This window comes from Paracoccus broussonetiae (assembly GCF_031854425.1).
In the GTDB taxonomy this organism is placed as follows: domain Bacteria; phylum Pseudomonadota; class Alphaproteobacteria; order Rhodobacterales; family Rhodobacteraceae; genus Paracoccus; species Paracoccus broussonetiae.
The window spans coordinates 1-46,799 of sequence record NZ_JAVRQI010000025.1 but is presented as its reverse complement, the minus strand read 5'-3'; the positions used below and the strand labels follow the sequence as shown (position 1 = coordinate 46,799).

Sequence of the window (46,799 nt, the reverse complement as noted above, 5' to 3'; positions counted from 1 at the left end):
GGATCGGTGATGCGGCGGAGGTAGGTTGCGACAGCGGATCACGCACCCGCGCGCCGCGCCGCGCTCCGGCCCGCCCGGGGCAGAAACCTCAGCAAACGCAGGGCCAGAAGCACCAGAATCAAACCCAGCATCGTCAACGGCTTCGATTCCCACAGCTTCAGCGCCCAAAGCCAGTGCACCGAGACAAGAACCCCTACCCCTCGACTCGCATATCGCAGGCCACCGCTAAAGGCTCGACAGGCAAAGCAACGCGCCGCCCAAGCGTGAGTGGCGAAAAAGGAGATGAGATGAGGAAACTAAGGTGATCGCGGCATGCTCTCGGTGCATACACAGCCATTAATAGATCGCAGGACGCCGCGATGGTGATGTCCTCACGACGTCAACTCGCTGACCGCACACCACGCGGTACATTCTTGGCCCCGGCAAAACCGAAAATTGCCAATTGGCAATTCCCCTACTTCGCTACGATCTCGCTTCGAAGGAACTCGTCAAGCGCGATCCGCAGCGTGGCTTCGGAGATGTCGCTTTTGAACTCCAGCCGGATCTTGTCGCCGCGACGTTGCATCGTGACTTGCGCATCTTTGGCTTCACCAAACGTGCGCCGCTCGGGCGCTGGTTTCTCACCATTCGCGGCGACCTGAAGACGATGCAGCACCTTCGACACCGGGATAAGCGCCCCCTGCCCCGCTCGTCCTTCAATCTGCTGAGTGGCAATTGACCGGGCTTCAGCCAGCACCCTATCGCCTGCCTCTTGCAGAAGCGGGCGCAGACCCCTCGCGTGAAGTTCTTTCAGGTCGGTGATCTGCGGCCAGGCCTGAACCACTTCCTCTGGCAAGCGGGCCAGATACAGATAGCGCGACAACCACGCCTCCGAGACTTCCAACCGGGCCGCCATCGCCTTCTGCTTGCCGCCATAATAAAGCTCAAGCGCCTGAAGGTAATCCCGCGCCCGCTCATAATCAGACAGATCGGCCCGATCCCGGTTCTCGATGTCGGCGAGGCGGAATGCCTCTTCATCGCTGAGATCGCGAACCTCGATCAGATACCGAAATTGCGGATAATTGTTCGCGCGCAACCATGACACCGCGAAATGGCGCCGCGCTCCGCAGATGACCTCGTACTCCGCCTCCTGCCCCGCCGACAGCCTGCGCACGATCGCGGGAAATTCCTGTTGGCCCTGCGCGCGGATGCTGTCGATCAGGTCACGGCAGTTACCCTCGTTCAGCAAATCATAGGCACGGTTGTGCCGATGCCACATGGCGCACCGCTCGGGATCCACCCAGCGCAGCAGCTTCTCTTCACGTTCACCACTTTCGGCAAGCGCATTCGAACGCTTCAGAAAGCGGGTCCCGGCCTTCTCCGCCCCAGCCCCGTCAGAAATGTCTTTCAGGACGTCGTCAAAAATCGCATTGTGTCGCTTGCTCACAGCAGCCCCTCCTTACGCAGGTTTTGATGATGGCTGGGCCAGGTCTTTCTGGCCAGCAACTCGACCTCGCGCCCCACGGCATCAAGATAGGCCCGGCAGCGCTTATGCGTCTCGGTCCTGCTGGCGGGACCGGTCAGCTCATAAACGGTCATCAGATTTGCTGTTGCATTGTCGATCTCCGCCGAGTCCTTCAACACCGCGCTCAGCATATCCTGCGGGAACACCGCATCCATCATCCGCTTGATCGCCTGATGCGCCGATTTCTGATCGTTCATCTTGCTGGTCAGGATCCGGATGAAGCTGTATTCGCGCTGCCCGCCGTGGCGCGCGAGTTCAGCCAAAGTGGCCTCCATCATCTTCAGGAAGTGGGCAGTGGAGGCGAAATCGATGTTGTTCGGGGGCGCGGGGATTAGTAAAGCGTTGGCTGCGCGCAGCACCGACAGCGAAAGCATCCCCAAGGCAGGTGGTGGGTCCAGCAGAACGATATCGAACTGGTCGGCGATTGAAGCAACCCCTTCACGTAGGCGATCCAGGATGAATGCCGGATCACGGGCCATGCGGGCGGCAAACTCATACTCGGCATCATAAAGGCCAAGGTTGGCGGGGATCAGCGCGATTCCCGGCCAATAGGTCGCACGCAAGGCATAATGCAGGGTCTTCGGCCCCCCGTGCTGCAGAAAGGGATAGAGCGTGTCTTCTTCTTCGTCGATGTCGACATCGGGATTGAGCCCGAACACCGCCGTTGTCGAAGCCTGGGAATCGCAGTCGACGACGCAGACCCGGTAGCCCTTCAATGCGAAATACTGCGCCAGGTGGACGACAGCCGTTGATTTGCCGACGCCGCCCTTGAAGTTCTGAACCGCCAGGATCAGCGGGGGATCCTCGGCCGTGCGATGGGGCAAGGTTCCGAAAACCTCCCGCATCCGGTTGACCTCGGCCAGAGAGTAGCCGTTGCGGCGACCCGTTGCTTCGTCCTTTGCAGGCTCGGGCAAGCGACCGTCAGCTTCCGCGTCGCGGATTGCCTTCTCCGACCTCCCGACCATTTCGGCGGCTGTGCGAACATTGTAGATCAGGTCCAGACGTTTTTGTGTGCCGGGGGCAAAGACGCGTTCGCGCAATCTTTCGATTACCGTCGTTGCGCGGCGGCTGAGTACGCCAAGTTCATCCAACGTCACGGGGGGGAGGACTGGTGTCATGATGGCCTGACTTATGTGCAGTTTGCGAGAGTATGTCGCAACCGCAAGAACGGGTAAAGTTCGGATTTCGGACATGAATGGAGGAAAAGCCGATAGTTTCCGATTGGGCCTTTGCAGATGCGAGGTTCGCCACGATAAGCCATTAACACGGTAGGACGCGCGTTCCAGCGCCCAATTTGTAAGGTTTGGAGCGCAGCCCTAAGAAGGATCCTTCCTTTCTGTGGATAGTATGAACAACCATGTTTGTTCGGATTCATAAGATTCCAGATTCATCTAGATGAAACCATTGAATCTCATGCCAAAATTCTCCGTCCTCATACTTGTTGGGATGATTTGCCTTACTTCTTGGGCGAGATTCCTTACGAATCGGGCGAGATTGCCTTACCTTTCGGGGAGGTGCAAAACCTTACAGATCGGGTGCGTCGTAATCTGTGGTCGAATGCCTGATTTTTCTCTTTTAAAAGCAAGACACTGCGAATCACTTGCCTGCCATGCCCGCCGACTTGCCTTACATTCTGGGTGAGGTTGCCTGGCGAACTATCAACCTAGTTGAAATCTTACCTCATCAGCGATACAAACGTAAGGGTTGTGAGGTAACGGATATGGCTGAGGGCAAAATTCGCACGATTGAGGCAAGACCGAATGCCGAGAGCCTCATCAAGCCCGGAGAGCTGGTTGATCTGATTGAGGTCACTCCGCTTAGCCTCAACGACCGAAGGATCTACAACCAGCTTCTGGAGAATGCCTGGGATGCGATCGACAAACCGGTAACGCATCTGATTGCGAAATCGGTCCTGCGGGGCAGTCATAACTCGAATGACCGGGTGGGCGATAGCCTTGAACGTCTGATGTCAGCTATCGTCAAGGTCGCGGTGATCTGGGACGGGGAGCCCGCGGTCGAGCGAGTGCAACTGCTCGGCGGTAACCTGGAAAGTGGACGCGCTGACGGCCTGTTGGAATACGAGATTCCGGCGCGCTTGCGAAAAATCATTCGCAACAGTCAGGTCTTTGCGCGCCTGCAGCGTGAAGTGATGTTCGCATTGTCGTCGAAATACGCGCTGACGCTTTATGAGATGGTGCAAAAGCGCGGGAATCTTCGTTGGAAGGCGTCCGAGAAGTTCACCTTGGAAGCACTGCGTGGCATCATGGGGGTTCCCAAGGGCAAGCTGACCAGCTGGTCGAACCTCAAGTTGCGGGCCATCGATCCCGCGGTGGCCGAAGTGAACGCGCTTTCGGATTTCATGGTCGAGATCGTGGCGATCAAGACGGGCAGGGCGGTGACACATGTCGAACTTCGCTGGTGGCGAAAGGACGGCGATGCATCGGGCGCCGCTGATCGGGCGTTGCAATTCTCCAAGGTAGGCCGGCGGGTCCGGGTCGAGGGCAAGACCGAACATGTCTCGGTCGAACCTGCACCGGAAGTTCGGCCCCGTCCGGCCTGGCTGGATTCCCGCGGGGTCCCGCTTCATACTTCGACGTATGAGACGGCGCGTCTTCGCCACCCTGGCTATGACATCTACTTCGTAGAGGGTGAGTGGCGCGCCTGGGCCGCGGGGAGGGAGCCAGCAAGAGATCCCGATCGCGCTTTCCTTGCATTCTTTCGTAGCTATGCTGAGAAGAACCCGCTTTAGGAAAATTGCCAACTGGCAATTTTGAAGTCGCTTGTGCGCGAAGGCAGGAGTGGTTGCGACATTACGCCATCGATGGGGGCGAACCCAGCGCCTCCGCGCGGAAATTCACTGCTTTCGAACATACCCAGTCAGACGGGAGGATCCGCAGAGGAACGTGGAAGGCGCCGCCTTGGTGATCCGCATAAGTGAATAAAAATGCGGATACACTATGCAACGAGCCTTGCCTACTTTCCGCCTTGGAATTCCACACAAGGAGGACCGGTGCCCCTCATTCTGACGCACAGCCCCAATCAGATAGTTTCGAATATCTTCATAATTGATGATAATAATGAATTTGCCCAAATAATTCCGCGCTACTTACCCTTGAATTGACCGGAATGGCCAAGGGGATGGAGACGGTCGGGCGGACTTGCTCCGTTCGGCTGGGATGGGAACACGGCGCGGGCTTCGCCTTGCAGTGATCGGATCGCCTGGGAGGGTGCTGGGCATCCTTACAGGGTGAACGGGCAATGATCCTGAACGCCGCTACCCATCAGCCGCCTGCCCCGAAACAGGAAGAAATCCGGCGGGAGAACGATTTTAACGGGGAGTGGCAATATGAATCTGTTCGATTTTCGGCACACGGCTCTTGCGGGAGCTATCGGAGTGGCCGCGCTTAGCCTGGGTGCGAGCGCGTCCATGGCTGATGAGTTCAAGATGGGCCTGCTGGTCCCCGGTTCGGTGTCCGAGGAGGGGTGGAACCGCATCGGATACAACGCGCTGAAAGGCGTCGAAGAGCAACTCGGCGCGAAGGTCAGCTATGTCGAGCTGCAACAGAACCCGGCCTCATTCGAGAAAGCGTTCCGCGACTATGCAAGCCAAGGCTATCAGATCATCCTGGGCCACGGCTTCGAACTGCAGGATGCCGCGCTGGACGTGGCACCGGATTTTCCTGATACCATTTTCCTGATCTCGTCCAGTGACATTCACGAAGGCAATGTCATCGGCCTGAACACCGATACCAGCCAGCCCTTCTACCTGATGGGGGTCATTGCGGCGAAGATGGGCAAGAAAGCCGGACTGATCGGCGGCATGGAGATCCCGCCGATCCAGCAGGCCTTCGCGGGGTTCAAGGCAGGGGCGAAAAGCGTCAATCCGGAGTTCCAGGTCAGCGAAGCCTATATCGGCAACTTCACCGATACCGCAGCGACCAAGGAAGCCGCGCTCAGCATGATTGCCCAAGGGGCCGATTTTGTCGTCCCGAACGCCTCGGGCGCGACGGTCGGGGCCTATCAGGGCATTGCCGAGGCGGGAGATCAGGTCAAAAGCTTCAGCATCTATACCGATTTCACCGGGGTCGCGCCGAAGAACATCCTGGGGCTTTACGTCGCTGATTACGCGCAAGGTGTCGTCGAGGTGGTGCGCGCGATCCGCGAAGGCAATGCTCCGACCACCAATGTCGCCTTCGGTCTCAAGGATCCCAAGGTCATCAGCTTCCATTTCCGCGACGACAATCCCCAGGTGAGCGTGCCTGAGGATATTCGCAAGGATGTTGCCGCCGTCGTCGCCGATATCTCGGCGGGCAAGATCGACACGATGCCGCAATGACGTGAAGGCCGCGGCACCGACAGGTGTCGCGGCGTCATAACTTGCAGGGAGTTTCTTGCTCATGACGCAGATAGAACAATCGGGGCGGGGGCTCTCGGGGCCTGACCCGCTGCGCCGAACGGCACAGGCGTTGCGCGATGCGCTGCTCGCTGCGCTTTTTCCCATCGTTGCCGTCGCCATCGCGCTGGCATTTGGCGCCGTGCTGCTTTTCATCAGCGGCTTCAACGGCTGGGACGTGATCAACGTGATGCTGCTTGGGGTCTTCCAGGATCTCCGCTCGGTGTCCGAGGTGTTGTTGAAGGCCGTGCCGCTGATCCTGATCGGGGCCGGGCTATGTGTCGCGTTCCGTGCCAACATGTGGAACATCGGGGCCGAGGGGCAGTTCTATGCCGGGGCCGTCACGGCGACCTTGGTCGGCACCAGCTTTTCGGGCCTTGACGCCTGGATCTATGTTCCGCTGGTGATGCTGGCGGGCGCGTTGGGCGGATCTTTATGGGCCGGGATCGCCGGTTGGCTCAAGGTCCGCTTCGGCGCCAGCGAGATCGTGACCACGATCATGATGAACTATATCGCGCTGATCGGGACAAGCTGGCTGGTCACTGGCCCGATGAAGGACAGCAAGGCGGCCTATCCGCAGTCGCCGCGCCTTTTCCGTGAAGCCTATATCCCCGACCTGATCCCCGGCACCCGGTTGCATATCGGGCTGGCGGTGGCGCTGGTTCTGGCACTGGTGCTTTACATCTATCTTTATAAATCCAGCGCTGGCTATGCGACGCGTGTCGTCGGGATCAATCCGAACGTGGCGCGCTATGCGGGCATGAACGCGGGCCGCAAGATGCTGATCGCCATGTGCATCAGTGGCGCAATGGCAGGCCTTGCCGGCGCGTTCGAGGTCGCGGGCGTCACCCACCGCCTCTACCAGAACATCTCGCCCGGCTACGGGTTCGAGGGGATCGCGGTGGCGCTGCTCGCCGTCAACAACCCCTTGGGCGCGATTCTCTCGGGCACGCTTTTCGCCGTGCTGCGCTCGGGCTCGGAACTTATGCAGATCACCTCGCAGGTCCCGCAGGTGCTGGTCTCGGTCATTCAGGGCGTCGTCATCCTGTCGGTGGTTTCCTTCGCTGCGCTGAAGCTGCGGCGCAACCGGTAACAGAGGGTATAGGCAATGGATCAAGCGATTACGCTGGGGTTCTTCGCGACCCTGATCGGCGCAGCCTGGCGACTGGCGACGCCCCTGATCTTCGCCTCGATTGGCGAGGTCATATCGGAACGGGCAGGGGTCCTGAATATCGGGATCGAGGGCACGATGGCCACGGGGGCCTTCTGCGGCTTTGCGGCGGCCTTCGCCAGCGGGAACCTTGCCCTTGGACTGGCGGCAGGCATTCTGGCCGGAATGATTTTCGGGCTGATCTTCGGCTTTTTCACGATCACGGTGAAAGCCGACCAGATCGTTGTCGGCGCCGCGATCAACATGCTGGGGCTGGGCCTGACGGGGTTTCTGTTCCGGACCTATTACGTCTCGACCGGGATGGGGGTCGAAATCGCCAAGCCCGTGCATCTTCCCGTCCTGAGCAATCTGCCATTCCTTGGCGAGGCGCTGTTTCGCCAGAACCTCATCGTCTATGCGACCATACCCGTCGCGATCCTTGCGGCGATCCTGCTGTATCGCACCAGCTTTGGCCTGACGCTGCGCGCGGTGGGGGATCATCCCAAGGCCGTGGACGTGGCGGGTCGCAGTGTCGGGGCCTATCGCTACGGTGCTGTCGTGATCGGCAGCGCGCTGGCGGGCCTTGCCGGAGCCTTCCTGACGCTTGGCCACTCCAACCAGTTTGTCGAGGGCATGACCTCGGGTCGGGGGTTCATCGCGCTGGCCGTGGTGGTCTTTGCCCGCTGGTCGCCAATCGGGGCGTTCTTTGTCTCGCTGCTTTTCGGGGTCTTCTATGCGCTGCAACTGCAGCTTCAGGCCCAGCCGATGCTGAACATCCCGTATCAGGCGCTGCAGGTGTTGCCCTATGTCATGACCATCCTGGCGCTGGTGATCGTGCGCGGCAAGAATTTCGCCCCGCGCAAGCTGGGCGTGCCCTATGGCGAGAGGTAGGATGATGAATGCCCAACCCTTTCTGAAGATGGACGACATCCATAAGTCGTTCGGCAGCCTCATGGTCAGCAATGGCGTCACGCTGGAGGTCGAGCAGGGCGAGATCCACGCACTTCTGGGCGAGAATGGCGCCGGCAAAAGCGTGCTGATGAGCATCCTTTTCGGCATCCTGCGTCCGAATAGCGGCGAGATCACCTACAAGGGTCAACCGCTTCACCTGTCCTCGCCACGCGAGGCGCGCAGGCACCGCATCGGCATGGTGCATCAACACTTCATGCTGGTTCCAAACCTGACCGTCGCCGAGAACTATGTGCTGGGTCAGGGCAGCCCTCTGCGTCTGATCCGCGACATGGGTGCCGTGCATGCCCGCATCCGCGAACTCAGCGACCGCTATGGGCTGGACGTGCGTCCCGACGCTGTGATCGAGGATCTTTCGGTCGGCGAACAGCAGCGTGTCGAGATCCTGAAGGTCCTGTTTCACGGCGTGGACCTGTTGATCCTGGATGAGCCGACGGCGGTTCTGACGCCTCAGGAGACCGACCGGCTGCTGATTTTGATGCGCGAGCTGGTCCGCGACGGCAAGACGATCATCTTCATCTCGCACAAGCTGGACGAGGTGATGCGGGTGTCGGATCGGATCAGTGTCATGCGCGACTGTCGGGTGGTGCATACGACACGTGTCATGGACACCGATCCGCGCGAACTGGCGCGGCTGATGGTCGGGCGCGATGTCCTGATGGAACTGCCGCGCGGCCCATCCAAACCCGGTGAGATGGTGCTGTCGGTCAGCAACCTGAACGTCCAAAGCGAATTGGGTTTGCCAGCCCTGAAGAATGTCGACCTGACCGTCCGGAGGGGAGAGATCGTCGGCATTGCCGGCGTTTCAGGAAACGGCCAGACCGAGCTGGCACTTGCGCTGGCAGGGTTGCTGCCGGTGGAAAGCGGGCGGATTGAACTGGACGGGCAAGACATCACGGGCCTCAGTCCGGCCCAGATCAACGCCCGTTCGTTCGCCCATGTCCCCGAAGACCGGCACAAGATGGGCATCCTCTTGCCGCTGAACCTGGCAGAGAACGCGATCCTGCATTGCCATGATGCCGCGCCCTTTGCGCGGCGGGGCATGTTGCAGAGGCGGCAGATCACCGAACACACCCGTTCGTTGATCCGGCGCTTCCGTATCAAGACCCCGGACGAAACGGAAAGGATCGGGAACCTGTCCGGCGGCAACCAGCAAAAGCTGGTCGTGGCACGGGAATTGGCACGCGACCCGGATTTCATTCTTGTCAGCCAGCTGACGCGCGGCATCGACATCGGCGCGATCGAGTTCATCCTGCAAGAGATGTTGCGCCAGCGCGATGCCGGTCGCGCCATCCTGCTGATCTCGACCGAGCTGGAGGAGCTTTTCGCCGTCTGCGACCGTATCCTGGTCATGTGCCATGCCGAGATTCTGGGCGAAGTGCCACCGGATCGCAGCCGTCTTGAAGAGGTGGGCCTGATGATGGCGGGCAAGAAACCTGCGGTCGAATGCGCGCAGGAGGTTGCAACCTCCGTTCCCGCCAAGTCATCTTGCTGACCACAGGATAACGACCGGGCGGGCAGCATGAACATCACGCTTCGCCAGTTGCGCGCCTTTCTCGCAGTGGCAGAGCTTGGGCGTTTCAATCTGGCGGCCAATCATCTGGGGCTGACGCAATCGGCCGTCAGCATCCTGATCCGCGAACTTGAAAGCGAAATGGGGGTGCGGCTGTTCGACCGCCATACGCGCATGGTCAGCGTTTCGGTCATGGGGCAGGAATTTCTGCCCCAGGCCCGCAAGGTGCTGGAGGATCTGGACCAGGCCACCCGCAGCGTGCGCGACAGCGCCGCGCTGAAAAGTGGCCAGGTGACGATCGCTGCAGCGATCGTTCTGGCCGCGACTATCGTTCCCCCTCTTCTGGCCGAGTTCCTGCGCCTGCATCCCGGCGTCACCGTGCAATTGCGCGACATGCCCGAGGAACGGATCCGCCTGGCCTTGAAGCGGAATGAGGTCGATCTTGCCATTGGCACGCAGGTCGACGAAGACCCCGAACTGACCTCGACCCCCGTGACCCATGACCGCCTGATGCTGATCTGCCATGCTGATCATCCGCTCGCGCGGCAAAGAAAGGTCCGGTGGGCCGATCTGGAAGGCGAAAGGATGATCGTCCTGGCGCAGGAAAACCCCCTGCGCGAGATCGTCGTGCGCACGATGATTCAGGTCGTCCCCGATTTTCGCCCCAGCTACGAGGTGCGCTTTTCCTCGACCGCGATCAGCATGATCTCGGCCGGGATGGGGGTGTCGGTTCTGCCCGAAAACTCTCGGCTGCTGACTTCGGACGTGCGCGTGCGTTCGGTCGGTCTGGTCGAGCCGGATATCGGTCGCGAGGTCGGCCTGCTTCAGCACCGCTATCGTTCGCTTTCGCCCGCGGCCTCGCTTTTGCGCGAGATGATCCTGCAACGCTTTGCCGCTCAATAGGCCTTATCGCGGGGTTTCGCGCGGTGTGGAGCCCGGTGGCTGAGGTGCCATTCGTCGCAGGATGGTCAGGAAATTTCCCAGCGTGGGCGAAGGGGGCTCGTCGCGATAGATCGCGTAAAGCGGCACCTGAGGCGAATGCGGGACAATCTTCCGAAAGACGACATTCGGCTGCGCCAGACGCCGAATCGTTGCCGGCAAAAGCGCCACCCCCATATTCGCGCCGACAAGGCTCAGCAGCGATTGCACTTCGACCACCTGCTGGCGGATCTGTGGGGTGAAGCCGGCCTGCACGCAGCATTGATACAGGAACCCGGCAAAGCGTGACTGGTCCAGCCCGAACATGACGAAGGGCTGGTCGCGCAAATCCTCCAGCGCCAGGGCCGAGCGGTTCGCCAGCCGGTGCGAGCTGGGCAGAGCGACCATCAGGTCTTCGTGCATGATGATTTCGTTCTTGGCGCCGACGATATCCGGTGGCAGGCGGAACAGGCAGACATCCAATCGCTTGTCCAGCAAAGCCTCGGTCTGGCGCTGCGGGGTCGCCTCGTGGAGCTGCCATTCGACTTCGGGGTGACGGATACGGAACGCTTCCAGCGCAGCGGGAACCGTGCCAACCAGGGACGAACTTGTGACCCCGATGTCCAACCTGCCCAGCTGCCCGCGCGCGGTCAGTCGCGCGACATTGACGGCTTTTTCCAATTGCTCGAAGACCAGTGGCACCTGTGCGCGGAAGGCTTCCCCGGTCGGGGTCAGCACCGCCCCCTGATGGCTGCGGATGAACAATTCGGCGCCCAACTGCTCCTCCAGTTGACGGATCTGTTGGCTCAGCGGCGGTTGGGACATGTTCAGGCGCGCAGCCGCGCGGCCGAAATGCAGCTCTTCGGCCAGTACCATGAAATATCGCAGCACCCTCAGGTTGAACTGCCGAATGTCGATCTTCTCCATACCAAACTCTTTGAATTCGACGGCGATGCGGTCAACCCAGCGGGCCAAGATCCTCGGGGCGATCTACGTCCAAGGCTTGTGCGGCGGCAATGTGGATCAGCTGGTCATCGGGCAGATGGGTAATGAATGTGCGGGCGCCGAAATCGCCTTCGTGATCGGAGAGGGCGGTGGCGAATGCGGCCGCAGGAATGAAGGCGGGCGGAAGACGCGACCGCCCGTCGGTGCAGGCCCCGCCCGCGGGCATCCCCAACAGTCGCTCCAGAAGCGCGGCGTCGATATTCGGCATGTCGCCCAAGGCAAGCAGCAACCCGTCCGCACCCGTCCGCCGTGCATGATCCAGCGCCAGCCGAAATGAACGGGACATGGGCAGGCCGGGGGCGATTGTCAGGCGCGTGAAGCCATTGGGAAGAATGTCGGCGACCTGGGGCGAAGACACCACCGCGATCCGCTCGGCCACATCCGCTTCGGCCAAGGCCTCTGCCGCCCAGCTGACCAGTGGCCTGCCCCGCCAGGGGGCCAGCAGCTTGTCGCTGTCGCCGAAGCGGACCGACCGCCCCGCCGCCAGCAATGCCGCGACATATCTCATGTCACGCGCCGGGCGCTGATCGTGTCACCGGCTGCGGCCATGACCTCGGCCAGGACCGAAATCGCAAGCTGCCCCGGATCGCGGGCCGAGGGGATAAGCCCGATCGGACCGCGCACGCGGGTGCAGTCGGCGGCCGGAACGCCCAGTCCCGCCAGCTGGCTGAGGCGGTTCCTTTGCGTGGCCCGGCTGCCCTGCGCGCCGATATAGAAGGCGGGCCGGGCCAGAAGCTGGCGCAGGATCGCGGGTTCATGATCGTGATCGTGATAGAAAAGCACCGCCGCGCAGCGTTCGTCCGGCATCAACTCATCCATGTCGGGCAGGGGGCCAAGCCTGCGGACATTGCAGCCCATCCCTTCGGCCAGCGCCAGGCTTTGGTCTTCATGCGACAGCAGCATGTGATCATGATGCAGCGAATGCACCAGTTCGGCAAAGACCGCTGCCTCTGGTCCGGCACCGAAGATGACGAAGCGCAGTCCGGCCCGGAAGGACAGCGCCAGTCCCCGACCTTCGCCAAGGCAAAGCCGCCCGCTATCCGACAGCGTCAGCGCGACATGGCGTCGCGCGGCGCGCATCCGGGACAACTCGACCAGTGCCTCATGATCGCGCAGCAGGAACAGCATCACCTCGATGGCACCGCCGCAGGGCAGGCGCAGATCAAGGAAGGGAGAGCCTTCGCCATAACGCAGACGGATCGTCTGGCCATTGTCACGGACCCGCCGCGAATGGACGATCAGGTCAGCCTCGATGCAGCCCGAACTCAGCGCCCCCGCGATGCGACCGTCCGCGGCCAGGGCCATGGACGCGCCCCGGCGACGATAGGCCGGGCCCTGCGTTTCGGTCATCACCGCCATCACAGTGCCGGGACCGAACTCCAAAGCAGCTTCCCATGGATCAAGCAGGGCGGGGTGGCGGCTGCGGGCGGCCACGAAGGCGTGGGGGTTCTGTATCACGAAGCCTCCTGATCATGGTGTCCAGCTTCGCTCGTCTGCCTTGGCCATGATGAGCGGGTGTGACTGAATTGTTGACAATGTTTCCCACTCCACGCAAGCTATAAATTGTCGACAATCTGGTGATGGCATGGCTGAGACCTTTTTTCCTGGTGAAAACGACGACATGGCCCGCCGCACCAAAAGTGGCAGCGCCGCCGAGGCGCGGGTGGTCCGGTTGATCATGCAGGGCATTCAGCAGCATGTGACCCCGCCCGGACACCGGCTGGTCGAACGCGAGCTGACTGAAGCCGCGCGCGCCAACCGGCAGGCGGTGCGCAACGCGCTGCTGCGACTGTCGCAGGCGGGACTGGTCGAACTGACGCCGAATCGTGGTGCCACCGTCACCCAATGTTCGCCCAAGACCACGCGAGAGATCATGCAGGCCCGCATCATCAATGAGGGCGCGGCACTGCGGATGCTGGCGGACCGCCTGGACCAGCCGGGATCGGAACGCCTGATGGAGATCCTGCGGCAAGAGGCTGCGGCATATGACGAGGGAATGATTGCCGAGGCGCGGCATTTCTCGCGCGAGTTTCACATCGCCTTCACCGAGATGGCGGGCAATGCGACCATCGCGCGCTTCATGCGTGAATTGATCGATTGCCAGCCGCTGCTGGGGGCGCAGACCCCGAAGGGGCCGTCGCTGTTCTCCGGCGTCATTGCCCATACCAAGACGCTTGCCGCCCTTCAGCAGGGCGACGGCATTGCGGCCGAAGCGGCCAATACTGAGCTTTTGCGTCAGCTCGAGCGTGAATTCCTGCGCGAAATCGCTGGCGCTTAGGAAAGGACATCCCGGCGTAGCCCCGAACGGTAAGCGGCCAAACATCAGACCAATGAGCCGGAGGAGGGCGAATTGCGGAGATTTGAGTACCACGAGCCGATGACCCTGGAGGAGGCGTCAACGCTTTTGACGACACTGGGCGAGGGGGCTTTTTTTCTGGCCGGCGGCACCGACCTGTTCGTCGAGATCCGCGAACGTCTGCGCGAGGTCAGGCACCTGGTGAACATCAAGCGCGTGCCGGGGCTGGACCGGATCGATTATTGTGACACGGGCGGGTTGCGCTTTGGGGCGCTGGTGACCGCGGGCCAGCTTGAGGCATCCGAAGCGGTGATCGCGCATTATCCGAACCTGCGGGCCGCGCTGCGCCAGCTTGCCTCGATTCAGGTGCGCAACCGCGCGACGGTGATCGGAAACATCTGCCGCGCCTCGCCGTCGGCCGATACCATTCCGCCGCTGATCGCGGATGGCGCCAGCGTCGAGACCTATCGCATCGGCGGCGGACGCTCGATCCCGATGGCCGAGTTCTTCACCGGCCCCGGCCGCTCGGTGCTGGAAAAGGGCGAGATCGTGGTGGCGGTGACAGTTCCTGCGCCCATGCCGGGCAGCCTGCGCGCCTATATCAAGCATGGCCGCCGCAAGGCGATGGAGCTGGCAACTGTCGGCGTCGCAGTCAGCCTGGACACAGCGGGCGGCGTCTGCACCGGCGCGCGTATCGCCCTTGGCGCGGTCGGTCCGGTTGTGCTGCGGGCACCCTTGGCCGAAGCGCTTCTGGTCGGATCGAAACTGGACGCGGCGACGGTCGCCGCCGCCGCAGAGCAGGCGATGCAGGAATGCACGCCGATCAGCAATGTCCGCAGCTCGGCCGAGTATCGGCGCGAAATGGTCGGGGTTTTGACCCGGCGTGCGGTTTCGCAAGCCCAGGAGGTCGCGGCATGACGAAATTTCATCTGGAGTTCACCGTCAATGGCGAGGCGCGCAGCGCCAGCGTGGACGGCTATCGTTCGCTTCTGGACACGCTGCGCGAGGAAATGGGCCTTACGGGCACCAAGAAGGGCTGTGATGTCGGCGATTGCGGGGCCTGCACCGTCATGGTGAACGGCGAGCCGGTCAATGCCTGCCTGATGTTGGCGGCCGAGGCGCAGGGCGCCCGGATCGTCACCGTCGAAGGACTGCAATCCGGCCCCGACGACCTGCACCCCCTGCAGGAGGCGTTCATGGAGCACGGGGCCTCGCAATGCGGCTTCTGCACGCCGGGCATCCTGATGATGGCCAAGAACCTGCTGGACCAGAACCCGCTGCCCACGGATGAGGAAATCCGTTTCGGGTTGTCGGGCAACATCTGCCGCTGCACCGGTTACACGAAGATCTTCGAGGCGATCCGCACCGCCGGTCAGCGCATGGCGGCGGCCAGATCCGCGGATGCGGCAAGCTGTGGTTGTGGTTGCCGGACCGAAATCCGGGTCAAGCGTCGCGAACCCATCTCGGCGGAGGGTTGAGCCGATGACCAAGCAGGATTTCCGCATCGTCGGCAAAAGCGTCAAGCGCGCCGACGTGATCGAAAAGGTCACCGGCGAGGGCAAGTATACCGGCGACTACCACTGGCCGGGTCTTTTGCACGGCAAGATCAAGCGCTCCGAGATCGCCCACGCGCGCATCAAGCATATCGACGTGTCGAAGGCGCTGGCCTATCCCGGGGTCAAGGCGGTTCTGACCCACCATGACGTGCCAAAAGTGCTGCATTACGGATCGCCGCATCCGCGCTCGGCCTCGTGCACCAAGGACCAGTATATCCTCGAGGACAAGGTCCGCTTCTGGGGCGAAGGCGTCGCTGCCGTTGCTGCCATCAGCGAGGAGATCGCCGACGAGGCGCTGGACCTGATCGAGGTTGAATACGAGCCGCTGCCCGGTGTCTACGACGTGGACAGCGCCCAGCTGCCCGACGCGCCACAGATCCACGAGGTCGGCCCGGGCGGCAACCTGGTCATCCCACCTGTCCATGTCGAACGTGGCGATGTCGATGCCGGCTTTGCCAAGGCCGACCTGATCCTGGAAGGCGAGTTCGAGGGCGGCCGGCCGGTCCCGACCTATATGGAGCCGAATATCTGCGTCGCGGACTGGGCCGGGTCGAACAAGCTGACCTTCTGGACCTCGACCCAGACCTCTTTCATGGTGCGCGGTGCGCTGGCCGAGGTGCTGGGCCTGCCCCTGAACAAGGTCCGCGTTCTGGTTGACCATATGGGCGGGGGGTTCGGGGCCAAGCAGGACCTGTTCCAGCACGAATTCCTGTGCGCGCTGCTGGCCAAGAAATGCCGCCGCGCGGTCAAGATGGAATTTACCCGGCGCGAGACCTTCATCGCCGGCCGTTCGCGCCACCCCTTCAAGCTGAAGCTGAAACAGGGGTTCCGCAAGGACGGCACGTTGGTCGCCCGCGACATGCAGATCATCTATGAGTCCGGGGCCTATGGCTCGCACAGTCCCGGTGTCACCACAGTCGGCACCTTCTCGGCCACCTCGCTTTTCCGGGTCGAGAACGTGCGGGTGAACGGGCGCGCGGTCTATACCAACACGCCTATTGCAGGGGCATATCGCGGCTATGGCGTGGTCCAGACCTATTTCGCGCTGGATATCCAAATGGACGAGGCGGCCGAAAAGCTTGGCATCGATCCTGCCGAGATGCGCCTGCGGAACGCGGTGCGCGAAGGTGATATCGCGCCGTCGGGCCATCCGATCATTGGCCGCGGGCTGGAAGCCTGCATCAGCCACGGCATCAAGGCCTTCGACTGGGCGGCCACGCGCGACAATCCTGATCGCAGCGACCCGCTGAACCCCGCGATCCGCAAGGGTTGGGGGGTCGGCTGCGAAATGCACGGATCGTCAGCCTATCCCGGCATCAAGGAACAGGGCAATGCGACCGTCAAGATGAACGAGGATGGCAGCGTGACCCTGCTGACCGGCGCCGCCGGCCTTGGGACCGGGGCGCATACCGCGCTGGCGCAGATCGTGGCCGAGGAACTGGGCGTGACCTTTGAATCGGTCTCGGTCGTGCATGGGGACACCGATGTCGTACCCTGGGATATCGGTGCGTTCGCCAGTCATACAACCTATCTCGTCGGCTCGGCCGCGCGGATCGCGGCGGCCAAGGTGCGGGCGAGGGTTCTGGCCCGCGCTGCCGAGAAATTGCAGGAACAGGTCGAGCATCTTCGGATGGTCGACGGCATCATCACGGTCGACGGCAAGCCCGGTCAGTCGCTGACCGTGTTCGAGGCGATGGGCCCCTCTCGGGGGATTCCGGCAGAGCACCTGATTGACACCGGCAGCTACAATCCCACCAAGTCCTATTCCTTCGCCGCCCATTTCGTCGAGGTCGCGGTGGATACCGAAACCGGCATCATCGAATGCCGCAAGGTGATGCCCGTGCATGATGTGGGGCGCGTGATCCACCCCATTGCCGCGCAGGGTCAGATCGAAGGCGGCATCCAGCAGGGGATCGGCCATACCCTGACCGAGGATTACATCATCGATCGCTCCAACGGCAGGTCGTTGAATGCGGGGTTGGTGGATTACAAGATGCCGCTTTCCATGGACATGCCGGATATCCAGACCATCATCCTTGAGGCGGCGCCGGATCCGGGCGGTCCCTGGGGCGCCAAGGGGGTGGGCGAGGATCCGATCATCGCCATCGGTCCGGCCATTGCCAACGCGGTTTACGACGCGATCGGCGTGCGGTTCCACCACTATCCGATCACGCCCGAGGATGTCTTGAACGGCCTGCGCCGCAAGGCTGCCGAAGACAAGACCTGTTGACGCCAACGGGCCGACGGTGATGCCGTCGGCCCAATGTCCTTTCCCCTAGGCTGGTAAGCCGCGCGGTGAGGTCTGGATTGCGCGCTGCACGAATTCGCGAAACAGCCGGCAGGCGGGCGCGAGTGAATTGTCGCTGCGCTGGATCAACGAGATCTTGCGCGCGATCACCGGCTCGGACGGCATGATCGTCACCAGCCCGACGCTGTGGGCCAAAGGCTTGACGGTCGAGGTCATGACGGCCACGCCCAGTCCCGCCTCGACCATGCCGATGATCGTCAGGGGCAGCGCGACCTGAAGCGAGCGATGCAGCTTCAACTCCATTCCGATCCGCGCCATTTCGGCCTCGAGCCTTTCGCGGATCGGATTGCCGCGCTGGGGCCCGATCAGCGTTTCCTCGGCCAGGTCCTGCCAGCGCAGGGCGCTGCGCTGTGCCAGCGGATGTTCGGGGCGCATCACAACCAGAAATGCGTCGGTCAGCAGTTCGGTCCCCACAACCTCGCTGTCGCGCTCGGAAACCGTGCCCAGCCCCAGATCCGCGGCCCCGGACTTGACCATCTCGATGACCACCCGCTCGGGGACGTCATGCATGGAGACGTCGATATTGGGATAGCGCAGATGGAACCCCTTGATCAGACGCGGCAAGGTCAGCGCCGCCTGTAGCGTGCCCGACGCGATGGTCACGCGCCCGCGGCTGAAATCGTTCAGTTCGCGAGCGTTCTCGACCAGCCGGTCCAGATCTCCGACTGCCTGGCGGGCGACGGCCAGGGCCTCGGTCCCGGCCTGCGTCAACCGCAAAAGCCGGGTGTGGCGGTCAAACAGCCGCAATCCAAGATTGGTCTCAAGCTGGCCGATCAGCGTGCTGACGGCGGATTGCGACAGACCCAACCGTTCTGCCGCGCGGGTGAATTGTCCGGTTTCGGCCACCGCGACAAAGGCCCTGAACTGTTTGAGTGTCGGTTCCATACTTAACATTCATAAGGATACTAGATTAATAAAGTAAATTGTGCCGATTGATAAATGAATTTCCTTCCCGCCAGAATGATCCCTGCATGAGGAGGACATGCAGGATTTTCACGTTGTCGGGGAGGGGAAGAGACATGAGCGGGACCCTGGAAGCAAAGGCCGTGGTCTGGGAGGACGAAAGAAGAAAAGCAGGGGATGCAGGCAAGGTCTCGGCGGCCGCGGCGGTCCCCGATCCCATCGAGGAAATGATGCCGGTTCCCAAGCTGTTCGCGCTGGGTCTGCAGCATGTGATGGTGATGTATGCCGGTGCGGTCGCGGTGCCGCTGCTGATCGGCCATTCGCTGAACCTGACCAAGGACCAGGTCGCGCTTCTGGTCAGTGCGGACCTGTTCTGCTGCGGTATCGTGACCCTGATCCAGTGCCTTGGGATATGGAAATTCGGGGCGCGCCTGCCGGTCATGATGGGCATCAGCTTCACCGCCGTGCCGATCATCATAGGGATCGGCAGCAATCCCGATCTGGGGATGCCCGGCGTCTTTGGTGCCGCGATCGGTTCGGGTGTCTTCACCGTCATCGCAGCCTGGTTCTTTGGCAAATGGGCGCGGTTCTTCCCTTCGGTCGTCACGGGCACGGTGATGCTGGTGATCGGCGTGTCGCTGATGCGGGTGGGGATCAACTGGGCGGCCGGGGGCAACCCCACGATCCGCACGGCCGAGGGCGTGGTCCCGAACCCGGCCTATGGCGATCCCTTTGCGCTGTCGGTCGCCGCGCTGGTGCTGCTGACGATCCTGCTGGTGACGCGCTTCTGCCGGGGATTCTATGCCAACCTCGCCGTGCTGTTCGGCATCACGCTGGGCTTCATTGTCGCCATCGCGGCGGGGCGGGTCGATTTTCAGGGCGTCGGGGATGCGCATTGGGTCAGCATCGTGACACCCTTCGCCTTCGGTGCCCCGGTGTTCAACCTGTCGGGCACCATCGCGCTGAGCCTGGTGATGATCGTGATGATGATCGAGGCGACGGGGCAGTTCCTGGCAATCGGTGACATGGCCGGACAGAAGATCTCGGAAGAGCGCCTGGCCCGCGGCCTGCGGACGGATGGGATCGGCAATATCATCGGCGGCATCTTCAACACCTTCACCTATACCACCTATGCCCAGAACGTCGGGCTGCTTCAGATCACCGGGGTTCTCAGCCGCTTCGTCGTGGCGGCCGGCGCGGTGATCCTGATCCTGCTGGGCTGCCTGCCCAAGGTTGCCTTCATCTCGGCCTCGATCCCCAGCTATGTCATCGGTGGGGCGGCGCTGGTGATGTTCGGGATGGTTTCGGCAACCGGGGTCAAGATTCTGGCGCGGGTCGATTTCGTGCAGAACCGGCGAAACATCTATATCGTCGCGGTCAGCCTGGCGCTGTCCATGATTCCCCTGATCGCGCCGACCATGTTCGACCGGACTCCGAAATTCATCCAGGAAATCTTCCATAGCGGTATCCTGGTCGGCACGTTCTCGGCCCTGCTGCTGAACCTTCTCTTCAACGGCATCCCCCAGCGGGAAACCGAGATCGCCGACCGCGTTCACTGAGTTATTGGAAATGCTGCAAATGGCCGGGCATTGCTCCGGCCGTTTGTCATTGCCCGCTCATGTCAATACGCAGGCGCTTCGCCCCATCAGTTAATCGATTGACAGGTCCACCATGCCAAGTTAATCGATAAACGAAATCGCTGGTGCTTTGGGAGGAGCCTCGCCGATATCGCAGGGAAACGACAACCCGGTCAGTTGTTTGACCGGCGTCTTTCCGGCCGCGATGACGGTTGGCGCCACTCGGGAGGGAGTGGATGGCGTCTGGTCGTAAGAAGAACTCTGTGGCCCTGGTCGATGTCGCGCGCGAAGCGGGCGTGTCGACTGCCACGGTCAGTCTTGCCCTGCAGGAAGGCAGCCGGATTTCGGCGGAAACCAGAGAACGCGTCCGCAAGGCGGTCGAGAAGACGGGCTATCGCTATAACCGCTTCGCGGCCAAGCTGCGCACCGGGCAGTCGCGTACCATCGGCCTGCTGATCACCGACATCTCAAACCCCTATTTTGCAGCTCTGGCCTCGGGGGTGGAAACCGTTCTGGACGCGCATGGCTACATGACGTTCCTGGTCAACTCCGGGGACCAAAGCGCGCGTCAGTCCCGGCAGCTGAGCACCCTGATGGAGCACGGGGTGGATGGACTTCTTCTCAGCCCGGCCGAGGGCACGGATGTCCACAGCGTCTCCGAGCTGATCCAGAGCGGGCGGCCCGTCGTCCAGGTTTCGCGCTGGGTTGCGAACCTGCCCTGCGACATCGTTGCGCCCGACAACACCGCCATGGCCAAGGAACTGACCCGCCATCTGCTGATGCTGGGCCATCGCCGGATCGGATTCCTGGGCGGGACCGAGGGCAGGTCGGCCCGGATCGAGCGACTGGCAGGCTATAGTCAGGCGCTGGCCGCGGCGGGTATTCCACTTGATCCGGCGCTTACCCCGACAGGGGCTCCGACCAGGGACAATGGCGCCCTGCTGCTGCGCGAGGTCATGGCGATCGACAACCCGCCGACCGCGGTGATCTGCTATCACGACCTGATGGCGCTGGGTGCGCTTCGCGCGGCGCGGGATCTGGGTCTGAAGGTCGGATCCGACTTCGCCATCGTCGGCTTCGACGACATAACCGAGGCCGCGCTGTCCATTCCATCTCTGACGACCGTCCACATCGACGCGGAAAGCATCGGGAGGGCTGCGGCGACGCAGTTGCTTGCCCGTCTGGACGGCGACGAAGCAGAGCCGCGCCACCTGACGATCCCCGCGCATCTGGTGGTGCGGGAATCCTGCGGAGGGGCGCGGCGCCAATAACGGAACCGGCAACGAAACGGGATCCGTCCAACAGGGACCTTTGAGGGAGGAACCAAATGCCTGAACTGAGACACTTGAAGGGTGCGGCCCTGGCAGGGGCGGCCTTGCTGATGGGGATGTCGTCGATCGCTTCTGCCGGCAACGACACCTCGGGCAAGAAGATCGCCTTCTCCAACTCCTTCGCCGGAAACTCCTTCCGGCAGGTGATGGTGAAAAGCTGGGAATCGGGCACCGAGGCCGCGAAAGCTGCCGGGGTGATCGGCGATGCGGCCGTGATCAGCGCCAACAACAACGCGACCGAACAGGCCGCGCAGATGCAGAACCTGATCCTTGAAGGCTATGACGCGATCGTCATCAATGCGGCCTCGCCCACGGCGCTGAACGGTGTCGTCAAGCAGGCCTGCGACGCGGGTATCGTGGTCGTCGCCTTCGACGGTGTCGTGACCGAGCCTTGTGCCTATGTCGTCAACTATGACTGGAAGCGGGTCGGCAGCTCTCAGGTCGACTATCTCTCGAAGCGCCTTGGCGGCAAGGGCACGCTTCTGGAGGTCCGGGGCATCGCCGGAAACTCGGTCGACGACGACATCAGCAACGGCGTCCACGAAGCGCTGACCGCATTCCCCGACACGAAGATCGCGGGCAGCGTGCATGGCGACTTCACCCAGACCGTGGCACAGCGCGAAGTTGCCGGCATCCTGCCAAGCCTGCCCAAGATCGACGCGGTCGTCACCCAGGGCGGCGACGGATACGGCACCGCCCAGGCTTTTGCCGCCGCGAACCGCGATGAGCCGATCATCATCATGGGCAACCGCGAGGATGAGCTGAGCTGGTGGAAGGAACAGCACGACAAGAACGGCTACGAGACGATGTCGATCTCGGCAACGCCGGGCGTGTCCATGGTTGCGTTCTGGGTCGCCCAGCAGATCCTGGCGGGCAAGGAAGTGCCGAAATTCGTCGGCGTGCCCTTCCTGCGCATCGATCAACCTGACCTGGATGCCTGGCTTTCCGTCACGGAAAAGGGCGGCGTCACCAATCCGACTTATACGCAGGAATGGGTATCCCAGCTGATCGAGGCGAACGCCAAGCACGCGGACCTGCCGGCGATCCCGGCCCCGACGAAGTAAGCTCAGGTGACTGCAAAGGCAAAAGACATGGTCGCGGCGCAGGCCGCGACCCGTGACGCCGCGGTGATCGTCTCTGGGGTGTCACGGTCGTTCGGTTCGGTCCGCGCACTTTCCGACGCCACACTGACGGTCGGAAAGGGCGAGAAACTTGGCCTCGTCGGCCATAACGGCGCGGGCAAGTCGACCCTGATGAATGTCCTGTCCGGCGTGCTCCGGCCGGATGCCGGCACCATCAGGGTCGGAACCGAAGTCTATTCTCAGGTGACGCCGGCGCAGCTGCATCGGCTGGGCATTCGCTGCGTCTTTCAGGAACTGTCGCTATGCCCGAACCTGACCGCGGTCGAGAACACGCTGGTCCGGCAGGGGAAGCTGGGGCGCTGGGGCTGGCGCAAGCGGGCACGCGGTCTGATCGCGGCCTCGCTGAACCGGATATTCCCGAGCCACGGCATCGATATCGGCCGTCCCGTGGGAGAGCTGGACATCGCCCAGCGGCAGATGGTCGAAATCGCCGAGGCCTTCGCCGGGCGACCCTCGGATATCCGGCTGGTCATCCTGGACGAGCCGACAAGTTCGCTGGATGCAAGGGTCGCGGACCAGTTGATGGCCTTTCTGGACATCGCGTCCAAGGACGGGATCGCCACCATCCTGATCAGCCACCGCCTGAACGAAATCCTGTTCTTTACCGAAAGGGTGGTGGTCATGGTCGATGGCCGGATCGTCGGGGATGTCGCCACGGCCGACCTGACGCGACCGGCCCTTGTCGGGATGATGGGCCATCTGGAGGCCGCAGGTCCGGAAAGCACCGTCGCTGCCCGGGCCGAAACCTCGGCCGAAATCGTCCTTCGCGTCGAGGGGGGCGAGGACTCTTTGAGACTGGTGCTGAGAAAGGGCGAGGTTGTCGGGCTTGCCGGGCTGGACGGGCACGGACAGCGCCACACGCTGCAACAGATCTTCGACGCGGCGGCGCGCGGGCAGGCGGGTCTTGCGAAAGGTTCGGCGGCCTATGTCGCCGGCGACCGCCAGACCGAGGGCGTGTTCCCCGTCTGGTCGGTCAGCGAGAATGCGACGGTGCGCGCGCTTCGCGACGTGTCCAGATATGGTGTCATCGATCTTGCGCGCGAACGCGAGATCGCCGCCCGATGGTTCCGGCGCATCGGCGTGCGCACGGCGGGACCGGATGCAAGGATCGGAACGCTGTCGGGCGGAAACCAGCAGAAGATCCTGTTCGCACGGGCATTGGCCAGCAGCGCCCCGCTGATCCTGCTGGACGATCCCATGCGCGGCGTCGATGTCGGCACCAAGTCCGAGGTCTATGCCCTGATCCGGGCCGAGGCGCAGGTGGGCCGGTCCTTTGTCTGGTATTCCACCGAAACCGAAGAGCTGGGCAATTGCGACCGGGTCTATGTCTTCCGCGAGGGCCGGATCGTCGCCGTCCTCGAGGCGGATGAGGTGAACGAGGAAAGCATCCTGCGCGCCTCGTTCGCAGACCGGTCGGAACCCCGGACCGCATTGGAGGCCGCCTATGTTTGAGGCGCTTGGGCAACGCCCCGCTGATCTGCTGCGTTCGCTGCTGCCGGTCATCGGGCTGGTCGCGGTAATGTTGGGGATCTACAGCTATCGCCCGAACGCGGCCAGCTATATCGGCTTCAACCTGCTGCTGACCTATGCGATCCCGGTCGCGCTGGCGGCATTCGCGCAGATGTTCATCATCGCGGCAGGGGATATCGACCTGTCGATCGGCAACTTCGTCAGCCTGGTCACCTGCATCGTCGCGGTTGTTCTGCCCGCGTCCCCGGTGCTGGGCGGCGCGATCCTGCTACTGCTGGTCCTGGCGTATGCCGCAATGGGGATGCTGATCCATGCCCGGCGGCTGCCCTCGATCGTGGTCACGCTTGGGTTCTCTTTCATCTGGCTAGGCATCGCGGTCCTGATCCTGCCGCGTCCGGGTGGGCTCGCCCCCGATTGGCTGGCTGCGCTGGTCCGCATCCGCACCCCGCTGGCTCCGCTGCCGGTCTGGGCGCTGTTCGTGCTTAGCCTGCTGGGGCATCTCCTGCTGCAACGCTGGTCCTTTGGCATCGTACTGCGCGGAGTCGGCGGAAACCCCAAGGCGGTGGCGCGAGCGGGCTGGTCCGTGCTGCGGGCCAAGGCCGTGCTTTACGGGCTGGCGGGGTTCTTCGGCGTGCTTTCGGGCCTGGTGCTGACCGGGATCGCGACCTCGGGCGATGCCAACCTGGCCCCCAACTATACGCTGCTCAGCGTCGCGGCGGTCATCCTGGGCGGCGGCGAATTTGTCGGCGGCAAGGTCTCGCCCGTCGGGACGGTGCTGGGGGCGATGACTCTTGTACTGATGAACTCGCTGCTGACCTTCATGAACGTCAACTCCGACTGGCAACTTGCGGCGCAAGGCCTGATCCTGATCGCCGTGCTGGCGGCCCGGACCGCAATCTCGAAACTCGAAACCCGGAGTGCACATGCCCATGTCAAGCTCAGCATTGGGCGATAGCCTGAGACGCAGGCCCTGGGCCTGGTCCTTCATCGGTGCGGCCGTGGTCTGGCTGCTGACGCTTGGACTTTCGAACGGGGCCGGGGCGGTGCAGTCACTGCAGACGGCACTGTTCTTCGCGATGTTCTATGCCATCGTGGGCCTTGGCCAGATGTTCGTGATCACCTCGGGGCCGGGCAATATCGACCTTTCGGTGCCAAGCGTCATGACGCTGGCCGGGCTGGTTGGCATGGCGGTCATGGCCCAGAACAATGCCGCGATCCTGCCCGGCCTTGGCGGAGCCCTCGCCATCGGGCTTGTCATCGGCGCCGTCAATTTCGGCCTGATCGCGCTGCTTCGCATCCCGCCGATCGTGGCCACCCTGGCGATGAGCTTTATCGTCCAGTCCGTCGCCATTGCCGCGGGCGGCGCGGCGACGTTGAAACCGCCGGCACTGCTGAACCAGATCGCCGTCGCGCGCTTTCTGGGGGTGCCGGTGCTGCCCTTCCTGATGATCGCGGTTGCGGGGCTGATGGTGCTGGTCCTGCGTCGCACTCTGTTCGGACGAGCCGTTCTGGCGGTCGGACAAAGCGAGCGCGCGGCGTGGCTTGCCGGTTTGAACGCGGGGCGCACGCGCTTTTACGTCTATGTCCTGTCGGGCGGATTGGCGGCGCTTGCAGGCGTCCTGCTGGCTGCCTTCTCAGGCGGGGCGTCGCTGGATATCGGCAGCCAGTATCAATTGGCCTCGATTGCGGTCGTGGTCGTGGGCGGCACCAGCGTGCTTGGCGGGCGTGCCTATCCGCAGGGCGTCTGGGGCGCGTCGCTTTTCCTTTATGCATTGGTGAACCTGCTGAACCTGGCGGTCGTGAAGTTCGGGCTTGGTTCGGCCGGACCCGGAATCCGCCTTATCCTGACCGGAGTCATGATCGTCGCCATCGTGGCGATTGCCCGTGACGCTGACTGATACATCGGAGCCTGAATTGAAACCTGAAGTCGTTCTGGTCGGCCCGCTCATGGAGAGCGTCATGGCCGAACTTGACAGATCATACCTTGCGCGCCGTCTGTATGGCGCCGAAGCCGACGGTACCTTTGACCGGGCCCGCATCCGCGCGGTCGTGACCGATGGCGCGCTTGGTGCCGGGCGGACCCTGCTTGAGCGATATCCGAATGTCGAGATGGTCGGCGTCTTCGGCGTCGGCACGGATGCGATCGATCTTGGCTATGCGCGCGAGCGCGGCATTGCCGTCTCGAACACGCCCGATGTCCTGACCGATGATGTCGCCGATCTTGCGCTGCTTCTGATGATGTCGGTAGCGCGTCGCCAGATTACCGCGGACCGCTTTGTGCGGGACGGCAACTGGGGCAGAGCGGGGCTACCGCTTGCCAGCCGCTTCAGCGGCAAGAAGGTCGGGATTCTGGGCCTTGGCCGCGTGGGCCGGGCGGTTGCAGAGCGCTGCGAGGCGTTCGGTTGCCGGATCGGCCATGTCACGCCCTCGGCCCGCGACGGGTCCTATCTGCGCTATCCAAGCCTGATCGAGATGGCGCGTGACGTCGACTTCCTTGTCGTCACCGCCGCGGGCGGGGCCGGGACGGGCGGGATGGTCGATGCCGGCGTGCTTGAGGCCCTGGGACCGGAGGGGGCGCTGATCAACGTCTCGCGTGGCAGCATCGTGGAGGAATCCGCGCTGGTCTCGGCGCTCGACTCGGGGCGGCTGGGGGCGGCGGGGCTGGATGTCTTCGCCGACGAGCCGACCGTCCCGGCAGAGTTGCTGGGCATGGAAAACGTGGTGCTGAGCCCGCATCGGGCAAGCGCCACGGTCGAGACGCGGCAGGCGATGGGGCGGCTGCTTCTGGACAACCTCGCCGCCCATTTCTCGGGCCGGGCGTTGCTGACCCCGGTGGCCTGAGGGTGGCGGGGCGCCCCTCGAAGAAATCGGCCGCATCCAATGGGTGTAGCCACGCCAGGAACTTTCGCGACGGACAGGAATATGAGCGACTTTCAGATCATCGACCAGCGCTTCGGCAAATACGTGATGGGCAATGCCCCGGTCGAACGCCTCGCCACCGGATTTCGCTGGGTCGAGGGGCCGGTCTGGTTCGGAGACGCCGGGCATCTGCTGTTCAGCGACATCCCGAATGACCGCATCATGCGCTGGTCCGACAGCAGCGGGCTCAGCGTGTATCGCCAGCCCGCCGGGTTCACCAACGGCCACACGCGCGACCGCGAAGGGCGTCTTGTCAGTTGCGAGCACGGCAACCGGCGGATCAGCCGCACCGAGCTGGATGGTCGCGTCGTGACGCTGGTCGACCGCTTCCAAGGCAACCGTCTCAATTCGCCCAACGACGTGGTTGTCAGGTCCGACGGTACGATCTGGTTCACCGATCCGCCCTATGGGATCATGACCGATTACGAAGGGGACAAGGCCGATAGCGAGACCGGGCAGGATGTCGTCTACAGGTTCGATCCGCGGGATGGCTCGATCGAGGTGATTTGCGATGCGGCGGTCAAGCCAAACGGGCTGGCCTTTTCCCCCGATGAGCGGACCTTCTATCTGGCCGATACCGGTGGCACGCACCAGCCGGGCCTGCCGGGGCGCATCTGGGCCTTCGACGTCGCAGCGGATGGCCGCGGTCTGTCGCATCCGCGCATCTTCGCCACCATTGCACAGGGTTTCGCGGACGGATTCCGCTGCGATGTCGAGGGCAATGTCTGGACCAGTGCCGGCACGGGCGTGGAGTGCTACCTGCCGGACGGGACGCTGATCGGGCGCATCGAGATCGGCGAGACCGTGGCCAACATGACCTTTGGCGGGCCAAAGAAGAACCGGCTGTTCATCTGCGCCTCGACGTCGCTTTACGCGATCTATCTGAACGCCCGCGGCGCGCAGCATCCTTGAACCGGCGCGGACAGGGCGATTGCCCGATCCGGCAATCGCCCTGTGCCTTGCCCGGATTAGGCGCGGGTTTCGTCCAGCGTGGCGATGTCCTCGGGCGTCAGCTGCAGCGCAGCTGCCCGTGCGAAATTCGCCACCTGGTCGGGGTTGGTCGCGCTTGCGATGGGGGCGGTCACGCCGGGCGCGGCCATCAGCCACGCCAATGCGACCTCGGCGCAGGTTGCCCCGTGGCGATCCGCGACGCGGTCCAGCGCGGCCAGCACCTTTTCGCCGCGCGGCGTCATGTACTTCTGGACCGCGCCGCCGCGCTTCGATTTGCCCAGATCCTCGGTGCCGCGATACTTGCCCGACAGGAAGCCCGAGGCGAGGCTGAAATAGGTCACGACGCCCAGCCCTTCGGCACGGCACAGGTCCTGCAACGGCCCCTCGAACCGCGCGCGGTCATACAGGTTATATTCCGGTTGCAGCACCTGATAGGCGGGCAGGTTCCCGGTCCGCGCCACCTCCAGCGATTGCGAAAGCTGGTCGGCATCGACGTTCGACACGCCGATCGCCTTGACCTTTCCCGCCTGCGTCAGCTTCTGGAACGCGCCCAAAGTCTCGGCATAGGGGGTGCCCAAAGGATCGGGCCAATGGGCGAAATACAGGTCGATGGACTCGACCCCCAGCCGTGACAGCGACTTCTCGACCGCGTTCAGGATATAAGCTTCGGTCAGCCCGCCTTCATGCGGACCGCCGGTGACGGAACCCACCTTGGTAAAGATCTTGACCCGGTCGCGCATTCCGGGCCGCGCCTTCAGCCAATTGCCGATGACCGTTTCGGATTCACCGCCCATGTTGCCGGGCGCCCATGCGGAATAGCAGTCGGCCGTGTCGATCGTGTCGAAGCCATGATCGACAAAGGTGTCCAGCACCTTGAAGCTGGTCTGTTCATCGATGGTCCAACCGAAGACGTTGCCGCCAAAGACCAGCGGGGCCACCTGAAGGCCGGTCTTCCCGAGGGGGCGTTTCTGCATGATGTGCTCCTGCTTTTGGATCGGGCCAGCGCCGCGCGGGCGGGCACCGTGCCGCATGGGATGCCAGTTTCGGGTTGCGGGCAAGGGGGGATGACAGGGGGCGCCGAGAACGCGCGTGATCACCGTTTGTGTGCCATTGCTCTAATTTAGTGAGACAAAAAGTATCAAAAAACATTTTGACTCGTGAAGTCCGGGTGGGGCAGCATCCCCGAAGCCGGTGCGAAGGGAAGAGGCCGCCGGCTTCCATCGTTACGGGCGCGCGCAGTCCGCGCCCGCTTGCCAGGTGCAGCCCGAAATCCAGGGGAGGAGAAGCCATGCCTGATCAATCCGCAAACGGCGAGTTGCCGCAGAAGGATCCGAGCGTCGACGCATCGCGCCGAGGCCTGCTGAAAGCCGCCGGGGCGACCGCGCTGGGAACCGTTCTTGGGATGGTTGTCCCGTTCGGGCGCAATCCCGGTGCGGGTCTTGTTCCCGCCGCGCTGGCGCAGGATACCGGTCTTGACCTGATGGCCGGAAAGCAGGGGCTGGTGGTGCTGGGCGACCGTCCGCTTAATGCGGAAACCCCGGCGCATCTGCTGGACGACGACGTCACCCCCTATGAACGCCTGTTCATCCGCATGAACGGCCTCGTTCCCCAGACTGCGCTGGATCAGAATGCCGAGGGGTGGACCTTGACCATCGATGGCGAGGTCGAGACTCCGCTGGAGTTGACCATCGACGAGCTGAAATCCAGTTTCGAGAATGTCACGCGGCGGCTTGTGATCGAATGCGGTGGCAATGGGCGCGCATTCTTCCAACCCGGAACATCGGGCAACCAATGGACCGTCGGTGCGGTCGGTTGCCCCGAATGGACCGGTGTGCGGCTGGCCGACGTGTTGAAGAAAGCGGGAGTCAAGGAAAGCGCGGTCTATACCGGGCATTACGGCAATGACGTGCATCTGAGCGGTGATGAGGAAAAGGTCGTCATCTCGCGCGGAGTGCCAATCGCGAAGGCGCTGGAAGAGGATGCGATCATTGCCTGGGCGATGAACGGGCAGCCGCTGTCGGCGCTGCATGGATTTCCCTTGCGGTTGATCGTGCCCGGCTATCCGGCCTCGGCCTCCCAGAAGTACCTCAACCGCATCTGGATCCGCGACAAGGAACATGATGGCGCGAAAATGACCGGGGATTCCTATCGCATTCCGGCATATCCCGTCGCACCCGGTACCGAGGTGCCCGAAAAGGACATGGTGATCCTGACCGACATGCCGGTGAAATCCATCGTCACCTTCCCCGAGACCGGGGCCGAGGTGAAGGCGGGCGCGCCGACCGAGGTCCGGGGTCATGCATGGTGCGGCAAGGGCGACGTGGCAGCGGTGCAGATCTCGTTGGATTTGGGCCAGACCTGGCAAGAGGCGCAACTGGAACCCGCGCCGAACCGCTTCTCCTGGCAACGGTGGCGGGCCAGTGTGACATTGCCCCAAAGTGGATATCACGAGGTCTGGGCGCGGGCGATCGACCAGGACGGCATCGGCCAGCCGCCTTTGGCGCCTGTCTGGAATCCGCGCGGATATGCCAACAACATCCAGCACCGCATCGCGCTGGTCGCGGTGGGCTAGGCAGATGGTTCACGCGATGTCCAATATCTTGACGAAAGCCGCCCTGCCGCTGGCGGCACTGGTGCTGGGTGCCGGATTGGCGGCGGCCGGAACGCAGCTTGACCCGATGGGCGCTCTGGCCGGGCGGCCCGCCGGGTCCGACCCGCTTGATCCGATGACGGCGATGCGTGCCAAGGCAGAGGCGTCGGATGCCAGCGCCGGAAATGACGAATTTGGCGGTCTGCCCGATGGGGCGGGGGCCGAGGAAACCTATTACCAATGCGTCGCCTGCCACTCGACCGAGATCATCAAGCAGCAGCGCGTCAGCGATCATCGCTGGGACGAATTGTGGACATGGATGGTCGAGGCGCAGGGCATGGCAGAGCCTGATGCCGGGACGAAGCAGACGATCCTGACCTATCTCAAGCAGAACTTCTCATCGCAACGATAGGGTGCGATCCGGTCCCGGATCGGGGCCGGATGCATCCCCGCTATGACATGGCCGATTTCACGGAAACGTGTCTTCATCCTTGCGGTTTGGCGATTTAGATGCTTTTCCATCTATTTTAAGCCAATCATTCCGTATGTCATCGAATCCATCCTTGTCGTCGCAGGATCCTGCCGCGCGGCTTGCGCAAAAGCTGATCGCCATGGCCCAGATCTGGCGGCGCGAGATTGCGCGTGCGCTGACGGAACTGGGGATGTCGGATGCCGTTGCGCTGCCGCTGATCCACCTGCGGCGGGACGGTGACGGCGTGACCCAGCGCTGCCTGGCCGCGCGAGTGGGTGTCGACAACAGCTCGCTTGTCAGGGTGCTGGACGCGCTGGAGCAATCCGGCGACATCCAGCGCGTTGCCGATCCGACCGACCGTCGCGCAAACCTGATCGATCTGACCGAACAGGGGCACCGCACCGCTGACAGGATCGAGGATATCCTGTCCCGGATCCGGCAGCATTACCTTGACGGTGTCGATCCGCTGGACCTTGCGGCAATGGATCGCGCGCTCAGCACGATGTTGGCCAATCACGACAGCCAGCAGCCTTCGACTGCCGCGCCGCCCCCTCAAGACTGAACGGAAGATGACCAAAACTGCCCCTGCTGCGCCCGGACCTTCGGGACCGCCGGTCGAGAACGTGATCTTCTCGATCAAGATGTTCTGCGCGGCGATGATCGCTTATTGGATCGCGCTGCGCTTTAACCTTGACCGGCCCTATTGGGCGGTGGGCACGGTGTTCCTGGTCTCTCATCCGCTATCGGGGGCAAGCACCTCGAAGGGAGTCTACCGCGTCATCGGGACGGTGGTCGGCGGGCTTGTCAGCCTGGCGGCCGTGCCGATGATGATCCAGTCGCCCGAGATGCTGACCATCTTCGTGGCGCTGTGGTGCGGCTTTTGCCTGTTCATCAGCCTGTTGGACCGCACGCCGCGCAGCTATGCGTTCATGCTGTCGGGATATACTGTCGCGCTGACCGGATTTTCGGTCGTGCATGACCCGATGCAGTCCTTCGGCTATGTCGTGTCCCGGGTCGAGGAAATCTGCATCGGTGTCATCTGCGCGGCGATCATCAACCGCGTGCTGTTTCCGCGACATGTCGGGCCGATCCTGGAAAGCAGGGTGAACGGCTGGTTGGACAACACGGCGCAGCTTATCGCCAACAGCCTTGAAGGAAAGGCCGACCCCGAGCTTCTGGCAAGCGAACGGCGGCGTCTGGCTGCGGACGCCGTCGACATGCGCCAGTTCACCACGCATATCGCCTATGACACGTCGCATCACCGTGACCTGATCCGATCATCGCGCGCGCTGCAGCAGCACATGGTCCTGCTTTTGCCGATGCTCTCGGCGCTTGAGGCGCAGCGTGCCGCACTGGTCGCAGCGGGTGGAGAAACACCGCGGCTTGACGCTTTGTTGGCTGATCTGACCCGCTGGGTGCGCCAGCCCGACAAGCCTGCGGACGCAGAAACCGCGCGCTTGCGGCAGGAGGCCGCAGATATCGAAAGCAGCCATGCCGACGCGGTCGGCTGGACTGATCTGATGACGCTGAACCTTGCGCGCCGCCTGGGCGAGCTGATCTCGCTTTGGGAAAACTGCTGGGTTCTGCGCAATGTCATTGCTGCGCGCCCGGAACCCGAAAGCAAGGTCGCCGCGGCGATCGCACGCGCTGGCCGTCCTCGTATCCTGCGCGATTATGGCATGGCGTTTCAGGCTGGACTTTGCACCACGCTGACCGTGCTGGTCGCTAACACGATCTGGATCGCCTCGGGCTGGGAAAACGCGGTCTATGGCGCGCAACTGGCCGGGGTGATGACCTCGATCCTGGCCTTCATGGACGATCCGGTCCCGGCGCTGCGGCAGATGGCCCAATGGATCGTGGTGGCAATGGCCGCGGCCTTTGCCTTCGATTATCTGATCCTGCCCTTTGTCGACAGCTTCTGGGGCGTGATGGCAGCACTCGGCCTGTATTTCATCCCCTTCGGCGTGTTGATGGCCAATCCCAAGACCTTCGTGATCGGGCTGACGATGTGCGTGAACATGCCCTTCATGGCCGCGCTGCAATCGACGTTGAATCCGCATCTGGTCACGACACTGGACAGCAATATCGCGACCATCCTGGCGATTCTTCTGGCCATCGTGATGACCGCGCTGATCCGCTCGATCGGGGCCGAGGCCAGCGCGCGCCGCCTGCTGCACATGGCGTGGCAACGGATCGCAAGGCATGCTTCTGGACAGACCAACGCCCTGCCAGAGCATCTGGCGCTGCAATTGGTCGACATCCTTGGATTGCTGGCGCCGCGCATGGCCATGGCGATGGGGGCCGCGGATATCGCGTCGGCCGACCTCGTCCGGGACATGCGGGTGGTGATGAATGTCGCGCGCCTGAAGGAAGCCCGCCACGCGCTTTCGGCCGATCAGTCCCGCCTTGTCGCGGATGTGCTTGAGGCGACGGCGCAATTCTATCGGCGCAGGCGCTGGGGGGCGATGCCCGAGCAGGTGATCCGCGCGGTCGACCGTGGCCTTGCCGAACCGGTCGGCTCCTATCCCGAAGCGGTCGCGCGTGATGTCCGCAGCGCCCTTGCAGGTATCCGCCTGGGTCTTGCCCCGCGCGACATGCCTTTGCCCGAAACCGTGCCGCTGCACCTTTCCCCACCCCTGACGGCGAAACTGGCATGATCCACGTCATCGATTTCAGCGGAGTCTATCTCCCCACGCTTCTGATCCTGGCCGTCCTGTCGGTCGTCCTGCTGCGTCTGGTCAGCCGGGGGCTGGTCACGCTTGGCTTCTATCGGCTGGTCTGGCATCGGCCGCTTTTCGACCTGGCCCTGTATATTTCACTGCTCGCGCTTTCCGACCTTGCACTCAGATGGGTGACCCAATGACCGCCGTGACTCGCAACTTTGGCAAACTGCTGCTGACCCTCGCCATGGTGGTCTGCGCCGCTGTTCTGGGCTGGAACCTGTGGAGCTATTACATGCTGGCACCCTGGACGCGCGACGGGCATGTGCGGGCCGATATCGTGGGCGTCGCCCCCGACGTCTCGGGTCTTGTGACCGAGGTGCTGGTCAAGGACAACGAGGTCGTGACCAAGGGCCAACCCCTGTTCCGCGTCGATCCCGCCCGCTATGGCATCGCCGTGGAAACGGCCGAGGCAGGGCTGGCAGCCAGCCAGGCCGCGATGGATTTCGCCAAGGCCAATGCCGACCGGCGCGAACATCTGGCCAAAAGCAGCGTGGCCAGCGTCGAAACCCTGCAACAGGCCCGCGCGACCTATCTTGAGGCCGAGGCGGCTTTCCAGCAGGCCAAGGCGACCCTTGATCTTGCAAAGCTCAATCTCGATCGCTCGACCGTGACGGCATCGGTTTCGGGCAAGCTGACAAACTTCACCCTGCAACCGGGGGCATATGCTTCGGCGGGTGCGCGCGTGGCTTCGCTGATCGCTGCGGGCACGATCCGCGTCTCGGGCTATTTCGAAGAGACGAAGCTGACCCGCATCCACGTCGGCGACCACGCACGGGTCACGCTGATGAAGGGGGGCGAGGTTCTGACCGGGACCGTGCTGAACATCGCCGGTGGCATCGCCGACCAGCAGCGGTCAGAGGCGGCCGGGCAATTGCCCAATGTCGCGCCCACCTTTACCTGGGTGCGACTGGCGCAGCGTGTGCCGGTCGATATCGAGCTGGACGGCGACAAGGCCGATCACCTGATCGTCGGCAGTTCTGCCACGGTCGAGATCCTACCCGTCAAGTGATGCAGGGCGGGCGTTGCCTGCCCTTGCCCTATCTGACGCGGATGGCGAAAGCCTTGCGGACGGTCTCCTCGGTTTTCCAGATTCCGTCGAAACCGGCCTCGATGAAAAAAACGTCGCCCGCGACGAAGGTGCGCGGTTCCTGGTCGCGATCGGTCAGGGTGGCCTTGCCCTCGAACAGCTGGATGAATTCGTCGACGTCGTATTTGACGCGATAGCTGCCGGGGGTGGCCTCCCAATAGCCGGTCAGGAACTTACCGTCCTCGGTCTGGTGTTCAATCCAGGTCTTCATGGTCGGCGCGCCCTCGACCGGATGCCACCAATCCAGATCTTCTGTGATCGGCTGGACCGATGGGGCGGTATAGGGGCCGAATTTCCGGATTGCCATGCGCGTCTCCTGTTGCTGGGGCTTAGTCCATGTTGCGGGCGGTCTCGGCAGCCCTTGCGAAATATCCCATGACCAGGGTGGCCAGGTCGGGCGCGATCGCGCGGCGGGCAATCGCGGCCTCCATGCATTTCAGCCAAAGATCCCGCATCTCGGGTCCGATGGGGACATGGGCATGTATCTCTTTCAGGCGCGAATGCCGATGCTTCATGACATAATGCTGCGGCCCGCCAAAAAAGCCGCAAAGATAGTTGAACTGCTCATCCCTGGAATGCGCGACGCCAGCGCCGCGAAGGTGCAGCAAATGCAGCGGTCTGGCGTCTTCGTCCTGTTCGACGATGTCGTAGAATTCCCTGACCAGAGCACGCACGCCATCCTCGCCCCCAAGTCGGGCAAAGATCGTGTTCTCGCGCTGTGCGGCAAGATACATCGCCGTTCCTTTCGCAGGTCATGAGGAAGGTAGCACGGGCAGATATATTCCCCAAAGGCAATTTGAATTCGTGATGGGAATAATCGGCATGGTCCGTAATCCAAGTCATCGCGGCCATAGCGGCCGATAACCTGCTGACTTGCTTGCACCGTCATGAAATATGGCTGCGAAAAGGATCGCGCGGCCTGCGATTCCCCCATGATGACAAGGATCCCAGCGATGATCGGAACCTCGGACGCCACGACCCAGCTTGCCGCGATCACTGCGCGGTCCCGGCAGGCCCTTCCGATTGGCCGGGCTGAGCGTCTGGATCGGATCGAACGGGCGCGACAGCTGATGGCCGGGCAGGGTGCGGATGCGCTGATCGTCGGTGCAGGGGCAAGCCTTGCCTATTTCACCGGGATACGCTGGTCGATGATCGAACGGATCGTGGCGATGGTGCTGATTAGGGATCGTCCACCTGTCATCATATGCCCCGCTTTCGAGGAAGGCTCGCTATCCGCCGAGATTGCCGTCCCGGCCGAGGCGCGCTTCTGGCAGGAAGAGGACAGCCCCTATGCGCTTATTGCGGGCTTGCTTGCGGAAGCCGGGGTAAGGACGGTGGCGGTGGATCCCGCACTGCCCTTTGGCATGGCCGATGCCATCCAGCAGGCGGCGCCGGGCGTCAGGATCTCGTCTGCCGCGACGGTCATCGACGGTTGCCGGATGCTGAAATCTCCTGCCGAGCTGGCCATCATCCGAGAGGCGATGTCCATGACGCTGGAGGTGCAGGAGCGCGCCTCGCGCATCTTGCGGCCCGGAATTCGTGCCAGCGAAGTGCGGCGTTTTGTCGAGTCCGCGCATCGCGCCATCGGGAGTGACGGGACCACCTTCTGCATCGTGCAGTTTGGTGCCTCGACCGCCTTTCCGCATGGGTTGCCGCAGGACGATGTCCTGGCCGAAGGCGATGTCGTCCTGGTCGATACGGGCTGCCTTCTGGAAGGTTATAACTCTGACCTGACGCGCAGCTATGTCTTCGGCGCGCCTGATCCGCTGCAGCGCCAGGTCTGGGATATCGAGCGCGAGGCACAGCTGGCCGTCTTTCAGGCCGCACGTCCCGGCGCGCCTTGCAGTGCCCTTGACGATGCTGCGCGGGCCGTGCTGCAGGCCCATGGAATGGGACCCGATTATCGACTGCCCGGCCTGCCCCATCGGACCGGGCATGGCGTCGGCATGACCATCCACGAAGCTCCCTATCTTGTGCGCGGAAACGCGATGCCGCTGGCGCCGGGCATGTGCATGTCGAACGAGCCGATGATCGTCGTCCCCGGCCGCTTCGGCATCCGGCTGGAGGACCACTTCCACATTACCGAAACCGGCGCCGCCTGGTTCACCGAACCCTCTCCAAGCCTTGATCGTCCCTTTGCCTGAAAAGCGCCTGGGGCGCGGATCGTGGGTCCGGGCTGATCAGTGGTTGAGGCTGCGTGCCAGGATCGCGCGCACCGCCGGCTCGTCCATTGGTTCGCCCAGAAAGGCGTGAAGCGCGCGGACATGGCCGATGTCCGAAACCAGCCCTTCGTAATCGATGATATGGCAGCTGTCCGGATGATCATTGGCATAGGCCTCGAACATCCGGTTGGCCAAGCCCAGGGTTGACAGGACGTGTTCGCGCGGATGGTCCCGCCACCAGCCCGACCGCGCCACGTCTTCCAGGTTCCGGCGCTGGAACAGGATGCGCGCCTTGGGGAAAAGTGTCCGCAGGATGTCCATATGGGTCGAAAAGAAATCCGGATCTTCGTGAAAGCGGATTTCTTTGAAGCCCGCGACCCGGCAGTGCTTGGGCGGGCGCAGCACCTGTTTCACGAAAAGATCCATGAGACCAAGGGCAAAGGCGTCCGGGTCGACGCGTTCTGCCCCGGCCCACGGATCGAACGGCTTGCCAAGGATCGGGCGCAGGTATGGCCGCCGTTCCTCTCGTGGCTTCGCCAGATCCTCGCGCCGCCAGCGATACATGTCGTCATTCGCAACGATGTCGATCGCGCGCCCGAGAAATTGGGTCAGGTTGCCGTTCTCGCCCCGAATGACAAAGCCCGGGATCGCATTCAGCAGGTTTTGCGTCAGCGTCGATCCCGACCGGCCATAGGTGACGACGAAGACATAGCCGTCGACAGGGGCGTGAAGGTGGCGAAAGTTATTCATCCGGTTCCGACAATGGCGCAGGACCCAGGTGGACGGACCACCTGGGCCATTCGGTTCAGGCGGCCGCCTGGTCAGCGGCCGATTTCGCCTGCGCGGCGATATCCAGCAGGTAGGATGCAGGCTTGAGACCCGCCGATTGCAGGAAGTCGACATAGCGCGCGCATTTCATCGAGCGGTGCTTGTCATAGGCGACCCCATCGAACGAGATAAGCTGCTTCAGGCGCTGACGGGTCAGCGGTTGGGTCAGTTCCTCTGCGCGCAGGAAGGGCACGCCCGTTTCGCGGCACATCTCTTCGGTACGGGTGTCGATGGTGACGGTGCAGGCCATCCGCTCGGCCTGGATCGCCAGTTGCGCACCGTGGAAGCGCGGTCCGATCAGCAGGTCGTGGCGGCGCAGTTCGTCCATCCACGTCGCGACATCGTAATAGGAGCGGGCATAATTCAGCGCCCAGGCCTTGAACTGTTCGCGGCTGTAATGGGGCACGGTGTGACGGTGGATGCGATCCAGCACTTCCGGTTCGATCTCGTCGAAAAGCCCGCGCGAGATCTTGATCATGTTGCCCATGGACTGGACGATGTAGACGCCCGGAAATTGCGGGTCCATCATCAGCGAAATCAGCTGCTGTTCGATCTCGCGGGTATTGCGCCAGCTTTCATGACCACCAGCGACGGCAATGCGCTGGGGCAACTCGCTGGAGTTCCAGTTCTTCTCGATCCGCTGGCCCAGATCGGGGCGCGGGTTGATGAAATGCGACGGGCAGCCATTGGCCAAGGTTTCGGCACCGGTCAGCTTCTTAATCTGTTCGGACGTGTAGGGGCCACGGGTATAGATGTTCTGAATGCCATGCCGGCGCCCATTCTCGATCAGTGCGTCAAGCCAGGCGCGGGTGCCGTCGGTCAGTTCGACGTCAGCGCCGAACTCTTTGGCCTGCGCACCCAAACCGATGGCGACGATCGGCTTTTCGACTTGTGCAAGGTTTGCGGCCAGTCCCCCCAGATCGGTATGCTTGCCAAGCTGGTTGGCGCAAGGGATCACAACGAAGTCTGCCTGATTGAAGACCTCGGGGCGCGTGTGCCAGGGATGAAAAGAAATCTCGCCTTCAATCTGAGTCTTTACGGCATGCACGAATGCAAGGTTGCCATTGTTGTGGCCGATCTTGCGATAGAGCGTATTGAAATCCGAGTTCGAATAGAGTCCGCAATCCTTGCTTTCCCAGAGAAGAGCAATTTTCATGATTTTCCTTTAGGTTTCAGTAATCTTTAAGCTTCAAGTGCTGGCGGGCCGTCTTCTTGTCAGGGCTCAAGCGTTCATGCGTTTTCCGATATTCGGGATCTCCTGCATCTGGTCGAAGGCAATGTCGCAGGCCTCTCCCCATTCGGCCGCAAATCCCGCCAGGTCCAGCGGTGCGGTGATGCGGGATCTGTAATCGGTCAGCATATCGACATCACCGTGGACCGACAGAATGGCGCTGGCCAGCGCGGCCGGGTCGGCGGTGCGGAATTGCAGGCCCCAGCCTTGGGTCTTTTCCGCCATGCCGCCGATATCGGATGCGATCATGGGTGTGCCTGCGGCGCGGGCCTCCTGGATGACGACGGGCGAGTTCTCCCACCAGATCGACGGGATGATGATCCAGCCATATCCGCGCATGATGTCGATGCAGTCCTGCGGACGATAGCGTCCGCGGAAATGGACCGAGGCCGGGATCTCAAGATCCGGCCACATGCGCGAGAAGCTGTCCCGGTCGACACCGTGGATCTCGATGCTGAGGGGAACCGTGAAGGTCTCGTCGCGTGCCTCGATCAGGGCCGCGGCCCGGACCAGAACGTCAAGACCCTTGGTCGGAGTTGCCTGCCCGAAAAAGGCGAAGCGTCCCGACTTGACCTGCATCTCGGCCGCGGTTTCTGATGGGATTTCGGCCAGGTGGTCGAGGCCATTCTCGATTACCGAGATGCGGCCGGGGGTGACGCCCCAATCCTCGAAGCGCTGGCGCAGGAATTCGCTGGGCGACAAAAGATGGTCGAACTGCTCCAGCATCTCCTGCATCCGGGCCTTGCGCAGCACGAAATCGATCGGGGGGCGGGCGATGCAGGAGGCGCAGGACACCTCGCTGGAAGCGTGGCACAGCTCGCCCGAGCGCTTCACCATCTGGCCGTGATTGGCGCAGATCGCGGTCATTTCGTGGAGGGTGCAGATGAATTTGGCGTCAGGCAACGCGGCGCGCAGCCGGCGGATGGTGCCCGCGCCGATGTTCCAGAAATGGTGGAAGTGATAGACATCGCCGTGAAGCGCCAGCAGGAACTCGAAGATCCAGTCCTCGTCCCGGATATCGGCGTGCTCCATGGTAAAGCCATCCATGCCGCGTCCGCGCAGGCAGAAGTCGCGGGGGCCGAAGCTGATGACCTGCTGGCTGGGTCCGAAGAAGCGGTCGCTGTCTTCGGGGCCGATGGTCGAGCCGACGAAATGCACGTCCTGGCCCAGCGACAACAGGTGCTGGAACTGGCGATAGGCAGCGACTTCGCCGCCGCCATAGCGCAGGTTGGGATGAGAATGAGAGACGATGACGGTGCGGCTCATGCGGCGGCCTCCGGAATCAGGCGGCGGCTTTCGGCATCATAGGCATGCCAATCGCGGCCATCGGCAAAGCTTTGGCAATGTGGACCGGCCTTGCCCTCGAAATAGCGACAGGCGTCGACGCGGCGCAGGGTCGCGCCGTTGCGCGCGACCAGTTGCTCGACCAGCAGACGAACGCGCGCCTCGAACGTCAGGAAGCATTGCGGGGTCTGCGCCAGCATCAGGAAGAAGGCCGGGCCCTCCATCGACAGTGCGAAGGGAAGCAGGTCGCGCGCAAAGCGGTCGGCCTGCGCCGGGGGCGCGTCCATCACCGTGCCGATGGGATCAAGCAGCAGGACAACCGGTCCTGCGGGCTGCGGCGCGAACAGCTGGGCTGCGGGGAACTGGAACAGCGCGGCGCTGCGGGCAAAGACCACGCGCGCGGGCATTGCTCCCGGCAGGCCCAGGGTCAGTGCGGCCGCGTCGAGCACAATATCCCTCGCAGTCTCGCGCGCTGCGCCCTCGATCCCGTTCTGCATCGCGGGGCTAATGCGCTGGCGCAGCAGGTGCAGGCGCAACTTGCCCGGCACATGCGGCCCGATGCGGCGCAGGACGTCGCGCAGGTCGTGGTCGGGCAAATCGTGGTCCAGCACCAGCAGTGTCTCATCGCCCATCGATACAATGGCCTGATCCCCGACATGTGGCGTGGGATCGGGCAGGGCGACGGGCAGCATCGCGCGACGCAGGTTGCTGCGGGCTTCCATGTCGTCGATGCCCAGGGACATCGTCGTGACTTGCTGGGCCAGGTCCGCCGCCTCGGCCGGCTCGACATCCACGATGACGCCGGGCAGGAAATGCTCGCCCGGAACCATCAGCAGCAGGCGGACCGGACCGGAAGGCGGGTGCGGGAAACGCCAGCCGCCGCCATATCCGTCGCGCCCCGTGAAGCGATAGCGCGAGGCATAGCCCGCAAGGTCGGGTCGCGCCATTGCCCCCGGCATCAGATCGACGGGGACCACCATCTCGTTCTCGACGGCCAGCGCACAAAGCCGGTCGGGCGAGGCCCCGGCGGGCATGAACCAGCCAATGACCGCGCCTTGTCCGGAAGCGGTGCCACGGCAACTGTCGACGGCAAGGACGTGGTTCTCGCTCTCTCTCGCTACCGAGGACGATGAACGCAGGCGGGTGGCGATCTCGCGTCCGACCTGTGGGTCATCGATGCGAAGATGCCGGCCCGCGATGACGCGCAGAAGGGCGAAAAAGACCTCGTCCACGCCGATCTCGACCAGCCGCCGCGCGTCTTCGCCAAGACGCTGGCCGTGGATCTCGGAAAAACCCTGCTGGTCGGCAAGGTGGATCGTGCAGCGGTCGGCGGCGAAGCCTCCGGGCAGCGCGGAAAGATCGAAAAGCGCGATGACGCCCATCGGTTCGGCACTGCGCAGGTCGCGGCGGACATGGCGCGTGACCAGCACGGGACGCAGCACCTCGTCATCGACATGCAGGCGCAGGTCCGGGCCGGGGCTGGTGGTCCAGCCCGTGACGGCAATGGTCTGCGCCCCGTCCATGAAACAGAAGTCGAGGTTCATCATCATGCGACGCGATCCTTCGTATGCAGGAGGGTCTTCGGTGCTGCGCGCATCTTCCGGCTCAGGTCAGCGTGATGGCGAGGCGGTCGAAGATCATGCGCGAGGCCGGCTGGCGCAGGTGCACGATCACGCGACGGTCGACTGCGTATTCCGAGGCTTCCGGCATTTTCAGGTTGCAGACGGTGATGCTGTCCATGGTCAATTGGCATTCGCGATGGCCCGCATCCTTGACCGAGCCATCGTCCAGGATCTCGCGCACGAAGATGTCGACCACGACCGGCTGATCACAGCTGACCTGCATTTCCAGATAGACCCGCTCGGCCGGGACATTGCTGGGCAGAGTGCCTTCCAGCGTCATCCATTCGGCTCCGCTGGTGCGCAACTCGATCCCGGCATTGTCCCCGGTCGTCAGCACCTCGGCGCGGGCATTGGTCGGCAGGCAGGCGCCAAAGGACGCGGTGACGTTATTGTAGCCGCCTGCCAGACCCAGCCGCGGGCGACCCGTCAACCCGGCGCGGGCTTCGTTCACCAAATCCAGGCGGGTGGCCTGAAGCGCTTCTAGAATATCGGCAGCAGCGCGGAAGTTGCGCATGGCGGCGTCAAAGATGGTCGTCATAGAATGCTCCTGTACATATCAAATTCCTCAGTGCCGGTGGCGTCGGCGGCCGGGCCGACCTCGGTGCGGTTCAGCCAGACCAGCAGCGGCGCGATGGCCAGCGACCAGTCCCGCGCCATGCGGTCGGCATCGCCCGAGATCCGCGCGAGCAGCGGTCGGTCGGCATCAAGCCGCAGGATCTGCTGCGTGAAAGATTCCTCGCAGTCGTCCTCGGGCAGGATGAAACCGGTAATGCCGTGCTGGATCGCTTCATCCATCGCACCGACATCGGTCGCGATGACCACGACGCCGCAGCGCTGTGCCTCAAGAATGGACAGGGGCAGACCCTCGTAATGCGAGGGCAGGACCATGATATCCGTGTCCAGCAGCAGCCTTGTCAGGGCTTCGGCGCCGCGCACCGGTCCCAGCATCCGGGTGCCGCGCGGGAACGAGAAGTCTGCCCCGCCCTCGTCCACGACCGAGCCGCCCGCGATGGTCAGGCGGATGTCGGGCACCCTCAGCGCAAGGGAGTGGAAGATCGTCGACAGGCGGTGAACGCCCTTCTGCGGGTCAAGACGCCCCATGAACAGGACGCGCAGGGGCTTGTCGGCGGACCGCTCCCCGCGCCGCTCGATCTGGTCGCGCGCGCCATGCGGCAGGGGATAGCCGGGCGCGTTGACCACGGACATCAGCTTTTCGCGCGGGATGCCGTGGCTGTGCATCCAGCGGCGCAACGCATCCGAGCAGGTCAGGATCAGGTCATAGGCATATTCATAGGCCAGCGCCAATTTCGGAGGGCCGTAGCTTCGACCGTAATGGCTGCGTTCCAACAGATGTTCATGGTCGATCATGGTGACGCCGCGGCGGCGCAGCAGGTCCGCGACCTTGTGCAGCGCGCCGGAATGGGCGTTGATGACCACGTCCATGCCGGAAAGCAGCCCGATCAGATCGGCCTTTTCCTCGGCATTGCCCCAGCTCGGCTCGGCTGTTCCCAGAAACTCGGTTCCGGTCCAGTCGATGGCGCTGGGGTCGGGCATCCAGCTGACCGTCGCAAAGGCCTGAAGCGCCCATCCATCCGGATGGATCGGACGGTCGCTGACCACGAAAAGATGGCAGCGACAGCCGTTTTTCTGAAGCTCGCGCGCCATCGAGGCCACGACCTTCTCGACCCCACCAAAATCGAAGATCGGCAGCACGAAACCGATATCGCGCTGCCCCGGCTGCTTCAGCATCGGAAAGACGACGCCGCCTGCTGTCATGCGGCGGGGGATCAGGGGCGCGGTGGCGCGATCGACGGCGCCTCCCTGTTCACGCCATTCCCAGCGCTGGCCAAGTGCCGCGCGGAAGCGGCTGCGGCTAAGCCGCAACAGAAGCAGCCGCAGCAGTTCGGGGGCGCTGGCGGTCTTGGGTTCAAGGGGCGTCATCCCCTCCAGCGCGAAGCCCCAGCTTTTGACCTGAAACTCCGAGGGTGCCTGATCGATGCGACGCAGCATCTGATCGCCCGTGCCGGTCATCAGGTCACGAAGCGCCTGCAGATCGATCACAACGCCATCCGCCATCCGGTCGGTGTTGCCAAGGTCGTTCTGGACGTGATGCCCGCTTTCGGAGGCATCCAGGTGGAACAGGTCGAACTGCGGCCTGCTGCCAGCGCGCGACCAGCGGCGTTCGGCATTCCACAGGAAGCTGTGCAGCATCCGTTTCTCGGCCAGCCGCGCCCAGACCCCGTCACGCAGCAAGACCAGATAGGCCGAAGCATGGTTCGCGAAGGGCTCGGCGAAATGCGCCATGATCTGGCGCTCAAGCTCATCCAGAGAGATGTCGCGGCGCTGGCCGGGGTCGGTCAGAAGGCGCGTCACGCCTGCCTGCCCCTCAATCACCGCAAAGCGGGGAAAGCGAGCTGCCTCAAGCGCCAGCAGCTTCGGCGTGTTGAACAGCCATGCGTGCTTGGTTTCCAGGTGCCTGCGCAACTCGCTGTCGGCGTCATGCGAGTTGCTCAGCATGCTGACCGGGCGTTTGCGATAAAGCAGCAGAGGTCGGGCCGCCGAATGACCGCGGAACCCGGCCTGCGCGGCGGAAAGCCAGAAATCCCAATCCTCATATCCGCGTCTCATGCCTTCGTCGAAGCGGATGCCGGCGTCCAGAACGCGGCGGCGGATCAGGCTGCCAGCCTCGCACAGGTTGATCTGGGCGTGAAACAGCAGGTCATAATCGCGATCGGTGACATAGTGGCCATTCTGGCCGAAAAAGTCGAAATCGGGATAGAACCAGTCGGCCTTCGGGCGGGACTCCAGCAGCGATTGCATCGCCGCTCCCGCACCGCGGACCAGCATGTTGTCGGCGTCCAGCAGGAACACGGCGTCAAGCTGAGGATCGGCCTTGAGGGCCGCGGCAATGCCACGATTGCGCGCCGCGCTGAGACCGGCATTCGTGCAGTTCAACACGCGCATTTTCGCGCCCAGCAAAGCCTGCCAGGCGGCCAGACTGTCCATCGTCTCGGCATATTCACAGCCGTCGTTCACCACGATCAGGCGCTGGACGGTACCGGCTTCGATCTCGCGCTGGACCGAGGCGATGGCGTCGTCGATCAGGACCGGATGTCCCTTGACGGGGACAATGACGGTGACCCCATGAAGAGGCTTGCACGGCGACGGCTGGTTCGCCGGGACCGAGATCGGGGTAAAGGCAGGTTTGCGACGGCTCATCCCCGCTCCTCTTCCTCGGAGGCCCCGCGCGACACGCGAAAGCCCCGGAACAGGCCCCAACTCAGGTCATTGGGCACGTCCGCTGCCAGCGATACCGCCAGCAGCAGATCGGCGCGTCCCGTGATCGGCTCCACCGGAATGCAATGGGCCTGCGCCCAACCCTGTGCCGGCAGGCCGGAAACCCAGGGCCCCAGGCGGCGCTGCCAATAGCCGTCTTCATCCACCGCGCCATGCGGCGCGACACCGATGGCGAAATTCAGGCTGGGCGCGCGGGCATGGCCTACGGTGACAAGGGCAGAAACATGGGACAGCCCGGCAAGGTCGATGTCGCGCAGGATCGCGCAAACCGGGCCCTTGCGCGACGGATGGACCAGAATCGCGTTCTCGTTTTCCCAATGGGCGGTCGAGACATGGTCCGCTGCCTGCAGGGGGCGCGCAAAGATTTCGGGCGCGGGCAGGCTTGAGGCAGGCACGAATTTGGATTCCGCGATGCTGACCGCCTGGCTGCCCGAGATCTTCGGGCTGCAACTGGGCAGACGCACCGCGCCCAGCGACTGCCACGCGCGCAGGGCCAGCGCCTCGTCAGCCAATGGGCCACCGGCCCCGGTGGCACGGAAGTCCGGGTCCGGTACGGGCTGGCTCAACCCCAAGGTCAGGCTGCTGTCGTCGGTCATCTCTATGTGCAGCTTGCAGTTGCGCCCAACGCCCTCGACTGGTTCCGGCAGGGTGAACCGCAACCAGCCGGTTTCCAGTCCCATGTCCGGTTGCGCGGCCTGCATTGGATAGATGGCCCCCGAGGCATCCTCGAGCATGACCGAAAAAGCGTCGATCATCGGCATCACGACGCCCGGAAACCACAGATCGACGGCGGTCAGGCCAACTGCGTTGACCGGCAGGAATTGCGACAGGGATTGTCCCGCGCTCAGGTGCAGCATCTGTCCGGTCGGTTGCCAGGACAGGGCATTGACCAGCTGCGGATTGCCCAGGGTGTAAAGCAGCGTTTCGATTTCCCGCAGCCGCGCCGTGGTGCCCATGCTTTCCGTGCGCAACCGGGCTGCGGCCAGACGCGCCTCTCCGATTTCCCGGCGGGCAGAGTTCAATTCTCCCAGCAAAAGGCTGATGACGGATTCCGAGAACGTCCGAGGTTCCCCGGGGTCCAGTTCAAAGACGGCGACTTTCGAAAACGGCCCATCCGATAACGCGGCCTTCAGCGCCTTTTTCTGGCCGGCAAGAGAAACCGCCCCCAGAACGTCGCCCTCGATCAGCTGGTCGGCCGGAAAACGGCGTTCAGTCTGGTCCAGAACTTCTATCTCTACACTTTCGGGCAGAAGGCGACGTGCAATATCCTGCACGCGCGCATCGACGATGAGCGTGGTCATCAGCTTCTCTGTCTAATGGGGAACGTCGGGGGCGCGGCTTGCGGGAACTGGCCACGACCGCAGCTATATTCTCGGGGATCTACCCAATCTTAATGGATTATTGGATCTTCTCCGAAGAAATGGCGCGGCCTGAATGAATCAGGCGTCTCGTTGAAACTGGATGTATGCGGGCGGATTCATTCAGCGGCCTTCCGCATGGACATGATGTCTGCGAGATAGTCGCTGAATTCGTCTTTCAGCTCGTCCCTGGCCAGTCCGAATGCGACGGTGGCCTGCAGGAAGCCCGCTTTCGAGCCG

General features: G+C 63.1%; 41 protein-coding genes and 1 pseudogene. 25 read left to right on the top strand and 17 right to left on the bottom strand.

Annotation, left to right across the window (positions count from 1 at the left end; genetic code table 11):
- Nucleotides 1–454: 454 nt before the first annotated feature.
- A complete protein-coding gene (locus RM190_RS22100; protein WP_311761649.1) occupies nucleotides 455–1,426 on the bottom strand; it encodes a ParB/RepB/Spo0J family partition protein in 972 nt (323 codons plus the stop codon).
- Nucleotides 1,423–2,601, bottom strand: coding sequence for an AAA family ATPase (locus RM190_RS22095; RefSeq protein WP_311761648.1), 1,179 nt, complete (start codon nucleotides 2,599–2,601; stop codon nucleotides 1,423–1,425). Before RM190_RS22095 ends, RM190_RS22100 begins: the two co-directional genes overlap by 4 nt.
- A 512-nt stretch (nucleotides 2,602–3,113) precedes the next feature.
- On the opposite strand from RM190_RS22095, the gene RM190_RS22090 reads away from it, so the two are divergent.
- The 6 genes from RM190_RS22090 (at nucleotide 3,114) to RM190_RS22065 (ending at nucleotide 10,432) form a co-directional block, all read left to right on the top strand.
- The gene (locus tag RM190_RS22090) at nucleotides 3,114–4,253 is read left to right on the top strand and encodes a replication initiation protein (protein WP_311761647.1); all 1,140 of its coding nucleotides are present in this window, start codon (nucleotides 3,114–3,116) and stop codon (nucleotides 4,251–4,253) included.
- A gap of 645 nt (nucleotides 4,254–4,898) precedes the next feature.
- On the top strand, nucleotides 4,899–5,840 hold the full coding sequence (locus tag RM190_RS22085) for a BMP family protein (RefSeq protein ID WP_311761646.1): 942 nt from the start codon (nucleotides 4,899–4,901) through the stop codon (nucleotides 5,838–5,840).
- A gap of 61 nt (nucleotides 5,841–5,901) precedes the next feature.
- A complete protein-coding gene (locus RM190_RS22080; RefSeq protein ID WP_311761645.1) occupies nucleotides 5,902–6,990 on the top strand; it encodes an ABC transporter permease in 1,089 nt (362 codons plus the stop codon).
- A gap of 15 nt (nucleotides 6,991–7,005) precedes the next feature.
- Nucleotides 7,006–7,938, top strand: coding sequence for an ABC transporter permease (locus RM190_RS22075; RefSeq protein ID WP_311761644.1), 933 nt, complete (start codon nucleotides 7,006–7,008; stop codon nucleotides 7,936–7,938).
- 28 nt (nucleotides 7,939–7,966) lie between these two features.
- On the top strand, nucleotides 7,967–9,511 hold the full coding sequence (locus RM190_RS22070; protein WP_311761643.1) for an ABC transporter ATP-binding protein: 1,545 nt from the start codon (nucleotides 7,967–7,969) through the stop codon (nucleotides 9,509–9,511).
- Nucleotides 9,512–9,538: 27 nt separating this feature from the next.
- Entirely contained in the window at nucleotides 9,539–10,432 is an 894-nt protein-coding gene (locus tag RM190_RS22065) for a LysR family transcriptional regulator (RefSeq protein ID WP_311761642.1), read from the top strand.
- A gap of 3 nt (nucleotides 10,433–10,435) precedes the next feature.
- Here RM190_RS22065 and RM190_RS22060 read toward each other — a convergent pair whose 3' ends face one another.
- From RM190_RS22060 to RM190_RS22050, 3 genes are read right to left on the bottom strand one after another with little or no spacing between them, the layout of a single operon-like run.
- A complete protein-coding gene (locus RM190_RS22060; RefSeq protein ID WP_311761641.1) occupies nucleotides 10,436–11,374 on the bottom strand; it encodes a LysR substrate-binding domain-containing protein in 939 nt (312 codons plus the stop codon).
- 31 nt (nucleotides 11,375–11,405) lie between these two features.
- Nucleotides 11,406–11,960 carry a nucleotidyltransferase family protein gene (locus tag RM190_RS22055; protein WP_311761640.1) on the bottom strand — a complete coding sequence of 185 codons (555 nt, stop codon included), beginning with the start codon at nucleotides 11,958–11,960 and terminating at the stop codon, nucleotides 11,406–11,408.
- A complete protein-coding gene (locus tag RM190_RS22050; protein WP_311761639.1) occupies nucleotides 11,957–12,910 on the bottom strand; it encodes an XdhC family protein in 954 nt (317 codons plus the stop codon). Before RM190_RS22050 ends, RM190_RS22055 begins: the two co-directional genes overlap by 4 nt.
- A gap of 127 nt (nucleotides 12,911–13,037) precedes the next feature.
- Between RM190_RS22050 and RM190_RS22045 the strand changes: the two genes are divergently transcribed.
- The 4 genes from RM190_RS22045 to RM190_RS22030 all read left to right on the top strand — a co-directional run bounded on the left by RM190_RS22045 (nucleotide 13,038) and on the right by RM190_RS22030 (nucleotide 17,534).
- Nucleotides 13,038–13,730, top strand: coding sequence for a GntR family transcriptional regulator (locus tag RM190_RS22045; protein WP_311761638.1), 693 nt, complete (start codon nucleotides 13,038–13,040; stop codon nucleotides 13,728–13,730).
- A gap of 72 nt (nucleotides 13,731–13,802) precedes the next feature.
- The gene (locus tag RM190_RS22040) at nucleotides 13,803–14,666 is read left to right on the top strand and encodes an FAD binding domain-containing protein (protein ID WP_311761637.1); all 864 of its coding nucleotides are present in this window, start codon (nucleotides 13,803–13,805) and stop codon (nucleotides 14,664–14,666) included.
- Nucleotides 14,663–15,226: a (2Fe-2S)-binding protein gene (locus RM190_RS22035; protein WP_311761636.1), complete on the top strand. Its 564-nt coding sequence runs from the start codon at nucleotides 14,663–14,665 to the stop codon at nucleotides 15,224–15,226. Before RM190_RS22040 ends, RM190_RS22035 begins: the two co-directional genes overlap by 4 nt.
- A 4-nt stretch (nucleotides 15,227–15,230) precedes the next feature.
- Nucleotides 15,231–17,534 carry a xanthine dehydrogenase family protein molybdopterin-binding subunit gene (locus RM190_RS22030; RefSeq protein WP_311761635.1) on the top strand — a complete coding sequence of 768 codons (2,304 nt, stop codon included), beginning with the start codon at nucleotides 15,231–15,233 and terminating at the stop codon, nucleotides 17,532–17,534.
- 45 nt (nucleotides 17,535–17,579) lie between these two features.
- On the opposite strand, the gene RM190_RS22025 is transcribed toward RM190_RS22030, so the two are convergent.
- Nucleotides 17,580–18,497 (bottom strand): LysR family transcriptional regulator, encoded by a 918-nt coding sequence (locus RM190_RS22025; RefSeq protein ID WP_311761634.1) that lies wholly within the window; start codon nucleotides 18,495–18,497, stop codon nucleotides 17,580–17,582.
- A 134-nt stretch (nucleotides 18,498–18,631) separates the two neighbouring features.
- On the opposite strand from RM190_RS22025, the gene RM190_RS22020 reads away from it, so the two are divergent.
- The 8 genes from RM190_RS22020 to RM190_RS21985 all read left to right on the top strand — a co-directional run bounded on the left by RM190_RS22020 (nucleotide 18,632) and on the right by RM190_RS21985 (nucleotide 27,866).
- On the top strand, nucleotides 18,632–20,074 hold the full coding sequence (locus RM190_RS22020; RefSeq protein WP_311761633.1) for a nucleobase:cation symporter-2 family protein: 1,443 nt from the start codon (nucleotides 18,632–18,634) through the stop codon (nucleotides 20,072–20,074).
- Between the two features lie 254 nt (nucleotides 20,075–20,328).
- Nucleotides 20,329–21,363: a LacI family DNA-binding transcriptional regulator gene (locus tag RM190_RS22015; RefSeq protein WP_311761632.1), complete on the top strand. Its 1,035-nt coding sequence runs from the start codon at nucleotides 20,329–20,331 to the stop codon at nucleotides 21,361–21,363.
- Between the two features lie 56 nt (nucleotides 21,364–21,419).
- The gene (locus tag RM190_RS22010) at nucleotides 21,420–22,487 is read left to right on the top strand and encodes an ABC transporter substrate-binding protein (protein WP_311761631.1); all 1,068 of its coding nucleotides are present in this window, start codon (nucleotides 21,420–21,422) and stop codon (nucleotides 22,485–22,487) included.
- A 6-nt stretch (nucleotides 22,488–22,493) separates the two neighbouring features.
- On the top strand, nucleotides 22,494–24,017 hold the full coding sequence (locus RM190_RS22005) for a sugar ABC transporter ATP-binding protein (RefSeq protein ID WP_311761630.1): 1,524 nt from the start codon (nucleotides 22,494–22,496) through the stop codon (nucleotides 24,015–24,017).
- The gene (locus RM190_RS22000) at nucleotides 24,010–24,990 is read left to right on the top strand and encodes an ABC transporter permease (RefSeq protein WP_311761629.1); all 981 of its coding nucleotides are present in this window, start codon (nucleotides 24,010–24,012) and stop codon (nucleotides 24,988–24,990) included. Before RM190_RS22005 ends, RM190_RS22000 begins: the two co-directional genes overlap by 8 nt.
- A complete protein-coding gene (locus RM190_RS21995) occupies nucleotides 24,965–25,933 on the top strand; it encodes an ABC transporter permease (protein WP_311761628.1) in 969 nt (322 codons plus the stop codon). Before RM190_RS22000 ends, RM190_RS21995 begins: the two co-directional genes overlap by 26 nt.
- Before the next feature lie 61 nt (nucleotides 25,934–25,994).
- Complete coding sequence (locus tag RM190_RS21990; protein WP_311761627.1) at nucleotides 25,995–26,876, top strand: 2-hydroxyacid dehydrogenase; 882 nt, start codon at nucleotides 25,995–25,997, stop codon at nucleotides 26,874–26,876.
- Between the two features lie 81 nt (nucleotides 26,877–26,957).
- Nucleotides 26,958–27,866, top strand: coding sequence for an SMP-30/gluconolactonase/LRE family protein (locus RM190_RS21985; protein WP_311761626.1), 909 nt, complete (start codon nucleotides 26,958–26,960; stop codon nucleotides 27,864–27,866).
- 56 nt (nucleotides 27,867–27,922) lie between these two features.
- On the opposite strand, the gene RM190_RS21980 is transcribed toward RM190_RS21985, so the two are convergent.
- The gene (locus tag RM190_RS21980; RefSeq protein WP_311761625.1) at nucleotides 27,923–28,879 is read right to left on the bottom strand and encodes an aldo/keto reductase; all 957 of its coding nucleotides are present in this window, start codon (nucleotides 28,877–28,879) and stop codon (nucleotides 27,923–27,925) included.
- A gap of 314 nt (nucleotides 28,880–29,193) precedes the next feature.
- Between RM190_RS21980 and RM190_RS21975 the strand changes: the two genes are divergently transcribed.
- The 6 genes from RM190_RS21975 (at nucleotide 29,194) to RM190_RS21950 (ending at nucleotide 34,699) form a co-directional block, all read left to right on the top strand.
- Nucleotides 29,194–30,477 carry a sulfite oxidase gene (locus tag RM190_RS21975; protein ID WP_311761624.1) on the top strand — a complete coding sequence of 428 codons (1,284 nt, stop codon included), beginning with the start codon at nucleotides 29,194–29,196 and terminating at the stop codon, nucleotides 30,475–30,477.
- Between the two features lie 16 nt (nucleotides 30,478–30,493).
- A complete protein-coding gene (locus RM190_RS21970; protein WP_311761623.1) occupies nucleotides 30,494–30,907 on the top strand; it encodes a cytochrome C-552 in 414 nt (137 codons plus the stop codon).
- Nucleotides 30,908–31,058: 151 nt separating this feature from the next.
- Nucleotides 31,059–31,529, top strand: a complete 471-nt coding sequence (locus RM190_RS21965; RefSeq protein ID WP_311761622.1) for a MarR family winged helix-turn-helix transcriptional regulator — start codon at nucleotides 31,059–31,061, stop codon at nucleotides 31,527–31,529.
- A gap of 7 nt (nucleotides 31,530–31,536) precedes the next feature.
- Nucleotides 31,537–33,624: an FUSC family protein gene (locus RM190_RS21960; RefSeq protein ID WP_311761621.1), complete on the top strand. Its 2,088-nt coding sequence runs from the start codon at nucleotides 31,537–31,539 to the stop codon at nucleotides 33,622–33,624.
- Nucleotides 33,621–33,830, top strand: coding sequence for a DUF1656 domain-containing protein (locus RM190_RS21955; RefSeq protein ID WP_311761620.1), 210 nt, complete (start codon nucleotides 33,621–33,623; stop codon nucleotides 33,828–33,830). Before RM190_RS21960 ends, RM190_RS21955 begins: the two co-directional genes overlap by 4 nt.
- Nucleotides 33,827–34,699 (top strand): HlyD family secretion protein, encoded by an 873-nt coding sequence (locus RM190_RS21950; protein WP_311761619.1) that lies wholly within the window; start codon nucleotides 33,827–33,829, stop codon nucleotides 34,697–34,699. Before RM190_RS21955 ends, RM190_RS21950 begins: the two co-directional genes overlap by 4 nt.
- 28 nt (nucleotides 34,700–34,727) lie before the next feature.
- Here RM190_RS21950 and RM190_RS21945 read toward each other — a convergent pair whose 3' ends face one another.
- A complete protein-coding gene (locus tag RM190_RS21945) occupies nucleotides 34,728–35,084 on the bottom strand; it encodes a cupin domain-containing protein (RefSeq protein ID WP_311761618.1) in 357 nt (118 codons plus the stop codon).
- Between the two features lie 22 nt (nucleotides 35,085–35,106).
- Complete coding sequence (locus tag RM190_RS21940; protein ID WP_311761617.1) at nucleotides 35,107–35,511, bottom strand: group II truncated hemoglobin; 405 nt, start codon at nucleotides 35,509–35,511, stop codon at nucleotides 35,107–35,109.
- Between the two features lie 219 nt (nucleotides 35,512–35,730).
- Between RM190_RS21940 and RM190_RS21935 the strand changes: the two genes are divergently transcribed.
- Nucleotides 35,731–36,921, top strand: coding sequence for a M24 family metallopeptidase (locus RM190_RS21935; RefSeq protein WP_311761616.1), 1,191 nt, complete (start codon nucleotides 35,731–35,733; stop codon nucleotides 36,919–36,921).
- Between the two features lie 36 nt (nucleotides 36,922–36,957).
- Here the strand turns inward: RM190_RS21935 and RM190_RS21930 are convergent, their stop codons facing one another.
- From RM190_RS21930 to RM190_RS21895, 8 genes and pseudogenes are all read right to left on the bottom strand, one after another.
- Nucleotides 36,958–37,689, bottom strand: coding sequence for a sulfotransferase (locus RM190_RS21930; RefSeq protein WP_311761615.1), 732 nt, complete (start codon nucleotides 37,687–37,689; stop codon nucleotides 36,958–36,960).
- A gap of 55 nt (nucleotides 37,690–37,744) precedes the next feature.
- Nucleotides 37,745–38,923 carry a polysaccharide pyruvyl transferase family protein gene (locus RM190_RS21925; RefSeq protein ID WP_311761614.1) on the bottom strand — a complete coding sequence of 393 codons (1,179 nt, stop codon included), beginning with the start codon at nucleotides 38,921–38,923 and terminating at the stop codon, nucleotides 37,745–37,747.
- 66 nt (nucleotides 38,924–38,989) lie between these two features.
- Complete coding sequence (locus RM190_RS21920) at nucleotides 38,990–40,264, bottom strand: glycosyltransferase (protein WP_311761613.1); 1,275 nt, start codon at nucleotides 40,262–40,264, stop codon at nucleotides 38,990–38,992.
- Nucleotides 40,261–41,832 carry a hypothetical protein gene (locus RM190_RS21915; RefSeq protein ID WP_311761612.1) on the bottom strand — a complete coding sequence of 524 codons (1,572 nt, stop codon included), beginning with the start codon at nucleotides 41,830–41,832 and terminating at the stop codon, nucleotides 40,261–40,263. The genes RM190_RS21920 and RM190_RS21915 overlap by 4 nt, the downstream gene beginning before the upstream one ends.
- Nucleotides 41,833–41,887: 55 nt before the next feature.
- Nucleotides 41,888–42,442 (bottom strand): hypothetical protein, encoded by a 555-nt coding sequence (locus RM190_RS21910; protein ID WP_311761611.1) that lies wholly within the window; start codon nucleotides 42,440–42,442, stop codon nucleotides 41,888–41,890.
- Nucleotides 42,439–45,123, bottom strand: a complete 2,685-nt coding sequence (locus RM190_RS21905) for a glycosyltransferase (protein ID WP_311761610.1) — start codon at nucleotides 45,121–45,123, stop codon at nucleotides 42,439–42,441. The genes RM190_RS21910 and RM190_RS21905 overlap by 4 nt, the downstream gene beginning before the upstream one ends.
- Nucleotides 45,120–46,502, bottom strand: coding sequence for a DUF6212 domain-containing protein (locus RM190_RS21900; protein WP_311761609.1), 1,383 nt, complete (start codon nucleotides 46,500–46,502; stop codon nucleotides 45,120–45,122). The genes RM190_RS21905 and RM190_RS21900 overlap by 4 nt, the downstream gene beginning before the upstream one ends.
- Before the next feature lie 176 nt (nucleotides 46,503–46,678).
- Nucleotides 46,679–46,799, bottom strand: a pseudogene (locus tag RM190_RS21895) (UTP--glucose-1-phosphate uridylyltransferase); the annotation flags it as partial.

What these genes read in the sequence shown, in the direction of transcription:
- RM190_RS22010 (WP_311761631.1), top strand. Translation starts at nt 21,420, where the DNA reads ATGCCTGAACTGAGACACTTGAAGGGTGCGGCCCTGGCAGGGGCGGCC.
- RM190_RS22025 (WP_311761634.1), bottom strand. Translation starts at nt 18,497, where the DNA reads ATGGAACCGACACTCAAACAGTTCAGGGCCTTTGTCGCGGTGGCCGAA.
- RM190_RS21905 (WP_311761610.1), bottom strand. Translation starts at nt 45,123, where the DNA reads ATGAGCCGTCGCAAACCTGCCTTTACCCCGATCTCGGTCCCGGCGAAC.
- RM190_RS21975 (WP_311761624.1), top strand. Translation starts at nt 29,194, where the DNA reads ATGCCTGATCAATCCGCAAACGGCGAGTTGCCGCAGAAGGATCCGAGC.
- RM190_RS21950 (WP_311761619.1), top strand. Translation starts at nt 33,827, where the DNA reads ATGACCGCCGTGACTCGCAACTTTGGCAAACTGCTGCTGACCCTCGCC.
- RM190_RS21985 (WP_311761626.1), top strand. Translation starts at nt 26,958, where the DNA reads ATGAGCGACTTTCAGATCATCGACCAGCGCTTCGGCAAATACGTGATG.
- RM190_RS21990 (WP_311761627.1), top strand. Translation starts at nt 25,995, where the DNA reads ATGGCCGAACTTGACAGATCATACCTTGCGCGCCGTCTGTATGGCGCC.
- RM190_RS22080 (WP_311761645.1), top strand. Translation starts at nt 5,902, where the DNA reads ATGACGCAGATAGAACAATCGGGGCGGGGGCTCTCGGGGCCTGACCCG.
- RM190_RS22030 (WP_311761635.1), top strand. Translation starts at nt 15,231, where the DNA reads ATGACCAAGCAGGATTTCCGCATCGTCGGCAAAAGCGTCAAGCGCGCC.
- RM190_RS21910 (WP_311761611.1), bottom strand. Translation starts at nt 42,442, where the DNA reads ATGACGACCATCTTTGACGCCGCCATGCGCAACTTCCGCGCTGCTGCC.
- RM190_RS22070 (WP_311761643.1), top strand. Translation starts at nt 7,967, where the DNA reads ATGGACGACATCCATAAGTCGTTCGGCAGCCTCATGGTCAGCAATGGC.
- RM190_RS21915 (WP_311761612.1), bottom strand. Translation starts at nt 41,832, where the DNA reads ATGATGATGAACCTCGACTTCTGTTTCATGGACGGGGCGCAGACCATT.
- RM190_RS21940 (WP_311761617.1), bottom strand. Translation starts at nt 35,511, where the DNA reads ATGTATCTTGCCGCACAGCGCGAGAACACGATCTTTGCCCGACTTGGG.
- RM190_RS22055 (WP_311761640.1), bottom strand. Translation starts at nt 11,960, where the DNA reads ATGAGATATGTCGCGGCATTGCTGGCGGCGGGGCGGTCGGTCCGCTTC.
- RM190_RS22020 (WP_311761633.1), top strand. Translation starts at nt 18,632, where the DNA reads ATGAGCGGGACCCTGGAAGCAAAGGCCGTGGTCTGGGAGGACGAAAGA.
- RM190_RS21960 (WP_311761621.1), top strand. Translation starts at nt 31,537, where the DNA reads ATGACCAAAACTGCCCCTGCTGCGCCCGGACCTTCGGGACCGCCGGTC.
- RM190_RS21920 (WP_311761613.1), bottom strand. Translation starts at nt 40,264, where the DNA reads ATGAGCCGCACCGTCATCGTCTCTCATTCTCATCCCAACCTGCGCTAT.
- RM190_RS21980 (WP_311761625.1), bottom strand. Translation starts at nt 28,879, where the DNA reads ATGCAGAAACGCCCCCTCGGGAAGACCGGCCTTCAGGTGGCCCCGCTG.
- RM190_RS21995 (WP_311761628.1), top strand. Translation starts at nt 24,965, where the DNA reads ATGTCAAGCTCAGCATTGGGCGATAGCCTGAGACGCAGGCCCTGGGCC.
- RM190_RS21925 (WP_311761614.1), bottom strand. Translation starts at nt 38,923, where the DNA reads ATGAAAATTGCTCTTCTCTGGGAAAGCAAGGATTGCGGACTCTATTCG.
- RM190_RS21900 (WP_311761609.1), bottom strand. Translation starts at nt 46,502, where the DNA reads ATGACCACGCTCATCGTCGATGCGCGCGTGCAGGATATTGCACGTCGC.
- RM190_RS22035 (WP_311761636.1), top strand. Translation starts at nt 14,663, where the DNA reads ATGACGAAATTTCATCTGGAGTTCACCGTCAATGGCGAGGCGCGCAGC.
- RM190_RS22075 (WP_311761644.1), top strand. Translation starts at nt 7,006, where the DNA reads ATGGATCAAGCGATTACGCTGGGGTTCTTCGCGACCCTGATCGGCGCA.
- RM190_RS22045 (WP_311761638.1), top strand. Translation starts at nt 13,038, where the DNA reads ATGGCTGAGACCTTTTTTCCTGGTGAAAACGACGACATGGCCCGCCGC.
- RM190_RS22000 (WP_311761629.1), top strand. Translation starts at nt 24,010, where the DNA reads ATGTTTGAGGCGCTTGGGCAACGCCCCGCTGATCTGCTGCGTTCGCTG.
- RM190_RS21970 (WP_311761623.1), top strand. Translation starts at nt 30,494, where the DNA reads ATGTCCAATATCTTGACGAAAGCCGCCCTGCCGCTGGCGGCACTGGTG.
- RM190_RS22060 (WP_311761641.1), bottom strand. Translation starts at nt 11,374, where the DNA reads ATGGAGAAGATCGACATTCGGCAGTTCAACCTGAGGGTGCTGCGATAT.
- RM190_RS21935 (WP_311761616.1), top strand. Translation starts at nt 35,731, where the DNA reads ATGATCGGAACCTCGGACGCCACGACCCAGCTTGCCGCGATCACTGCG.
- RM190_RS21930 (WP_311761615.1), bottom strand. Translation starts at nt 37,689, where the DNA reads ATGAATAACTTTCGCCACCTTCACGCCCCTGTCGACGGCTATGTCTTC.
- RM190_RS22065 (WP_311761642.1), top strand. Translation starts at nt 9,539, where the DNA reads ATGAACATCACGCTTCGCCAGTTGCGCGCCTTTCTCGCAGTGGCAGAG.
- RM190_RS22015 (WP_311761632.1), top strand. Translation starts at nt 20,329, where the DNA reads ATGGCGTCTGGTCGTAAGAAGAACTCTGTGGCCCTGGTCGATGTCGCG.
- RM190_RS21945 (WP_311761618.1), bottom strand. Translation starts at nt 35,084, where the DNA reads ATGGCAATCCGGAAATTCGGCCCCTATACCGCCCCATCGGTCCAGCCG.
- RM190_RS22090 (WP_311761647.1), top strand. Translation starts at nt 3,114, where the DNA reads ATGCCCGCCGACTTGCCTTACATTCTGGGTGAGGTTGCCTGGCGAACT.
- RM190_RS21955 (WP_311761620.1), top strand. Translation starts at nt 33,621, where the DNA reads ATGATCCACGTCATCGATTTCAGCGGAGTCTATCTCCCCACGCTTCTG.